The organism is Klebsiella sp. GFKo11, assembly GCF_056490265.1.
Map to the genome: position 1 here is coordinate 4,588,881 of NZ_CM151369.1, position 57,671 is coordinate 4,646,551.

At 56.7% G+C, this 57,671-nt stretch carries 50 protein-coding genes (2 of these 50 cut by a window edge); 25 read left to right on the forward strand and 25 right to left on the reverse strand.

Annotation, left to right across the window (positions count from 1 at the left end; all coding sequences use genetic code 11):
• Positions 1-831, forward strand: the end of a protein-coding gene (locus AC07P6_RS22200) for a TonB-dependent siderophore receptor (protein WP_478314699.1). 1,419 nt of this gene lie to the left of the window's left edge; the window shows 831 of its 2,250 coding nt (coding positions 1,420-2,250); its start codon lies off the left edge, out of view; the stop codon is at positions 829-831.
• A gap of 194 nt (positions 832-1,025) precedes the next feature.
• Positions 1,026-1,649 (forward strand): enterobactin synthase subunit EntD, encoded by a 624-nt coding sequence (entD, locus tag AC07P6_RS22205; RefSeq protein WP_478314701.1) that lies wholly within the window; start codon positions 1,026-1,028, stop codon positions 1,647-1,649.
• Positions 1,650-1,818: 169 nt separating this feature from the next.
• Here entD and AC07P6_RS22210 read toward each other — a convergent pair whose 3' ends face one another.
• Together AC07P6_RS22210 and AC07P6_RS22215 are read right to left on the reverse strand one after the other, a co-directional pair.
• Positions 1,819-2,754 (reverse strand): transketolase family protein, encoded by a 936-nt coding sequence (locus tag AC07P6_RS22210; RefSeq protein WP_434659842.1) that lies wholly within the window; start codon positions 2,752-2,754, stop codon positions 1,819-1,821.
• Positions 2,747-3,577 carry a transketolase gene (locus AC07P6_RS22215; protein ID WP_110273255.1) on the reverse strand — a complete coding sequence of 277 codons (831 nt, stop codon included), beginning with the start codon at positions 3,575-3,577 and terminating at the stop codon, positions 2,747-2,749. Before AC07P6_RS22215 ends, AC07P6_RS22210 begins: the two co-directional genes overlap by 8 nt.
• A gap of 364 nt (positions 3,578-3,941) precedes the next feature.
• On the opposite strand from AC07P6_RS22215, the gene AC07P6_RS22220 reads away from it, so the two are divergent.
• The 9 genes from AC07P6_RS22220 (at position 3,942) to yqaB (ending at position 13,578) form a co-directional block, all read left to right on the forward strand.
• On the forward strand, positions 3,942-4,892 hold the full coding sequence (locus tag AC07P6_RS22220) for a sugar-binding transcriptional regulator (RefSeq protein WP_182237070.1): 951 nt from the start codon (positions 3,942-3,944) through the stop codon (positions 4,890-4,892).
• Between the two features lie 364 nt (positions 4,893-5,256).
• On the forward strand, positions 5,257-6,777 hold the full coding sequence (locus tag AC07P6_RS22225) for an FGGY family carbohydrate kinase (protein WP_304256897.1): 1,521 nt from the start codon (positions 5,257-5,259) through the stop codon (positions 6,775-6,777).
• A gap of 133 nt (positions 6,778-6,910) precedes the next feature.
• Positions 6,911-7,846: a D-ribose ABC transporter substrate-binding protein gene (locus AC07P6_RS22230; protein ID WP_110273252.1), complete on the forward strand. Its 936-nt coding sequence runs from the start codon at positions 6,911-6,913 to the stop codon at positions 7,844-7,846.
• Between the two features lie 43 nt (positions 7,847-7,889).
• A complete protein-coding gene (locus AC07P6_RS22235; protein ID WP_182237074.1) occupies positions 7,890-8,510 on the forward strand; it encodes a DUF2291 family protein in 621 nt (206 codons plus the stop codon).
• Between the two features lies 1 nt (position 8,511).
• A complete protein-coding gene (locus AC07P6_RS22240) occupies positions 8,512-10,056 on the forward strand; it encodes a sugar ABC transporter ATP-binding protein (RefSeq protein WP_304256893.1) in 1,545 nt (514 codons plus the stop codon).
• Between the two features lie 17 nt (positions 10,057-10,073).
• Positions 10,074-11,129 carry an ABC transporter permease gene (locus AC07P6_RS22245; RefSeq protein ID WP_304256891.1) on the forward strand — a complete coding sequence of 352 codons (1,056 nt, stop codon included), beginning with the start codon at positions 10,074-10,076 and terminating at the stop codon, positions 11,127-11,129.
• A 59-nt stretch (positions 11,130-11,188) separates the two neighbouring features.
• Entirely contained in the window at positions 11,189-11,986 is a 798-nt protein-coding gene (locus AC07P6_RS22250; protein WP_110273248.1) for an SDR family oxidoreductase, read from the forward strand.
• A gap of 149 nt (positions 11,987-12,135) precedes the next feature.
• Entirely contained in the window at positions 12,136-12,921 is a 786-nt protein-coding gene (locus AC07P6_RS22255) for an SDR family oxidoreductase (protein ID WP_304256888.1), read from the forward strand.
• An 84-nt stretch (positions 12,922-13,005) separates the two neighbouring features.
• Complete coding sequence (yqaB, locus tag AC07P6_RS22260) at positions 13,006-13,578, forward strand: fructose-1-phosphate/6-phosphogluconate phosphatase (protein WP_478314704.1); 573 nt, start codon at positions 13,006-13,008, stop codon at positions 13,576-13,578.
• 143 nt (positions 13,579-13,721) lie between these two features.
• Here the strand turns inward: yqaB and AC07P6_RS22265 are convergent, their stop codons facing one another.
• Positions 13,722-13,874 carry a Hok/Gef family protein gene (locus tag AC07P6_RS22265; protein ID WP_142981114.1) on the reverse strand — a complete coding sequence of 51 codons (153 nt, stop codon included), beginning with the start codon at positions 13,872-13,874 and terminating at the stop codon, positions 13,722-13,724.
• A 288-nt stretch (positions 13,875-14,162) separates the two neighbouring features.
• On the reverse strand, positions 14,163-14,858 hold the full coding sequence (locus AC07P6_RS22270) for a GNAT family N-acetyltransferase (protein ID WP_478314706.1): 696 nt from the start codon (positions 14,856-14,858) through the stop codon (positions 14,163-14,165).
• A gap of 210 nt (positions 14,859-15,068) precedes the next feature.
• Between AC07P6_RS22270 and AC07P6_RS22275 the strand changes: the two genes are divergently transcribed.
• From AC07P6_RS22275 to AC07P6_RS22295, 5 genes are all read left to right on the forward strand, one after another.
• Entirely contained in the window at positions 15,069-16,637 is a 1,569-nt protein-coding gene (locus AC07P6_RS22275) for an ABC transporter substrate-binding protein (RefSeq protein WP_478314708.1), read from the forward strand.
• 164 nt (positions 16,638-16,801) lie between these two features.
• Entirely contained in the window at positions 16,802-17,851 is a 1,050-nt protein-coding gene (locus tag AC07P6_RS22280) for an ABC transporter permease (protein WP_434659846.1), read from the forward strand.
• Positions 17,851-18,684: an ABC transporter permease gene (locus AC07P6_RS22285; protein ID WP_304256876.1), complete on the forward strand. Its 834-nt coding sequence runs from the start codon at positions 17,851-17,853 to the stop codon at positions 18,682-18,684. Before AC07P6_RS22280 ends, AC07P6_RS22285 begins: the two co-directional genes overlap by 1 nt.
• Complete coding sequence (locus AC07P6_RS22290) at positions 18,677-19,513, forward strand: ABC transporter ATP-binding protein (protein ID WP_478314710.1); 837 nt, start codon at positions 18,677-18,679, stop codon at positions 19,511-19,513. The genes AC07P6_RS22285 and AC07P6_RS22290 overlap by 8 nt, the downstream gene beginning before the upstream one ends.
• Positions 19,500-20,204: an ABC transporter ATP-binding protein gene (locus AC07P6_RS22295; protein ID WP_478314712.1), complete on the forward strand. Its 705-nt coding sequence runs from the start codon at positions 19,500-19,502 to the stop codon at positions 20,202-20,204. The genes AC07P6_RS22290 and AC07P6_RS22295 overlap by 14 nt, the downstream gene beginning before the upstream one ends.
• A gap of 214 nt (positions 20,205-20,418) precedes the next feature.
• Here the strand turns inward: AC07P6_RS22295 and AC07P6_RS22300 are convergent, their stop codons facing one another.
• Entirely contained in the window at positions 20,419-21,756 is a 1,338-nt protein-coding gene (locus AC07P6_RS22300) for an aspartate aminotransferase family protein (protein ID WP_304256871.1), read from the reverse strand.
• A 182-nt stretch (positions 21,757-21,938) separates the two neighbouring features.
• On the opposite strand from AC07P6_RS22300, the gene AC07P6_RS22305 reads away from it, so the two are divergent.
• The 3 genes from AC07P6_RS22305 to AC07P6_RS22315 all read left to right on the forward strand — a co-directional run bounded on the left by AC07P6_RS22305 (position 21,939) and on the right by AC07P6_RS22315 (position 25,429).
• On the forward strand, positions 21,939-22,703 hold the full coding sequence (locus AC07P6_RS22305; RefSeq protein WP_478314714.1) for an SDR family NAD(P)-dependent oxidoreductase: 765 nt from the start codon (positions 21,939-21,941) through the stop codon (positions 22,701-22,703).
• Between the two features lie 262 nt (positions 22,704-22,965).
• Positions 22,966-23,928, forward strand: coding sequence for an IS110 family RNA-guided transposase (locus tag AC07P6_RS22310; RefSeq protein WP_478314716.1), 963 nt, complete (start codon positions 22,966-22,968; stop codon positions 23,926-23,928).
• Between the two features lie 136 nt (positions 23,929-24,064).
• Positions 24,065-25,429, forward strand: coding sequence for an IS4 family transposase (locus AC07P6_RS22315; RefSeq protein WP_478314718.1), 1,365 nt, complete (start codon positions 24,065-24,067; stop codon positions 25,427-25,429).
• Between the two features lie 556 nt (positions 25,430-25,985).
• On the opposite strand, the gene AC07P6_RS22320 is transcribed toward AC07P6_RS22315, so the two are convergent.
• From AC07P6_RS22320 to AC07P6_RS22335, 4 genes are read right to left on the reverse strand one after another with little or no spacing between them, the layout of a single operon-like run.
• Positions 25,986-26,747, reverse strand: coding sequence for an amino acid ABC transporter ATP-binding protein (locus AC07P6_RS22320; protein WP_478314720.1), 762 nt, complete (start codon positions 26,745-26,747; stop codon positions 25,986-25,988).
• Positions 26,740-27,405 carry an amino acid ABC transporter permease gene (locus tag AC07P6_RS22325; RefSeq protein WP_110273236.1) on the reverse strand — a complete coding sequence of 222 codons (666 nt, stop codon included), beginning with the start codon at positions 27,403-27,405 and terminating at the stop codon, positions 26,740-26,742. Before AC07P6_RS22325 ends, AC07P6_RS22320 begins: the two co-directional genes overlap by 8 nt.
• Before the next feature lie 14 nt (positions 27,406-27,419).
• Positions 27,420-28,061: an amino acid ABC transporter permease gene (locus AC07P6_RS22330; protein ID WP_181483136.1), complete on the reverse strand. Its 642-nt coding sequence runs from the start codon at positions 28,059-28,061 to the stop codon at positions 27,420-27,422.
• Between the two features lie 49 nt (positions 28,062-28,110).
• A complete protein-coding gene (locus AC07P6_RS22335) occupies positions 28,111-28,962 on the reverse strand; it encodes a transporter substrate-binding domain-containing protein (RefSeq protein WP_110273234.1) in 852 nt (283 codons plus the stop codon).
• Positions 28,963-29,196: 234 nt separating this feature from the next.
• On the opposite strand from AC07P6_RS22335, the gene pdxR reads away from it, so the two are divergent.
• On the forward strand, positions 29,197-30,663 hold the full coding sequence (pdxR, locus tag AC07P6_RS22340; protein ID WP_478314723.1) for a MocR-like pyridoxine biosynthesis transcription factor PdxR: 1,467 nt from the start codon (positions 29,197-29,199) through the stop codon (positions 30,661-30,663).
• Here the strand turns inward: pdxR and AC07P6_RS22345 are convergent.
• Positions 30,660-31,994: an aminotransferase-like domain-containing protein gene (locus AC07P6_RS22345; RefSeq protein ID WP_478314725.1), complete on the reverse strand. Its 1,335-nt coding sequence runs from the start codon at positions 31,992-31,994 to the stop codon at positions 30,660-30,662. The two genes, pdxR and AC07P6_RS22345, sit on opposite strands and share 4 nt — an antisense overlap.
• 108 nt (positions 31,995-32,102) lie before the next feature.
• Here AC07P6_RS22345 and AC07P6_RS22350 point away from each other — a divergent pair, with 108 nt between their 5' ends.
• Complete coding sequence (locus tag AC07P6_RS22350) at positions 32,103-32,993, forward strand: DMT family transporter (RefSeq protein ID WP_478314727.1); 891 nt, start codon at positions 32,103-32,105, stop codon at positions 32,991-32,993.
• A 451-nt stretch (positions 32,994-33,444) separates the two neighbouring features.
• Here the strand turns inward: AC07P6_RS22350 and AC07P6_RS22355 are convergent, their stop codons facing one another.
• The 7 genes from AC07P6_RS22355 to AC07P6_RS22385 are packed head-to-tail and all read right to left on the reverse strand — an operon-like array spanning position 33,445 to position 41,485.
• On the reverse strand, positions 33,445-34,713 hold the full coding sequence (locus tag AC07P6_RS22355) for a Zn-dependent hydrolase (RefSeq protein ID WP_304256856.1): 1,269 nt from the start codon (positions 34,711-34,713) through the stop codon (positions 33,445-33,447).
• Positions 34,703-35,887, reverse strand: a complete 1,185-nt coding sequence (locus AC07P6_RS22360; RefSeq protein ID WP_478314729.1) for an amidase — start codon at positions 35,885-35,887, stop codon at positions 34,703-34,705. The genes AC07P6_RS22355 and AC07P6_RS22360 overlap by 11 nt, the downstream gene beginning before the upstream one ends.
• Before the next feature lie 18 nt (positions 35,888-35,905).
• Positions 35,906-36,916 carry an ABC transporter ATP-binding protein gene (locus AC07P6_RS22365; RefSeq protein WP_478314731.1) on the reverse strand — a complete coding sequence of 337 codons (1,011 nt, stop codon included), beginning with the start codon at positions 36,914-36,916 and terminating at the stop codon, positions 35,906-35,908.
• A complete protein-coding gene (locus AC07P6_RS22370; protein WP_110273227.1) occupies positions 36,906-37,949 on the reverse strand; it encodes an ABC transporter ATP-binding protein in 1,044 nt (347 codons plus the stop codon). The genes AC07P6_RS22365 and AC07P6_RS22370 overlap by 11 nt, the downstream gene beginning before the upstream one ends.
• 3 nt (positions 37,950-37,952) lie before the next feature.
• Positions 37,953-38,846, reverse strand: a complete 894-nt coding sequence (locus AC07P6_RS22375; protein ID WP_181483144.1) for an ABC transporter permease — start codon at positions 38,844-38,846, stop codon at positions 37,953-37,955.
• A 2-nt stretch (positions 38,847-38,848) separates the two neighbouring features.
• Positions 38,849-39,802 (reverse strand): ABC transporter permease, encoded by a 954-nt coding sequence (locus tag AC07P6_RS22380; RefSeq protein WP_112217375.1) that lies wholly within the window; start codon positions 39,800-39,802, stop codon positions 38,849-38,851.
• Between the two features lie 18 nt (positions 39,803-39,820).
• Complete coding sequence (locus AC07P6_RS22385) at positions 39,821-41,485, reverse strand: ABC transporter substrate-binding protein (RefSeq protein WP_478314733.1); 1,665 nt, start codon at positions 41,483-41,485, stop codon at positions 39,821-39,823.
• A gap of 326 nt (positions 41,486-41,811) precedes the next feature.
• Between AC07P6_RS22385 and AC07P6_RS22390 the strand changes: the two genes are divergently transcribed.
• On the forward strand, positions 41,812-42,927 hold the full coding sequence (locus AC07P6_RS22390; protein ID WP_478314735.1) for a YbdK family carboxylate-amine ligase: 1,116 nt from the start codon (positions 41,812-41,814) through the stop codon (positions 42,925-42,927).
• Positions 42,928-42,981: 54 nt separating this feature from the next.
• Positions 42,982-43,692, forward strand: a complete 711-nt coding sequence (locus tag AC07P6_RS22395) for a phosphodiester glycosidase family protein (protein WP_478314737.1) — start codon at positions 42,982-42,984, stop codon at positions 43,690-43,692.
• 69 nt (positions 43,693-43,761) lie between these two features.
• Here the strand turns inward: AC07P6_RS22395 and AC07P6_RS22400 are convergent, their stop codons facing one another.
• The 5 genes from AC07P6_RS22400 to AC07P6_RS22420 form a co-directional block, all read right to left on the reverse strand.
• Entirely contained in the window at positions 43,762-44,244 is a 483-nt protein-coding gene (locus AC07P6_RS22400) for a GNAT family N-acetyltransferase (protein WP_434659863.1), read from the reverse strand.
• On the reverse strand, positions 44,235-44,519 hold the full coding sequence (locus AC07P6_RS22405) for a type II toxin-antitoxin system TacA family antitoxin (RefSeq protein WP_139538580.1): 285 nt from the start codon (positions 44,517-44,519) through the stop codon (positions 44,235-44,237). The genes AC07P6_RS22400 and AC07P6_RS22405 overlap by 10 nt, the downstream gene beginning before the upstream one ends.
• Before the next feature lie 563 nt (positions 44,520-45,082).
• Positions 45,083-48,175, reverse strand: a complete 3,093-nt coding sequence (locus AC07P6_RS22410) for an efflux RND transporter permease subunit (RefSeq protein ID WP_478314739.1) — start codon at positions 48,173-48,175, stop codon at positions 45,083-45,085.
• Between the two features lie 14 nt (positions 48,176-48,189).
• Positions 48,190-49,266, reverse strand: a complete 1,077-nt coding sequence (locus tag AC07P6_RS22415; RefSeq protein WP_478314741.1) for an efflux RND transporter periplasmic adaptor subunit — start codon at positions 49,264-49,266, stop codon at positions 48,190-48,192.
• Between the two features lie 72 nt (positions 49,267-49,338).
• Entirely contained in the window at positions 49,339-52,053 is a 2,715-nt protein-coding gene (locus tag AC07P6_RS22420; RefSeq protein ID WP_478317064.1) for a cation-transporting P-type ATPase, read from the reverse strand.
• Positions 52,054-52,556: 503 nt separating this feature from the next.
• Here AC07P6_RS22420 and AC07P6_RS22425 point away from each other — a divergent pair.
• Positions 52,557-52,805, forward strand: a complete 249-nt coding sequence (locus AC07P6_RS22425) for a DUF1158 domain-containing protein (protein WP_139538577.1) — start codon at positions 52,557-52,559, stop codon at positions 52,803-52,805.
• Here the strand turns inward: AC07P6_RS22425 and AC07P6_RS22430 are convergent.
• The gene (locus tag AC07P6_RS22430; RefSeq protein ID WP_434659866.1) at positions 52,734-54,356 is read right to left on the reverse strand and encodes an alpha/beta hydrolase-fold protein; all 1,623 of its coding nucleotides are present in this window, start codon (positions 54,354-54,356) and stop codon (positions 52,734-52,736) included. The two genes, AC07P6_RS22425 and AC07P6_RS22430, sit on opposite strands and share 72 nt — an antisense overlap.
• A 154-nt stretch (positions 54,357-54,510) precedes the next feature.
• On the opposite strand from AC07P6_RS22430, the gene AC07P6_RS22435 reads away from it, so the two are divergent.
• The gene (locus AC07P6_RS22435; protein ID WP_478314743.1) at positions 54,511-56,655 is read left to right on the forward strand and encodes a TonB-dependent siderophore receptor; all 2,145 of its coding nucleotides are present in this window, start codon (positions 54,511-54,513) and stop codon (positions 56,653-56,655) included.
• Positions 56,656-56,709: 54 nt separating this feature from the next.
• Here the strand turns inward: AC07P6_RS22435 and AC07P6_RS22440 are convergent, their stop codons facing one another.
• Positions 56,710-57,051, reverse strand: a complete 342-nt coding sequence (locus AC07P6_RS22440; protein ID WP_478314745.1) for a RamA family antibiotic efflux transcriptional regulator — start codon at positions 57,049-57,051, stop codon at positions 56,710-56,712.
• Positions 57,052-57,077: 26 nt separating this feature from the next.
• A protein-coding gene (locus AC07P6_RS22445) for an MBL fold metallo-hydrolase (RefSeq protein ID WP_478314747.1) crosses the window boundary here: on the reverse strand, positions 57,078-57,671 show its 3' portion. Its footprint extends 513 nt past the window's final position; only the last 594 of its 1,107 coding nucleotides appear in the window; the start codon falls outside the window, past its right edge; the stop codon is at positions 57,078-57,080.

Genomic DNA, 57,671 nt, shown 5'->3' on the forward strand with positions numbered 1-57,671 from the left:
GATGATTTTACCCTGAAAATGGGTATCGCCCGCGCCTATAAAGCGCCGAGCCTGTACCAGACCAACCCGAACTATATTCTTTATAGTAAAGGCCAGGGCTGCTACGCCAGCGGCACCGGTACTGGTTGTTACATGATGGGTAACGATGACCTGAAAGCCGAAACCAGCATCAACAAAGAGATTGGCCTTGAATTTAAACATGACGGCTGGCTGGCGGGTGTGACATGGTTCCGTAACGACTACCGCGATAAAATCGAAGCAGGCTACGCGCCAATTGCGAATACCTCGAAAGGTGCGGTGAAAACCGATATCTATCAATGGGAAAACGTGCCTAAAGCGGTGGTTGAAGGTCTTGAAGGGACCCTGAACGTGCCGGTTAGCGAGACGGTGAACTGGACTAACAACATCACCTATATGCTGCAAAGTAAAAACAAGGAAACCGGCGATCGTCTGTCGATTATTCCGGAATACACCCTGAACTCCACCCTGAGCTGGCAGATTCAGCAGGATATTTCCGTGCAGTCGACCTTCACCTGGTACGGCAAGCAGCAGCCGAAGAAATATAACTACAAAGGTCAGCCGGCGGTGGGTTCCGAAACGGATGAAGTCAGCCCATACAGCATCGTTGGTCTGAGCGCCACCTGGGACGTAACCAAATACGTCAGCCTGACCGGCGGCGTGGATAACGTCTTCGATAAGCGCCACTGGCGTGCGGGTAACTCCCAGACAACGGGTAGCCTCACCGATGTCTCTTATATGGCTGGCGCAGGTGCCAACACTTATAACGAATCGGGCCGGACCTGGTACCTGGGTGTCAATACCCACTTCTGATGGTTCTCTTATACCCTAAATAATTCGAGTTGCAGGAAGGTGGCAAGGAAGCGAATCCCCAGGAGCTTACATGAGTAAGTGACTGGGGTGAGCGCGCGATGCCAACGCACATGCAACTTGAAGTATGACGGGTATAAATCTCCTCCGCCCTCTTCTCATAGAGGGCGGACGGAAGAATCTGCTAACATTCCACGATGCAAATCCAACACTCAATCATTCAGCTTGCGGGTCATTCACTTCAGCGGGTGGATTTCGACCCGGCGACCTTTCAGCCTGAAGATCTGTTCTGGCTCCCGCATCACGCCCTGCTAGCCGACTGTGCCCGCAAGCGGCAGAGCGAACATCTTGCCGGGCGTATTGCGGCGGTTTATGCGCTACAGGAAGTGGGAGAGAAAAGCGTTCCTGCCATTGGCGACCAGCGCCAGCCCCTATGGCCCACCCCGTGGTACGGCAGCATCAGCCACAGCAAACAGACCGCGCTGGCGGTAGTTTCTGCCCAGCCGGTCGGCATTGATATCGAAAGGATCATGACGCCTTCGCTGGCGGCAGATCTGGAAAGCAGTATCGTCAACGCAGCGGAAAAAAGAGTTCTGGATGACAGTGGTTTACCGCCTGAGCTGGCGCTGACGCTGGCGTTTTCGGCGAAAGAGAGCGCGTTTAAGGCCTGCCATGTGGACGTACAAGCCGGAAGAGGTTTTACCGATTTTGAGTTGGTGTATATAAAGGAAGGAATTTTGCTTCTTCGGTTATCCGCTAAAGAGTTTAGGCTGCAATGGATCAAGGCCGGAGAATTTGTTATTACGCTTTGCACGTCGTAAAAGGTGCCGTTTTAGACACCGTGCTCGTATTTCTGCCGGGCGGCGGCTGACGCCTTGCCCGGCCTACAAACACCACGACATCAGCATGTTGCGCTTTCTTTGTAGGCCCGGTAAGGCGCTAGCCGCCACCGGGCAATTCCAGAGACATACACTTTTCTACAAGCTGAAATCAACGCATCTTCTGCGTCAGTTCAGCAATAGAGGCCGCATCAAAACCGTGATGTTTACGCAGCCAGCCGCGATCTGCCGCAGCCGCATACTCACCATCCGGGATCCCCAGGCGCTTGAGCTTAATGCCGACGCCCGCTTCCGCCAGCACTTCCGCCACCAGGCTACCCAGTCCGCCGTTGACGTTATGCTCTTCCACCGTAATCACCGCTTTGCATGGCTTCAGCGCTGCCAGCAGCGCGGCGGTATCGCAAGGGCGGATTGAAGGCACGCTCACCACTTTAGCCTGAACCCCTGCATCGGCCAGAATCTGCGCCGCATCAACGATTTCATGCACCGTAGAGCCAGTTGCTACCAGCGCGATATCTTCGCCTTCGCGCAGCGTCACTACCGCACCGGGCACAAACTGATAATTTTCGTCGTGCAGCTCCGGCAACGCCTTGCCATCGAGGCGAATATAAACCGGCCCCTGATAGCGAATGGCGTAATCGATAATCTGCCGACATTCACGCGGTGAAGAAGGGGCAAAAATCTGGATATTACCGAAGCCGCGCATCACCGCCAGATCGTCAATCGCGTGGTGGGTACTCGCCAACGGGCCGTAGCTGGCCCCGGCGTTGAGGCCAAATAGCTTAACGTTGGTGTTGTTGTAGCAAACATCGACTTTAATTTGCTCGTTAGCGCGGGAAATCAGGAACGGCGCGGCGTTACAGGTCACCGCAACTTTTCCGCCCAGCGCCAGGCCAGCTGCTGTGCCGACCATACTCTGCTCGGCGATGCCCACGTTAACCAGGCGGCCAGGGAATTGTTTAATAAACGGGGCGATTTTTGCCGTCGAGGTTGAGTCAGCTACCACCGGCACCAGATCAACACCGCTTTCAACTGCATCAATAAACGCTTCAACCATCACGCTCGCCAGGTGTTCTGCATTACTCATCTTTCAATTCCTCCAGTGCCAGTGCAATTTCTTCGCCTTTCGGTACCCGGTGGTGCCATTCCGGACGCCCCTGGATAAAGGAAATACCGGCACCTTTCGTGGTGTTGGCGATAATAACGTTCGGTTTACCTTCCTGCTTCAGCCCTTCCAGTGTCGCCACCACCGACGCCATGTCGTTGCCCTGGCACTCGGTTACCGTCATGCCGAAGGCTTTCCATTTGTCAGCCAGCGGGTCGGTATTCATGATTTCACGGGTCGGCCCTGCCAGCTGGAGGTTGTTCTTGTCATTAATGATGACGAGGTTATCAAGCCCATAGTGCGCCGCGGCCAGAGCCGCTTCCCAGTTGCTGCCTTCAGCCAGCTCGCCATCGCCGGTAATTAAAAAGATGCGGCGGGAGCTGTTGCTTTTCTTCGCAGCCAGCGCCAGCCCCACCGCAACAGGCAAACCGTGGCCCAGCGCGCCGGTGTTGAGTTCGATGCCCGGTGTTTTTTGACGTACAGGGTGGCCAGGAAGATGAGAGTTGGCATGCTGATAGGTATCCAGCCAGTCAACGGGGAAGAAACCCGCTTCGGCCAATACGCAGTAGTAGCAACCCACCGCGTGGCCTTTCGACTGGATGTAGATATCACGCTGATCGTCAGCAATACGGTCCGGCGCAACGTTCATAATACGGAAGTAGAGCGCGGTAATCAGTTCAACCTGAGACAGGTCGGCTCCGGTGTGCCCACCCGCAGGGCTGTTGGCATTCAATCTGACGATATGGCGACGAACGGCGCGGGCTTTACGCTCAAGTGCCTGGACATCATAGCTATAGGGATTCATTTAATACCTCTGAATTTATTTTCAACTTGGAATATTTATTCCGTCAGGGACTAAAAAAACCAGACATCCCCAGGCAACGCATCGCAAGGCTTACGCCGCTGCATCATACTCAGGAACATTCTGCCTCCTTACCACCAGGCCTGACTGCGCCTGGGTACTTTTCAGTTGACCTGAAATCATCATGAATATATATTCAATAATGATTCTTTATTCAATTATGCAGCCACTGTTCTGTTTTTGTCCATAGCTGTTTTTGAGGATTGGCGAAAGTTAGATATCCATCACACTTAACTGTCTTTTCTTTTCGCGTATGATGATGAGCTCTAAGATAATGGCTGCACGTAAATGATTTTCGGGGAAATATATGGCTAAGCAGGATGAACAACGGCTATTAGTTAAGATTGCCACTCTTTACTATCTTGAAGGACGAAAGCAGTCCGATATCGCTCAACTTCTCTCGCTTTCTCAGTCATTTATCTCCCGAGCGATTACCCGTTGCCAAAAGGAAGGCGTGGTCAAAATTAGCGTTGTTCAGCCATCCAATATTTTCCTCAATCTTGAAAAAGGTCTCGAGGATCGCTACGGAATTAAACAAGCCATCGTGGTGGATACCGAAGAGGACGCGAACGATCACACCATCAAGCGCGCCATTGGTTCCGCCGCCGCCCACTATCTGGAAACGCGATTACGCCCAAAAGACCTGATTGGCGTCTCCTCCTGGAGTTCGACCATTCGTGCGATGGTCGATGAAGTTCACGCGCAAAATCTGAAGGCCAACGGCGTGATTCAACTGCTGGGTGGCGTAGGGCCGAACGGTAATGTCCAGGCAACGATCCTCACCCAAACCCTGGCGCATCATCTTAACTGTGATGCCTGGCTGCTTCCTTCCCAAAGCATTGAAGGCTCAACGGAGGAGAAAAATCGTCTCGTTGCCAGCAAAGATGTCGCCGATGTCATTGCCCGCTTTGACGAAGTCGATATTGCCATCGTTGGCATTGGCATCCTCGAGCCTTCGCAACTGCTTAAAACGTCCGGGAACTACTACCACGAAGATATGCTTCAGGTGCTGGCGGCACGCGGCGCGGTCGGAGACATTTGCCTGCACTACTACGACAAAAACGGCAAAGCGGTGTTACGCGATGATGAAGATCCTGTTATCGGCATGGCGCTGGAAAAAGTGAAGAAGTGCCCCAACGTGGTGGCCCTTGCCGGCGGCAGTGATAAGGTTGCGGCTATCAAAGGTGCGCTATCAGGCGGTTATATCGATGTGTTAATTACTGACTACCCCACCGCGCGCCTGCTTATCGCGGGTTAACCTCCTCATTCCAACACTTTCCCACAACCTTTACGCTTTCCAGGAAGCGTAAAGGTAATGCAAATAAATATTTATATTTCAACACGATAAATGCATTAAGCTGCTCTCTTTTTCACTCATTGTCAGATGCTCCACCGAACGGATAAGTGTGATTGCCAGCACAATTGATAACTTTTCCTGTAGCCCGATGGGAAGTTTCTGGCTAAGGTATCAAATAAATAATCACTATCGAATATATATTCAGTGATTAAAAAAGTGAAAACGAATTGTCACATCATGGCCTGCTAAGAAGCAATGCGATAAAGAGGAATGCCGACTCTTCCCCCTCCGCGCCAGGACGAAGTGTGACTCAGGAGACTACCTAATGCAGGCAACACGTAAAGAGTTCATCATTGCACTGGACGAAGGCACCACCAACGCCAAAGCCGTCGTGCTCGATAGCCGCGGTGACGTGGTAGTGAAATTCTCGCAACCGCTGGCGATTCAAACGCCGCGCGATGGTTGGGTCGAGCAATCGGGAGAAGTTCTGGTCGAAGCCTCACTCGACGTTATCGCTAAAGCGGTTGAACACGTCGGTGCAGAGAACGTCGCCGCATTGGCCATCAGCAACCAGCGCGAGACCGCCATAGGTTGGTATCGCCAGAGCGGTAAACCCATTAACGCCGCCATCACCTGGCAGTGTACCCGTAGCGCCGCGTTTTGCGATGAACTACGCCGCGACAACAAAGAGCAGCAAATCAAAACCACCACTGGCCTGCCGATTGCGCCTTTGTTCTCGGCCTCAAAAATGCGCTGGCTGCTGGAATCCATTCCTGAGGGCCGCATGTTGGCTGAACGCGGAGAAATCTGCCTCGGCACCATCGACAGCTGGCTGCTGTGGAATTTAACCCAGGGCGAAGCGTTCCATTGCGATCACTCCAATGCTGCACGCACCCAATTGCTGAATCTGCAAACCGGGCAGTGGGACGACGAGATGCTGGCGCTGTTCCAGATCCCTCGCGCTGCGCTGCCGAAAATTAAACCTTCCAGCGGATTATTTGGCTACACCCGCGGGCTGAACAATATCCCTGACGGTATCCCAGTGATGGCGATGGTGGGTGATTCCCACGCCGCGCTGTTTGGTCACGCGCTTGGCGAACTGGGCTGCGTTAAAGCCACCTACGGCACGGGGTCATCAGTGATGGCGCCGGTAAAATCCGCACAGTGCGATATCGACGCACTGGCCACCACCATCGCCTGGCACGACGGCGACAGCATCACCTACGGACTAGAAGGTAATATTCCCCACACCGGCGATGCCGTGGCGTGGATGGCCGACAGCACCGGCTTAAGCGAGCTTTCAGATGCCGAGTTGGCTCATGAGCTCAACACCCTACCCGCCTCCGTGGACTCTACGCTGGGCGTCTATTTTGTACCAGCCCTTACCGGACTTGGCGCACCATGGTGGGATGACAGCGCCCGCGGCGTGATTTGCGGTCTGAGCCGTGGCGTTAAACGCGCGCACCTGATTCGCGCCGCGCTGGAGTCCATTACCTATCAAATCGCCGATGTTGTTGTCGCCATGCGTCAGCAGGATGACTTCCACCTGGCGGCATTAATGGTCGACGGCGGCCCAACGAAAAATGATTGGTTAATGCAGTATCAGGCCGACCTGCTGGGATGCCCGGTGATGCGCAGCGATGTTGCCGAACTCTCGGCGATTGGCGCAGCCCTTCTGGCCCGCAAAGCCCTGAACCCAGGCTCGGTGACCGACCTGAAAGCCTTCTTAACCGAACATAGCGAATTTATCCCCGATATGGCCCGCCACCAGCGCCTGCAGAAAAGATGGCAGGAGTGGCGCCATGCGGTGAACAGAACATTATGGAAACCGGCAACGTCCGCCTGACGCCCACCAGGGAATCTCGTGTGTGACGAACCTTAATCATCAACAGAAGGAGACCCCCGGCCCATAAACTTGATTTTCAGGCCTTACGTTGTTTCACCGTACCCGACAATAACAACCAAGAGAGAAAATTGTCATGAAATTACGTTTAACGCTTTTAACAGCCGCTACCCTGACCGCTTTTTCTTTTGCCGCCCAGGCAGCAGAAAAAGGCACCATCATGATCATGGTAAACTCGCTGGATAATCCGTATTACGCTTCTGAAGCCAAAGGCGCCAGTGAGAAAGCAAAAGAGCTGGGATACCAGACCACCATTCTTTCGCATGGCGAAGATGTAAAAAAACAGAATGAACTGATCGATACCGCCATCGGTAAAAAAGTTCAGGGCATTATTCTGGATAATGCTGACTCTACCGCCAGCGTCGCGGCGATTGAAAAAGCGAAAAAAGCCGGTATTCCAGTGGTATTAATCAACCGCGAAATCCCTGTCGATGACGTCGCCCTTGAGCAGATTACCCATAATAACTTCCAGGCCGGTTCTGAAGTCGCCAACGTATTTGTTGAGAAGATGGCAGAGAAAGGAAAATATGCCGAACTGACCTGTAACCTTGCGGATAATAACTGCGTTACCCGCTCTAAATCTTTCCACCAGGTTATCGACCAATACCCGGATATGGTCAGCGTGGCGAAGCAAGATGCCAAAGGGACGTTGATCGATGGCAAACGCATTATGGACAGTATTCTGCAAGCGCACCCTGACGTGAAGGGCGTAATTTGCGGCAACGGTCCTGTCGCTCTTGGCGCAATTGCCGCGCTGAAAGCCGCCAATCGCACCGATGTCGTAGTTGTTGGTATCGATGGTAGCAACGACGAACGCGATGCGGTGAAAGCCGGAACCCTGCAGGCGACGGTGATGCTCCAGGCCCAGGCTATCGCCGCTCAGGGCGTGACCGATCTGGATAACTACCTGCAAAAAGGTGAAAAACCAGCGAAGCAGCGCGTGATGTTCCGCGGGATTCTGATCACTCAAGACAATGCAGACAAAGTTCAGGACTTCAATATCAAGTCCTGAGTTCGGGTTGTTGCGCCCCTACGGGGGCGCATAGGAGAGTATTATGTTTAAAAAAACCTGGCTGGCGCTGGCCGTTCTTACGCTTGGAGGCTGCCGTATTGTCTCTCAGCAAGAGCTGGCCGATCTTAAATCCCCGCCCAATCCGCACATGACGAGTATTGACAAAACATGGCAGGACCAGATCGTTCCACAGGTCGTTGCCAGGGCTCGTCCCGTTGCCGAGTTGATGACCGCCCTGCGCGCGGCGAAAGATTTCGACAGCGCCTGCAAAACGTTAGGCTATCGCGCTCAGGATGAGAATCCATGCGTTTTTTACGTCAAAGTTGAAGGTAATATCAGCAAAATTGATTCTGCTTCCCGTAGCGGAAAAATGACCATTCAGGATCTCAGCGGCAGCAACGTGGTGGTGCAAATTGGCCCAACGCTGCGCGGGACGTTATTACGCGACGGCTATCAAGGTGCCAGCTATCAGGACTTTAACGACCAGGTACTGTTTGGCGAATATGGTCGGGCGATTAACGAACATGCGGTCAATATGATTCAAGCGGCACAGGTGAAAACCGGCGAAACGACACAGGTATATGGCGTGTTTTCAGCCTGGGATATTCCGCAGACCATTCCTGATATTACGCCAGCGAAAATTGTTCGTGCGGGAGGACAATAACATGCAGCGGCAAGAACTCGTCAATTCCCAACCAGTCGAATCTGAAGTTATTATCGAAACCCGCGGATTGTCTCGCGTTTATCCAGGCGTTATTGCCTTAGATAACGTGGACTATCGGGTCTATCGAAATAAAGTAAACGTTCTGATCGGTGAAAATGGTGCAGGTAAATCCACCATGATGAAAATGCTTGCTGGCGTTGAAACTCCCTCCTCCGGTCAAATTATTCTTGATGGTACTCCGGTTACCCTTAGCTCGACTCACCAGGCCGAAAAGCAGGGAATCAGCATCATTTTTCAGGAATTAAATTTATTCCCGAATATGAACGTCATGGATAATATTTTCATGGCTAACGAGTTCTTCCAGAAAGGGAAGATCAACGAAAAATATCAATATGAGTTAGCCAAAAAATTACTGGAAAGGCTGGAGCTCAATGTCGATCCCTATACCCAACTTGGTGAATTAGGCATCGGTCACCAGCAGTTGGTTGAAATTGCACGCGCGCTTTCAAAGGACACACGCGTATTAATCATGGACGAACCTACTTCTGCACTCAGTCAGTCGGAAGTCAAAATCCTGTTTAACGTCATTGAGCAGCTTAAGCGTCGCGGCGTCACCATTATTTATATTTCCCATCGACTGGAAGAGCTGATGGAAATTGGTGACCACATCACTATTTTCCGCGACGGACGCTTTATCAGCGAGCGCGAGGTCAGTGATGCCAGTATCCCGTGGATCATCGAACAGATGGTCGGCGATAAGAAAAAACATTTCGACTATCAGCCCGCACCGAAGGGCGAGGCGGTACTTGCCGTTGAAGGTCTGACGGCGTTACACCACAGCGGCGGTTATAAGCTCAACGATGTGACCTTCACATTAAGTAAAGGGGAAGTGATTGGTATATACGGCCTGCTGGGCGCCGGGCGCACGGAGCTGTTTAAAGGCCTGGTCGGGCTGATGCCTTGCCAGAACGGCAGCGTCCATCTTAACGGTGAAAATATTGGCAAAACTCAGTTTCAGACGCGGCTTAAAAAAGGGCTGGCGTTAGTTCCTGAGGACCGGCAGGGCGAAGGCGTGGTGCAGATGATGTCGATTCAATCGAATATGACCTTATCTGATTTCAGCCTGAAAGGTTTTCGCCAGGCATGGAAGTGGCTGAACCCGCAAAAAGAGATTGTCAGCGTCAAAGAGATGATTCGCGAACTGGCTATTAAGGTCAGCGATCCTGAACTGCCAATCACCTCTTTAAGCGGCGGCAACCAACAAAAAGTGGTGCTGGGCAAAGCGTTAATGACGCAACCACAGGTTGTTTTTCTCGATGAGCCAACGCGCGGCATCGATGTGGGTGCCAAAACTGACGTTTATCACCTGATTGGCAAAATGGCCCACCAGGGTCTGGCAGTGATGTTCTCTTCATCGGAACTGGATGAAGTCATGGCGCTGGCGGATCGCATCCTGGTGATGGCCGATGGCCGTATTACCGCCGATTTACCGCGTCATGCGGTTACCCGCGAAAAATTAATCGCGGCTTCAACACCTCAAGATTAATCAGGCTGGAATCCATCATGAACCAGAAATATATGATTTATATGTACCTGCTGAAGGCCAGAACGTTTATCGCTCTGCTGCTGGTTATCGCGTTCTTCAGCGTGATGGTACCGAATTTCCTGACCACATCTAACCTGCTGATAATGACTCAGCACGTGGCCATCACCGGCCTGCTGGCCATCGGCATGACGCTGGTTATCCTGACCGGAGGGATCGACCTTTCCGTCGGTGCCGTCGCCGGGATCTGCGGAATGGTTGCGGGGGCATTATTGACCAACGGTCTGCCCTTATGGAACGGCAGCGTCATCTTCTTCAATGTGCCTGAAGTGATTCTGTGCGTGGCCATTTTCGGCATCCTCGTCGGCTTTATTAACGGCGCGGTGATCACCCGCTTCGGCGTCGCGCCCTTCATCTGTACGCTGGGCATGATGTATGTCGCCAGGGGTTCCGCCCTGCTGTTCAACAACGGCAGCACCTATCCTAACCTCAACGGGATAGAAGCGCTGGGCAACACCGGTTTCTCCACCCTGGGGTCCGGGACGTTAATGGGGATTTATCTGCCTATCTGGCTGATGATCGGCTTCCTGCTGCTTGGCTTCTGGCTGACCACCAAAACCCCGCTGGGCCGCTATATCTACGCTATCGGCGGTAACGAATCCGCCGCTCGCCTGGCCGGTGTCCCGATCGTTAAAGCAAAAATCTTCGTCTACGCCTTCTCTGGCCTGTGCGCTGCGTTCGTTGGCCTGATTGTCGCTTCGCAGCTGCAAACCGCGCACCCAATGACCGGCAATATGTTCGAAATGGATGCCATTGGCGCCACCGTACTCGGCGGAACCGCGCTGGCGGGCGGCCGTGGTCGGGTGACTGGTTCAATTATAGGTGCTTTCGTTATCGTCTTCCTTGCCGACGGCATGGTGATGATGGGAGTCAGCGATTTCTGGCAAATGGTCATTAAGGGCGTGGTTATCGTCACCGCCGTCGTCGTCGACCAGTTCCAGCAGAAACTACAGAACAAGGTCATCCTGATGCGCCGCCATGAAGAGAAACTGGCGACGGCAGGAGCCACCAGCTAATAACGTCTTCATTACCCCGCCGGACGCACTTGCGTCCGGCCTATACAAGGGAAGAAAAAATGCAAAGAAATTTCAAAAACAAAACGGTTGTTATCACTGGTGCATGCCGTGGAATTGGTGCCGGTATTGCTGAGCGCTTTGCTCGGGACGGCGCGAATCTGGTGATGGTCTCTAACGCCGATCGCGTTCACGAAACGGCGGAAACCTTACGCCAACGCTATCAGGCCGATATCCTGTCGTTACAGGTCGATGTAACCGATGAAGCGCAGGTGCAATCGCTGTATGAGCAGGCGGCAGCGCGCTTCGGCACGATTGATGTCTCTATCCAGAACGCTGGCGTGATCACCATCGATTACTACGATCGTATGCCGAAAGCCGACTTTGAAAAAGTGCTGGCCGTTAACACCACCGGCGTCTGGCTGTGCTGTCGCGAAGCCGCCAAGTACATGGTGAAACAAAACCACGGCAGCCTGATTAACACCTCTTCCGGCCAAGGCCGTCAGGGCTTTATCTACACTCCGCATTACGCGGCCAGCAAAATGGGCGTTATCGGCATCACCCAGAGCCTGGCCCACGAGCTGGCACAGTGGAATATCACCGTCAACGCCTTCTGTCCGGGCATTATTGAAAGCGAGATGTGGGATTACAACGACCGCGTATGGGGCGAAGTCCTCAGCACCGAGCAGAAACGCTACGGCAAGGGTGAGCTGATGGCGGAGTGGGTCGAAGGCATTCCGATGAAGCGCGCGGGCAAACCAGAAGATGTTGCCGGACTGGTGGCATTCCTGGCGTCTGACGATGCACGTTATCTCACCGGTCAGACCATCAATATCGATGGCGGCCTGATTATGTCGTAATGACACAAATCATGTCCCGGAGGCGGTGCTGCGCACCTGTCCGGGCTACCCGACGGCACAAGCCCCGTAGCCCGGACAGGCGCAACGCGCCGCCTCCGGGAACGCCAACACCGGGCATGCTAAAGAATATTTTTAAGAGAGTAATAACTATGATCGCAAAAGATTTTGCCCAACAGTTGTTTAATCTGCAGGACCGCGTAGCCTTCGTGACCGGCGCGGGCAGCGGCATCGGTCAGATGATTGCTTACGGCCTCGCCAGCGCAGGCGCTCGGGTGGTCTGCTTTGATCTCCGCGAAGACGGCGGACTTGCCGAAACTGTTAAAAATATTGAAGCGATTGGTGGGCAGGCCTGCTTCTACACTGGAGATGTACGCCAACTCAGCGATCTACGCGCGGGCGTTGCGCTAGCCAAAAGCCGCTTCGGTCGCCTTGACGTCGCCGTTAACGCTGCCGGTATCGCCAACGCCAACCCGGCGCTGGAAATGGAAACCGAGCAGTGGCAGCGGGTTATCGATATTAACCTCACCGGCGTGTGGAACTCTTGTAAAGCGGAAGCTGAAGTGATGCAGGAATTCGGCGGCGGCTCGATTATTAATATCGCCTCCATGTCCGGCATTATTGTTAACCGTGGCCTTGAGCAGGCGCATTATAATTGCTCCAAAGCCGGTGTTATTCACTTATCGAAAAGCCTCGCCATGGAATGGGTCGACAAAGGGATCCGCGTTAACTCTATCAGCCCGGGCTATACCGCTACGCCAATGAACACTCGCCCAGAGATGGTCCATCAAACTCGCGAATTTGAAAGCCAAACGCCAATTCAGCGCATGGCGAAAGTTGAAGAGATGGCCGGGCCAGCGCTGTTCCTCGCAAGCGATGCCGCATCGTTTTGTACCGGTGTTGACCTGGTGGTCGATGGTGGTTTTGTCTGCTGGTAAAACCAACTTTGCGTACAAAAATGCGGGGCACCCTTCCCCGCATTCTCCCGCCTTAATAACGACCTCAGCAAACAGGCAACAGTTATGTATAGCCACTACCACGGCCTTATTTTTGATATGGACGGAACGCTTTTTGACACCGAACCTTTGCACCGCCAGGCCTGGTTAAGCGTATTCGCCGCTGAAGATATCGTGATTACTGAAGAAGAACTCATCCCGTTTAATGGCTCAGCCCCCTGGCAGGTCGCCAGTCAGGTTGTCGCCTTAAAAGGATTAACTACCGATCCGTTCTTACTGGCCGATCGCAAAAAGCAGGCCATTGAAAAATTGCTACAGACAGCGGAAATCCAGGCTTTACCCGCGATGGATATTTTACTGGCGTGGCAGGGTATTAAGCCCCTCGCACTGGGCACCGGCAGCGAGCGCAGTACCGTGGACATTCTGCTTAACCGCTTTAATTTAACCCAGCATTTTGCCGCTATCGTCTCCGCAGACCGGGTTAAAAACCACAAACCGGCCGCCGACACGTTTTTATTGTGCGCCAGCGAAATCCAAGTACAGCCAGAGTACTGCCTCGTTTTTGAAGATTCCCGTTTTGGGATTGAAGCGGCGAAAAATGCGGGTATGGACGTAATTGACGTTAATACTCTGAGCTAAAAATTATGCGGGGTGGCGGCACTGTTGCTATAAACCGGTCGATTTTCTCTCGCCGTCCATCCTGCTCCCCATCAGCAGAAAAAAGGTGCCTTAGGTTCCTTACCCAGCCTGCGGATAGGCGGGGATTGCTCCCCGCATACCGGCTACTTCTTCGTTTCGTAAGCGAGAACGGCCTTAAACTCCATACTACGTTCTTTGATACTCAGCTCGCACAGCGAGTCGCGTACCATTAACGTGAATCCCAGCGCTGTCAGACATAACACTATGACAGCCACCAGAGCGTACTTTGTCAGCATCTCGTTGCCTCCATGCGAAGAAGAGGCTACTATCCAACTGCTAGGTTTGGATTGTAGGCCTCAGGTTGATGGGAACATCTCCTGGGGCTTCGTCTTTCTGAATCCTCACCTAATAAGCCTGAACTCAGAAAGCCTCAGGCACTCGCAGTCATCATACCCTTCCCTGCTCACATTACTGTATATTTAACCAGCTAAAATCATTTTTCAGAAAACGTTTAGACTGACTGGATTTCAGGGAAGATCTCGTCTTTACGAGAGAAGTGGAAAACTCAAAAAAAGCGATTTACGTTAGCGAAAATCTTCCAGTCGCTTCAATTGCCGACCTTCACCATCAAAATTCTCCACCGCCAGCCACGCCCGTATAACCGCATCACACGCAGGCCATTCGCTGTCGATAATCGACAGAATATCGCTATCGCGGGTTCTCTCTTTACGCACCATTCTCTGGCGAAGACGCCCTTCCCAGGTGAACCCCAGTCGGTCAGCGGCGCGGCGAGAGGCGATATTCATCGAGTCGCACTTCCACTCCAGCCGACGATAGCCATGGGCAAAGCCATTTTTCAGCAACAGCCAGATCGCCTCGGTACCGAGCGGCGTGTTTTTCATCGGCCTCGACCAGGTCACGTGGCCAATCTCTACCGTTCCCATCGCCCGCTCAATCGCCATATAGCTCACCAGCCCCACGGCCCGTTCCGAATGCAGATCGATGACCGCGTACGGCACCAGCCCGTCATCCATGACCTTACCGGTAATCCAGCTTGCCGTTGACTCCACGCTCTGCGGGCGCGTGCTGGCAAGCCAGGTCCAGTCGCTATCGTCACCAAGGGCATAGGCAGTGAACAGATCCGCTGCGTGTCGGCTGGCATCCAGCGGTTCCAGTCGACAAAAGCGGCCATTTAACGCCGCCCGGCGCAGAGTATCCGCCCCATGCCATCCAGGGACGCGATCGTTGACCTGCTGACCAAACTCATTGATTTCCGGCACGCTTCTACCCTCAACTATTGTTAGTGTTTTGTTATATCAAGAAGCCAGAATTACCGAAATAGAGCCAGCATAATTATCCTTAATAACCCATTGGCATTGGTTATACTTTTTAAGAATAACCTTATCCGCATTTTGACTTTACGCCTTGGATTAAGCGGCCTAACGTAGCGAAACATCAATAATCACAATAACTCTTTTCAGGGATCGCTCATGACTAAAAAACTGCTGCCGCTGCTGATACTGACCGCATTATCCGCCGCCGTTCACGCCGCCACGCCGCCTGGTACTCTGGTGGTTGCTCAGGGCCTTGATGATATTGTCAGCCTTGACCCGGCGGAAGCCAACGAGCTTTCCAGCATCCAGACGGTACCGAGCCTCTATCAGCGCCTGGTGCAACCGGACCGCGATAACCCTGAAAAAATCACGCCAATTCTGGCCGAAAGCTGGCAGGCAGATCCGGTGGCAAAAACGCTGACCATCAAGCTCAAGCCCGACGCCAAATTCGCCTCCGGCAACCCGCTGCGCCCGGAAGATGTTATTTTCTCGTATACCCGCGCGGTGACTCTGAATAAGTCCCCGGCGTTTATTCTCAACGTTCTCGGCTGGCAGCCGGATAACATCGCCAGTCAGTTGAAAAAAGTGGATGACCACACGCTGGAGCTCCACTGGACCGCCGACGTTAGCCCAGCGGTGGCGCTGAATATTCTCTCCACGCCAATTGCTTCTATCGTCGATGAGAAGCTGATCGCGCCGAACGCCAAAGATAATGACTTCGGTAACGGCTGGCTGAAAATGCACTCTGCGGGCAGCGGCGCGTATAAGATGCGGGTCTATCAGCCACACCAGGCCATCGTGCTGGAGGCCAACGACAGCACGCCAACCGGTGCGCCAAAGTTAAAAAGCATCATTATTAAAAACGTGCCCGACCCAGCTTCCCGCCGCCTGCTCATCCAGCAGGGTGATGCCGATGTAGCGCGCGACCTCGGGGCCGATCAGATTGCAACCCTGCAAGGCAAAGCGGGCGTTAACGTTCTCAGCATCCCTTCCGCCGAGCAAAACTATCTGGCCTTTAATACCGCCAACAGCGCCAACCCGCTGCTGAAAAACCCGGCCTTCTGGGAAGCAGCACGCTGGCTGGTGGATTACGATGGCATCACTAAAGACCTGCTGAAGGGCCAGTACTTCGTCCATCAAAGCTTCCTGCCGGTCGGCCTGCCGGGCGCGCTGGACAATAACCCGTTTAAATTCGATCCGGCAAAAGCCAAAGCGATCCTCGCCAAAGCGGGCATCAAAGATGCGCATTTCACCCTTGATGTGGAGAACAAGCCGCCGTTTATCACCATCGCCCAGTCTATGCAGGCAAGCTTTGCCCAGGGCGGCGTGAAGGTGGATCTGCTGCCGGCCGCCGGTAGCCAGGTGTATGCCCGCGTGCGCGCTAAACAGCACCAGGCGGCGATTCGTCTGTGGATCCCGGACTATTTCGACGCCCACTCTAACGCCAGCGCCTTTGCCTACAACGATGGAAAATCCAGCACCGTTGCCGGGCTTAACGGCTGGCAGATCCCGGAGCTGAATAAAGCGACCCTGGCGGCAGTGGCCGAGCCGGATTCCGCTAAACGCCTGGATTTGTATAAAAAAATGCAGGAAGAGCTGCAGCGCAGTTCGCCTTACGTGTTTATCGATCAGGGTAAAACCCAGATTGTGGTCCGCGATAACGTCAAAGGCTATCAGCAGGGCCTTAACGCCGATATGGTCTGGTATGACCGGGTAACCAAGTAACGCCTGGGGCAGGAGCGATCGGGTAGCCTGGACAGGCGCAACGCGCCGCCTCCGGGAACGCAGGCCCCGATGCCGTATGTTTTCCCGGTAGCGCTGCGCTGACCGGGCTACAACAACAGATCGCACCAGCTGATAACACTGTACTTTTTATCGACGGAATAACCATGTCTGCTGTTTTACCCACCAGAGCAGAGCGGCGCGCAAAACGCCCTCTGCTCGCGCTATTTCAGGGGCTGCTGACGCTGGCGCTGACCCTGCTCGGCCTGTTATTGGTCACCTTCACGCTCTCGGCGCTGTCGCCGGTTGACCGGGTGCTGCAAATCGTTGGCGACCACGCTAGCCAGTCCACCTACGACCAGGTACGCCACCAGCTCGGCCTCGACCAGCCGCTGCCGGTGCAGTTCTGGCACTATCTGGTGAATCTCGCCCACGGCGATCTCGGTATTGCCAGCTCTACCGGGCAGCCGGTGCTCCACGATCTGCTCGCCGCCTTCCCGGCAACGCTGGAACTGGCGACGCTGGCGCTAATTATCGGCGCGCTATTCGGCGTTATCGCAGGCGTCCTGTGCGCCCGTTTCGTCGGCTCGCCGTGGGATCTGGCGGTGCGCACTTTTACGCTGCTCGGCAACTCGGTGCCGATCTTCTGGCTCGGCCTACTGATGCTGGCATTGTTCTACGCCAAATTGCAGTGGACGCCAGGACCTGGGCGGCTGGACGATATTTATCAGTATACCGTTGAACCACGCACCGGCTTTGCGCTGATTGACACCTGGCTTTCAGGCGATAAAGAAGCGTTTAAAAATGCCGCCGGACACCTGCTCCTGCCAGTACTGCTGCTGGCCTATTACTCACTAGCAAGCATCACCCGCCTGACCCGCTCCGCCTGCCTGAGCGAAATGAACAAAGAGTACATCCTGCTCGCGCGCGCCAAAGGGGCCAGCGAGATGACCATCCTGCTGCGCCACGTGCTACCGAATATTCGCGGCACGCTATTAACGGTGATCGCCCTGGCATATACCTCAATGCTGGAAGGCGCGGTGCTGACCGAAACCGTTTTCTCCTGGCCGGGAATTGGCCGCTACCTGACCACCGCACTATTCGCTGGCGATACAACGGCGATTATGGGCGGCACGCTGCTTATCGGCGCGAGCTTTGTGTTGATTAATAACCTCACCGACCTGCTGGTGCGGTTGACCGACCCGAGGGTGCGCTGATGCCGACTTATCTGTTTTTACGCCGCCTGCGCCGCTCCCCCGCCGCCTTTTGCGGCCTGACGATTGTTATTTTGCTGCTGATGGTCGCCCTGTTCGCGCCGTGGCTGGCCCCGCTTGACCCGAACTGGCAGGACGCCGCCGCACGTCTGCAAGGGCCGAGCGCACAGCACTGGCTCGGCACCGACAGCTACGGGCGCGATCTGCTTTCGCGGCTGATTTTCGGCGCACGCCCGGCACTTGGGCTGGTGGCGCTGGTCACCGTGATTACCTTGCCCGTTGGGTTGCTGGTGGGGATCCTCTCCGGCTATTACGGCGGTTGGATCGAACGCATACTGATGCGATTTACTGACGTGGTGATGTCGATGCCGCGGCTGATTCTGGCCTTCGCTTTCGTCGCCATGCTCGGTCCGGGGCTGGTCAACGGCGCGCTGGCGCTGGCGCTCACCACCTGGCCCGCCTACGCTCGCCAGGCGCGCAGCGAAATTCAGCGCCTGCGCCACAGTGATTATCTGGCGGCGGCGGAAATGATGGGCATTCGCGGCTGGCGGCTGCTGATCGGCCATATTCTGCCGCTGTGTCTACCATCAGCTATTGTCAGGCTGGCGCTGGATTTGGCCGGTATTATCCTCGCCGCCGCCGGTCTGGGCTTCCTCGGTCTCGGGGCGCGTCCGCCAATGGCAGAATGGGGCGCAATGATTGCCGACGGGATGCAGGTTATTTTCGACCAATGGTGGATAGCCGCCGCGCCTGGCGCCGTTATTCTTATCGCCAGCCTGGCATTTAACCTGCTGGGCGACGGCCTGCGCGACGTTCTGGAGCCGCAACATGACTGATACCCGACTGACCGTTCAGGGACTCGCCATCGACTACCCCGCCGCCCGGGTAGTGAACAATTTAAGCTTTACCCTCGGCAACGAGCGGCTGGCGCTGGTCGGCGAATCCGGCTCTGGCAAATCGATGACCGCCCGCGCCCTGATGGGGCTGGTGCGCAAACCCGGTACCGTCAGCGCCGATACGCTCAACGTGCTCGGGCGCAACGTGTTGACGCTTAACGATCGCGGCTGGCGCGACCTGCGCGGCAACGATATCGCCATGGTGCTCCAGGATCCGCGCTACGCGCTCAATCCGGTGAAAAATATTCAGGCACAGCTGGAGGAGGCATTAACGCTGCATCAGCGCCTCAACCGCCGGGCGCGACTGGAGGCGGTCAAGGCTGCCGTTGCCGCCGTGGGGCTGGATTTACCGGTGCTTAGCCGCTATCCGGGAGAACTCTCCGGCGGGATGGGCCAGCGGGTGATGATCGCCATTGCCTTGCTCAACAATCCGCAGGTGCTGATCGCCGATGAGCCCACATCGGCCCTCGACGCCCGGCTGCGTAATCAGATCCTCGAACTGCTGGTGGAACAGTGCGAACAGCGACAGATGGCGATGCTGTTGATTAGCCACGACCTGCCATTGGTAGCGGAACACTGCCAGCGGGTACTGGTGATGTACCAGGGCGAGAAGGTCGATGAGATGGCGGCGCGGGATCTGCCGACGGCAACCCATCCCTATACCCGAACCCTGTGGACCTGCCGCCCGGATGCGCAAACCTACGGCCAGATGCTGCCCACCCTCGACAGAACCCTGGACTTTACGGAGGCGGCGCATGGCGGTCGTTAATCTCAAGGATTTGCAGGTTATTTTTGCTGAAAAAACGGCGGTGTCAGCGGCCAGCTTTGCCGTGGATACCGGAGAGACCTTCAGCCTGATCGGCGCATCCGGCTGCGGAAAATCAACCATTTTGCGGGTGTTAGCAGGGCTACAGCGCGACTGGAGCGGCAGCGTCGAACTGTTTGGCAAAGCCATTACGCCAGGCGTACGTTTTCAGGGCGAGCTGCGGCGCAACGTGCAGATGGTATTTCAGGACCCGTACGCTTCGCTGCATCCGAACCATACTTTGTGGCGCACGCTGGCGGAGCCGCTGAAGATTCACAGCATCGGCGAGATTGAGCAGCGGGTAACCACGGCGCTGGAACAGGTCGGCCTGCCCGCCGACGCCGCGCGCCGTTATCCGCACCAGCTTTCCGGCGGCCAGCGCCAGCGCGTAGCAATTGCCCGCGCTCTGCTGCTGCGCCCAAAGATCCTGCTGCTGGATGAGCCAACATCGGCGCTGGATATGTCAGTTCAGGCGGAGATTCTTAATTTACTCAATAGGTTAAAACAGGAGCATGGCATGACCTATCTGCTGGTCAGCCACGATGCCGATGTGATTGCCCATATGTCAGACCGGGCGGCGTTTATGGCGGAGGGCGTGATTCAGCGCTTCTTCGACCGCGAAGCGCTGGTGAACGGTGAACACCGGATGGGGTGAGGTTCTCCCCCTCTCCCTGTAGGCTGAAGTCTCACTGGAACGGCGATTTTCCCCCTCTCCCTGTGGGAGAGGGCCGGGGTGAGGGCATCAGAGCGCACATTTTCCCCTCACCCTAACCCTCTCCCCAAAGGGGAGAGGGAACTGTCCCTCGGCGAATTTGGTAGCCCGGACAGGTGCGCAGCACCGCCTCCGGGAAACACACCGCACAAATCCCCTACTTCGCCAGACTCGCGAAACGAGTGAATACTGCATCAAAAATCGCCAGGCCTTTTGCTACCTGCTCAGCGCTGATGGTGCACGGCGGCACCACGTGAATACGGTTCTCCACCACAAACGCCAGCAGACCGGCTTCGGTTAACGCGCCCTTAATCGCCGCCATATCCGCAGCGGTTAGCGGCGTTTTCTGCTCGCGGCTGCTGACCAGTTCCAGCGCCTGGAACAGACCACGACCGCGAACGTTGCCGATAATCGCGTGTTTCTCCGCCAGCGCTTCCAGCCCCGGGCGCAGCACCTCGTTGCCCATCATTGCCGCATTCTCCACAACCTTCTCTTCTTTCATCGCATCAATGGTGGCGACAATCGCCGCCATCGCCAGCGGATGCCCGGAATAGGTCAGCCCTCCGGCAAAGAAATGGTCGTCAAAATAGCGGGCAATCGGTTCGCTAATCAGTACACCGCCCGCCGGAACGTAACCGGCGTTAACCCCTTTGGCAAAGGTCACCAGATCCGGCACGATGCCATCCTGCTCGAAGGCAAACCAGCTGCCGGTACGCCCAAAACCGGCCATCACTTCATCAAGAATCAGTATGATGCCAAACTCGTCGGCCAGCGCCCGCACGCCCTGCATATAGCCATCCGGCGGCACCAGAATTCCGGCGGTACCCGGAATGGACTCCAGCAGAATTGCGGCAATCGCGTTCGGGCCTTCGCACTCGATCATCCGCCGCAGATGCGCCAGCGCGCGCTGGCACTCCTCCTCTTCCGTCGTGGCGTTGAACTCGCTGCGGTAGAGATAGGGGTTGAAGAAGTGAACGTGGCCGCGCGAATACTCGTTCGGCACGCGACGCCAGTCGCCGGTAGCGGCAATCGCGCTGCCGGTATTACCATGATAGGAACGATAGGCAGAGAGCACTTTATCGCGCCCGGTATAGAGTCGAGCCATGCGGATAGCGTTCTCGTTAGCATCCGCTCCGGCGTTGGTGAAGAACACTTTACTAAAGCCTTCCGGCGCCAGCTCGACGATACGCTTCGCCGCTTCGCCACGGGCGAGGTTGGCGGTGGCAGGCGCGATGGTTACCAGCTCTTCCAGCTGCGCTTTCATTGCCGCCAGCACCCGAGGATGCTGATAGCCAATATTGACGTTGACCAGCTGGCTGCTGAAATCAAGGTACGTATTGCCTTCGTAATCCCACAGCTCGCAGCCTTTGGCCCCGGCGATCACCAGCGGATGTAAATTGCCCTGCATCGACCATGAATGAAATACGTAGGCGCGATCCAGCTGCCGAACTTCATCATTGCTTACCGCTACATCGTTCTGTATTGCCAGCTTCATACCCTGCCCTCTCTCATGTCGTTGTTGTTGACATCATCATTGGCTGCGCCTGAGAAAAACGGATAGAGCCAGTACGGCGAAAATGATGTGACACCGTGTCACATCGCCGCGCGCCGACTGGCCCTGTGCCCACGCGCGCGGCGTTTTTATAGTGGGAGCGACAACCTGCACAGGAGAATGAAATGGCAACGAGCAAAGTGGTGTTTATTACCGGGGCGACCTCGGGTTTTGGGGAAGCGGCGGCGCAGGTTTTCGCCGATGCGGGCTGGTCGCTGGTGCTGAGCGGACGCCGTGTTGAGCGGCTGAAGACGTTAGCAGATAAGCTCAGCGCTAAGGTACCGGTGCATATTATCGAACTCGACGTGCGCGATAGCGATGCGGTCGCCGCGGCTGTGGCAGCGCTGCCCGCTGAATTCGCCGATATCACCGCGCTGATTAACAACGCCGGGCTGGCGCTGTCGCCACTGCCGGCGCAGAAAGTGGAGCTGGAAGACTGGAAAACGATGATCGACACCAACGTCACCGGTCTGGTCAACGTGACCCATGTCCTGCTGCCGACGCTGATTAACCACGGCGCGGGCGCGAGCATTATTAATATCGGCTCAATCGCCGGGCAGTGGCCCTATCCGGGCAGCCACGTCTACGGCGCCAGCAAGGCTTTCGTGAAACAGTTCAGCTACAACCTGCGCTGCGACCTGCTCGGCACCGGCGTGCGCGTGACCGACCTCGCGCCGGGGATTGCCGAAACGGAATTTACCCTGGTGCGCACTAAAGGTGACCAGGCAGCGTCGGATAATCTTTATCGCGGCACCACGCCGCTGAGCGCGCTGGATATTGCCGAGCAGATGTTTTATATCGCTACGCTGCCGGACCATATGAATATTAACCGGGTGGAGGTGATGCCGGTACGTCAGGCCTGGCAGCCGTTCGCAATCGACCGGGATTGAGCGTAAACCTGCCCAATAACGCAACACCCTCACCCCAGCCCTTATGTCTTGACCTTCTCCGTTCCGGCGGAGAAGATCCCCGACTGATCATCGGGAGGTTACCGGTGAGCATCACCCAGCCCTGGAGCCCCTGAGCCCGCGGGAGAGATTATGCCCCGGTAACCTGTTTCCCTGTCGCCTCAAGACCGAACGGTATCCTGTGCCCTGAGCACCCACATATAAGGATGGTCCGGCGATAATATTCATAAGGTTACGGAGTACCATGATGAATCTTGTCCCTGTCGGCGTTGATATCGCCAAACTCAAATTCGACGTTGCTGTCCAGCTGCCAAACCAGAAGTACAAAACCAAAAAATTCGCCAATACCCCAGCCGGATGCCGCGAATTTCTGAACTGGCTGGCGCGTTTTGGTCACTGTCACGTCTGCATGGAGGCAACAGGTTGCTACAGCACTGAACTGGCCACCCTGCTGGCCGATAATGGCTGCTGCGTCAGCCTTGAAAACCCGGCACGTATCCATGCGTTCGCAAACACTGAACTGACCCGCAATAAAACGGACAAAAGCGACGCGGCGCTGATAGCGCGCTACTGCGCTCTGTATCAGCCGGCCCCCTGGCATCCTGCGCCGCTGAGCGAACGACAACTGACGGCTCTGGTACGCCACCTGCGTAACCTGGAAGAGATGCGTCAGATGGAGGTGAACCGCCTTGAGGCGGCAGATGAAGTCATCGTTCCTTCCCTGAATGAACACGTTACGATGCTGGATGAGCTGATTGAAGAAACCCTCAATAAAATCAACCGGCATATCGATGATAACCCGGACCTGAAGTGGGACCGGGAGCTACTGAAAAGTATCCCCGGAATAGGAGACATGCTGAGTGTGAGCCTGCTGGCGTTCGCAGGAAATCTGCGACGGTTCAGCAACAGCAAGGCACTGGTAGCGTATGCTGGTTTAAATCCTCGTCGTTGTGAGTCGGGGATGTGGAAAGGGAAAAGCAGGCTGTCGAAAGTGGGCCATGCAGAGCTGCGTAGCGCACTGTATATGCCAGCGGTAGTGGCAGGAAGATGCAATAAGGTGGTGAAAAACCTGATGGAAAGGCTTGCAGCCCGGGGTAAGACAGGGAAAGAGCGAGTGTGTGCAGGAATGAGGAAATTACTGCAGCTGGCTTATGGTGTGGTGAAATCCGGGCATGAATTTAACGCTGAAATACCACTTGCCGGATAACCGGCAAGACGGTATCTCTCCCTGAAAGCTGTCTCTTATACACAAATCCTCCGACAACATTGCCGGAGGATTTTTTGAATCTTTTCCCTGTTTATTGATCTCTGTTTAATACTCCCCCGACTTCTGGTGTTCTGCTATGGTGCTTTCTGATTGTTATTCATGGGCTAACGACATTTTTGGATCCGCTGAATTAGGGGATTTACGCCGTACCCGGCGGCTTGTCACTCTGGCCTCTTCACTGGCTCAACATACCGGACTTTCTATTGTGCAATCCTCCCGTTCTCCTGCCGAAGTTGAAGGTGCCTACCGCCTGATGCGTAACCCCGCAGTTTCACCTGATGACATCGCCGATGCTGGTTTCACCGCGACGGCCAGAGCCGCTGCTGAATACTCGCTTCTGCTCGCACTGGAAGACACCACCGCCCTGAGTTTTGGCCACAGCTCTGTCACTGACGAGCTGGGTAATATTGGCACCAGTCAGCGCACTTATGGGCTGCTGGCCCACTCTGTCCTGCTCTGTGCACCAGACAGTGCCCGTATGGTGGGTCTCATTGACCAGCAACGCTGGTGCCGTGCGCCAGCCAGCTATGGCAAAAAACATCAGCGCAGTCAGCGTCCTTATGAAGAGAAAGAGAGCTATAAATGGCAACGGGCTTCTGAGCATATGGCGCAACGGTTGGGTGAAACCCAGTCACGGGTTATCTCGGTCTGCGACCGGGAGGCGGATATCTGGCATTACCTTAGCTATAAACTCAGCCACGGGCAGCGGTTCGTTGTGCGGGCGGCACAGAATCGTCTGCTGGCAGAGGCACCCGGCAAACTGTTCAGCCTGCCGGAGTCTCTGACAGAAGCCGGGAGCCACAGACTGAATGTGGTGCAGAAGGGAGGCCGGGCGGCCAGGCAGGCACAGATGAAGGTCAGCTACAGTGAAATACAACTGAAATCAGAGAAAGGGACGCTGTCATTAACCTATATCTGCTGCCGCGAAGACGAGCCGGAAGGGGCCTGCTGGCATCTTCTGACGTCAGAAAAAGTGGAGAACTCAGCGGAGGCGAGAACGGTGGTGAGCCACTACGAACGGCGCTGGCTGATAGAGGAATACCATAAGGCCTGGAAAAGCGGCGGCGCACAGGTGGAAGCGTTGCGGATGCAGACGCGGGACAATCTGGAACGAATGGTGACAATCCTGGCCTTCGTGGCGGTGAGGGTGCTGGCGTTACGGCAGGGAGGTGTAAGTGAGGAAACGCAGAATGAAAGCTGTGAGTCGGTACTGAGTCCGGTGGAATGGAAGTTGTTGTGGGTGAAGCAGGAAGGAAAAGCGCTGCCGGAAAGGCCGCCGACGCTGAAATGGGCCTGTCTGTCTCTGGCAAAACTGGGCCGATGGTATGACAGTAAACGAACAGGAAGACCCGGCTGGATAGTGATATGGGATGGCTGGTTCAGGCTCCAGGAAATGGTTGAGGGTTACAGACTGGCCCTGTCTCTTGAGCAGAAGATCTGATCAAGAGACAGCCCTGAAAGGGAGAGGGCGCAAAGACGGCCCGAGTCGACATGGGGCATGTAGCCCGGACAGGCGCGTCAAGCGCCGCCTCCGGGAAGATTTTCATGCAGCAACTGAATCCCCCTGAAACAGAAAAACTCACAGCGATGCCTTGGTGCCCGCTGAAATCGGCGAACCGGAGGTCCGAAGACAAGGGCTGGCCGCCAGGGATGGCGGACAGAGGCGAATCGAGACATGGACAAAATTGCCCGGAGCAATTTTGAACAGCGCTTGCGCTGGCCCCGGAGGGGCGAGTCCCAGGGATGGGACGAGTAGTGTCGAGTTGAGCCGACCGCTGGCTGAGGTCCGGGAGGTGAGCGTAGTGCGCAGCACCGATTTCCTGGCGGGACCGCGGGGATTGTAAAGGGGGAGACGGTTTTCTCCCCCTTTACCCGTTCACGTACCGCGGTGAGACATTTTCTGCGAAATAGTGGTGAACGGAACCCTTCTACACCGTCCCGGAGGCGGCGCTTAATGCGCCTGTCCGGGCTACCGCCCCGCGACCCGGGGTTCACTGTTATCGGCTGCTCTGCAAAAACTGCCTGACGCGCTCGGAATCCGGGTTGGTGAAAAACTTCTCCGGCGGCGCTTTCTCAATCAACAACCCCTTCTCAAGAAACACCACTTCATCCGATACCTGACGCGCAAAGTCCATCTCGTGGGTCACCACCACCATGGTGTAACCCTCGGCCGCCAGCGCCTTCATCACGCCCAGCACCTCGTTGACCAGTTCGGGATCGAGGGCTGACGTCGGCTCGTCGAACAAAATCACCTCCGGCGACATCGCCAGCGAGCGGGCAATCGCTACCCGCTGCTTCTGTCCGCCTGAGAGCGTAATGGGGTAAACGTCGGCTTTATGCGCCATCCCCACTTTCTCCAGTTGCTGCATGGCGATAGCTTTCGCTTCATCACGCTTCATCCCCTTCACGTGCAGCAGCGCTTCGCTGACGTTCTGCTGCACGGTCAGGTGCGGCCACAGGTTAAAGCTCTGAAACACCATCCCGACCCGCTCGCGGATTTTCGACAGCTGGCGATGGGACATGGCCCGGCCATTATCTTCATCAATACCCAGCCGCTGGCCGCTGATGCGCACCTCGCCGCGATCCGGCTGCTCCAGCCAGTTCATGCAGCGCAGCAGCGTCGATTTACCGGAACCTGACGAACCGAGGATGCTCACTACGGTCCCCTTCTCTACCGTCAGGTTGATATCACGTAGAACTTCAATGTTATCAAACTGTTTAGAGACGTTTTTGACGCTTACAGCAGTCGTATTATGCATGGCTCATTCCTCTTCTGGCTCCCCAGGCGCTCAGACGTTTAATCAGCAGTTCCAGCAGAATGCTGACAGCCCAGTAGAGCCCAATCGCGACGATAAAGGCGTTAAACGGGATAAAATAAGTGGCCTGCACGCTGTTGGCCGCAGCGGTTATCTCCTGGACGGTGATAATGCTGAGAAAAGCGGTGTCTTTCAGGCAAATTATCAGTTGGTTACCCATCAACGGTAATGCGGAAGACAGGATATTGGGCAGAATAATGCGGCGGAATATTTTGTAGCGTGAAAAGCCCTGCGCCACCGCGGCTTCTATATAGCCACCGGAAAATACCCGGCGCTGACTGCGCAATATTTCAAAGAAATAAGCGCCGTGATAGATAATTAAGGCGATTAATCCGGCGGTCCACGCCTCCATACTGATACCGACTTCCGGTAGACCGTAATAGAGCAAATAGGCCAGTATCAAAAACGGAATGGCCCGCATTAAACTAACAAAGCCAATAATAAGCCGGTTAAGCGTTTTCTTTTGATATTCGGTTAAATAGCACAGCACAATACCGATAATTAAACCGGCAATGGCTGCGGTAATAAATAGCTCAAGGGTGGCGAGTAAACCGGCAATAAAGCTGTCGCGCACCGACCAGATAACGGCCCACTGATTCATAGCACCTCCTGTATTTATCGCGCCAGACGTTTCGCTTTACGCTCCGCCATCCCCTGCAGCTTCAGCAGCAGACCAATAATCACCACGTACAGCAGGCCCGCCGCCAGAATCGGCGAGAGAGGCTCATAGGTGACCGAAGAAATTCGATTGGTGACGCGGGTGAGATCAACTACGCCAATCACCGCAATCGCCGGGCTGCCTTTAATCAGGAACGACATCTCGTTGACCAGCGCGGGCAGGCTCTCAATCCACATCTGCGGCAGCATGATATAGCGGAAGTAAGCCCAGCGACGCATCCCCACCGACTCCGCCGCTTCCCGCTGCTCGCGGGGGAAAGTACGAAAAGCGTTGCGCCAGATTTCGGCGTTGAAGGCCGAGGTATTGAGCGTCAGCGCCACAATCGCCGCGACGTTTTTATCGAGGTTAATCCCGACCGTCGGCAGAGAAAGAAACAGGAACAGCACCAGCGTCACCAGCGGCGTAGCGCGGGCCAGGCTGATATAGACCACCAGCAGCTGATCGATAACCGGTACGCGTAGCATTCGCACCAGCGCAATCAGCAGGCCAATCACCACGCCAAAGGCGATGGCGATGGCCGAAATCCAGAGGGTCGTCCATGCGCCTTCAATCAGTAACTGCCAGGAAATTGCATCCATGAAGCCCTCCTTCACCTTAACAGGCGGCGGTGACCCGCCGCAGAACATATTACAGACCGGCTAATTTATGGAACTGTTCCGGGCTGGTAATCGCTTCGGTCGGCAGGTCGTCATAGGTTTCGCCAAACCACTTTTTCTGCAGCTCAGCGAGCTTGCCGGTTTCCTTCATGTGGTTCATAAATTTGGTCATATAGGCCAGCAGCTGCGGCGAGTTTTTCGGGATCGGCCATGCCATATAGCCCGGACCAGAAACCGCCAGACCTTTGGCGAATACCTTTGGCTTGGCCTTCGCCAGGTCGTTGACCGAAATAACCACGTTAATCACGTAATCGAGGCGTTTGTTGGCGAGGTCAGCGTAGGCTTCAGGGTAGGAAGGATATTCCACCACCGGCCCCAGCTTGCCGCCGGTTTTCTCCAGCATCGCTTTCAGTTCCGGCAGACGCGCCAGCAGCGCGCTGCCCGCCTGAACGCCCACTTTTTTGCCGCTCAGACTCGCAATCGTATCCAGTGAATTATCGCCAGCGCGTTTGACAAAATAGTGCTGTGCTGACGCCCACGGCGGCGTGAAATCAAAAACTTTCAGGCGGTCGTCGGTAATCACCGCGCCGGTTAACGCCATATCGTACTGGCCGGTGGAGACCGCCGCTAATAGTCCGGTCCACGGCAGAATGCTCTGATCGACATTGAATTTCGCGTATTTACGTAATTCATCGAGCATATCTTTGTTAAAGCCATCCGCCTGGCCGTTATTCATAAAGTTAAACGGCGCGTAATCATCTTCGGTCGCGACCTTCAGCGTGCCGGATTTTTCTATTTCAGGAAGATCGGCGGCAACTGCGTGATAAGAAAAGGCCATCGCCATAACGGCCCCCAGACACATTGAACCTAATGATTTTTTCATCAATCCACCCCTAATTAATTCGCCAGACGTGTTCATTCCAGAACATGAAAAGGTTTTGCAAAATATGTGCCGACGGAAGTTCCGGTCCGCGACTGATGAATGCGTTTTTACTGTAGGGAGCGTTTTTAATTTCCGGATAGAGCCAGATTCACCGCGTGGATGTGTCAGTCATTTTCAGGATGGTATGGAATTTGCTCCAGTTCATGCACAGAGCGTTCGCGTAAGGAGCTAAGCATGATCCGACACCTGTTACACGTTGATTTCGACCCGCGCCGCGGTTTGCAGGAGCAGGTGCGCGAGACGCTGATTAACGCCATTCTGGGCGGCATTTTTTCCGCCGACATGCCGCTCCCCTCCTGCCGCCAGCTGGCCAGCCAGCTGCGGGTGTCGCGTAACACCACGGCGCTGGTTTTTGAGGGGCTGGTGAACGAGGGGTATCTGGTAAGCCGCCCGCGCAGCGGGTACTACCTGCACCCGGATTATCAGCACGCTTCCCCTTCCGCGGTGCCGGAAGCTGCACCGCATGACGAGAGTTTTGCACCACGCTGGGGCACGCGGCTGCAAATTACCCCCAGCCAGCAGGAGTCGATTCTGAAACCGGCGGGCTGGATGAACTACCGCTACCCGTTTATCTACGGTCAGCCGGATACCCGCCAGTTTCCGCTGGCGACCTGGCGTTCAGCGGCTAACTGGCTGCACGGCGGGGTGCGCGATCCGGCGTGGGTGGTGGACCATATCGACCAGGACGTGCCGATGCTGATTGAGCAAATCCGCACCCGGGTACTACCCAAGCGCGGCATCGTCGCCGCGCCGGATGAGATCCTGATTACCCTCGGTTCGCAAAACGCGCTCTATCTCCTGACCCGCCTGCTGATGTCGTCGAAGACGCGAGTCGGCGTGGAGAACCCCTGTTTTCGCGAGGCCATCAACACCTTCCTGCTTGCCGATACGGATATCGTGCCGCACCCGGTGGATGAACAAGGGATCGTCCTCAACGATACGCCCTGCGATTACTACTATGTGACCCCCGGCCACCAGGTACCGACCGGCGTGGCGATGAGCAAGGAGCGACGCAGTCAGCTGCTGGAGCATGCTGCTCACCATGACGCAGTCATTATTGAGGACGATTACGACTCGGAGAGTAACTTTATGCTTAACCCGCTTCCGGCGCTGAAGGCCAGCGATCGCAGCGGACGGGTGGTCTACGTCAGCAGCCTGTCAAAGGCGCTGTCACCAGGTCTGCGGCTGGGTTTTATGGTCGCCGACCCGGACCTGATTGATGAAGCGCGGGCGCTGCGCCGCCTGATATATCGCCATCCACCGACCAACATTCAGTATCAGATGGCCCACTTCCTTGCCCAGGGGCACTACGAAACCCATCTGCGCCGCTACCATTACGACTCGGCCCAGCGCTGGGACAGGCTCAACAACGCGCTGCAACATCACCTGCCGGAGTGCCGGATTATTCCCGGCAGCGAGCACGCCAATGCGTTCTGGCTATCCACGCCGGAGCAAATCAATACCCAGCAGCTCACCTGGCGCGCCGCTCATGCGGGGGTGTTGATTGAACCCGGCGCGCGGCATTTTCTCAGCAACGCGCCGCCGGGTAACTTCTTCCGCATGGGGTTCCATGCCATTAACCCCGACGCTATTGAGCAAGGGGTTGAAGTGCTGCGCGGTCAGCTGGCGCAGATGGGTTAGCGGTATTGCTCAAACTCCACGGCGTCGCGAACTTTAAGCAGCGCCGCACGCAGGTTATCGAGAGGAACGGATCCGAGGGCGATACGCAGCGCCTGCGGGACGTGGGTGGAAACACAAAATGGCTCGGCAGTCGAAACGGAAATATTACGCTCCATCAACGTTTTCACCAGCCGGTCGGCCCGGCTCTCCTCACCCAGAGGCAGCCAAAGAAAGTACGAATCCGGATGGCTTACTAAGGGAAGCGCACCGAGAACCTCACGGGCAACCCGCTGCCGCTGCCGCGCATCCTGTCGCTTCTGCGTTTCAAAGCGTGCAACCGTGCCGTCTTCAATCCAGGCGCAGACCAGCGAACTCATCAGCGAAGGGGTATTCCACGTCGTGGCGCGGATAGCGCGCTCAATCTCAGGCCGATAGCGAGACGGGCAGATAACTACCCCCACGCGCAGACCTGTAGCCACGTTTTTTGAAAAACCGGTGACATAGACCGTTCTTTCCGGCGCATAGCTGGCCACCGGCGGAGGTGAATTACGCACCAGCCAGGCGTAGGCCGTATCTTCAATAACCAGCAGATCGTGCTGGCGCGCGAGATCAGCCAGCGCCTGCCGTTGGCGGTGATTCAGTACCCAGCCGAGCGGATTATGCAGCGTCGGCATGGTATAAACCGCCCGCACGCGCCGCTGTTGGCATAGCTGATGAAGCGCATGGAGATCCGGTCCCTCGGCGCTACAGGGAATCGCCACCAGCTCCAGATGATAAAGCGCCGCCAGGGCTTTAAAACCTGAGTAGGTTAGCGCATCTACCGCCACCACATCGCCCGGTCGCAGAAGCCCCATCACGGTTACCGCCAGCCCGTGCTGAGCGCCGTTGACGATCAGCACATTTTCCGCGTCAGGAGCAAAGCGGTTGCCGGTCAAATGACGAGCGATAATTTCACGCTCTGCGACCCGTCCAGCATGGGGTTGATAGCGCAGATGAGAGTCAATATCTCCCGCCATCGCTAGCTGTTTAAGCGCTTCGCGCAGCGCATCCCCCTGCCCCGGCAGCGAAGGATAGTTGAAGTTCAGATCTACGACATCGGCAGCTATCACCTGCTGATCGACGCCGTGCCCCGGTGGGAGCGAGATGTCGCGTACAAAGGTTCCGCGCCCGGTTTCGCCGCTCACCAGACCTATTGCTTCCAGTTCGTGATACACGCGCGTGGCCGTGGCCAGCGAGATATGTTCATCTGCCGCAAGGGAGCGATGCGTGGGAAGACGGGTTCCGGCGGGCATCTTCCCGCTATGAATCGCCTGCGCGTAGCGATCAACAATGGCTTTGTATCGGACTTTCATCGGTGAATGTATCTATGACAATAATTTGATTGTATTAGATTAGGCACACTACCATCGCCTCAGACATTGCTCAAGTCAGTACAGCACATCCAATATAGCGAGGTTAGCGTGGTAGATTCAGCGGTTCACAAAACAGATCCGGGGTCATGGTCGGGATGGCTCAACGGTTTACTGGGGGTCATTATTTTTAGCGGCTCGCTGCCCGCGACGCGTCTGGCGGTGCTTGATATAGACCCGTTCTTGCTGACTTATCTGCGCGCCTCTATCGCCGGGATGCTGGCCATCGTCCTGGTGGTAAGTTTTCGCCAGAGACGCCCGCGCCTGTCGCAGCTTTTCCCGCTGGTGATTGTTTCATTGGGCGTGGTAATTGGCTTTCCGCTACTGACGGCACTGGCGTTACAGCACGTTACCTCGGCTCATTCCATCGTTTTTCTTGGCCTGCTGCCGCTAACGACGGCCATTTTTGGCGTGCTGCGCGGCGGGGAACGTCCACGTCGCGCGTTCTGGGCCTTTTCTATTATTGGTAGCCTGTTGGTGGTGGGGTTCGCGCTGAGGCAAAATGCGGCAGCTTCGCTCAGCGGCGATCTGCTGATGCTGGCGGCGGTTATCGCCTGCGGCCTGGGCTATGCCGAGGGCGCAAAGCTGACCCGGGAATTAGGCGGCTGGCAGGTGATTAGCTGGGCGTTGATTATTGCGCTGCCTTTTATGCTGATCGCCTCGTTGATGACGCAGCCCGAGTCCTGGCGCGCGATATCAATTTCAGCCTGGGCCGCGCTCGGCTATGTGTCGCTATTTAGCATGCTGATTGGTTTTATCTTCTGGTACAAAGGGCTGGCTATTGGCGGTATCGCCGCCGTCGGTCAGCTTCAGCTACTACAACCATTCTTCGGGCTGGCTCTGTCGGCGGCGCTTTTGCACGAAACAGTGAGCCCAGTGATGTTGGCGGTGACGTTGGGGGTGGTCCTGTGCGTTGTCGGCTCGCGTAAATTTAGCCGCTAAAGAAGTTCCCGGAGGAGAGGGCCTTGTAGCCCGGACAGGCGCCCAAGCGCCGCCTCCGGGGAAAATCACCGGTAGCCACAAATATCTTTCTGAAACAACAGAACTCACAGCGATGCCCTGGTGCCCGCTGAAATCGGCGAACCGGAGGTCCGAAGACAAGGGCTGGCCGCCAGGGATGGCGGACAGAGGCGAATCGAGACAGTGATGTCGAGTTGAGCCGACCGCAGGCTGAGGTCCGGGAGGTGAGCGCAGTGCGCAGCACCGATTTCTTTGCGGGACCGCGGGGATTGTAAAGGGGGAGACGGTTTTCTCCCCCTTTACCCGTTCACGTATCGCGGTGAGATATTTTCTGCGAAATAGTGGTGAACGGAACCCAGTGACACCGTCCCGGAGGCGGCGCTTGACGCGCCTGTCCGGGCTACAAAACTGCAGACGATGCCAATCCCCCCCTCTACACCGCTCGCGCGTACTGCAACATCACCTGCAACAGCACGTTGGCTCCGGCCTCGACGTGTTCCGGCGAAGCATACTCAATTTCGTTATGGCTGATGCCGTCCTTGCAGGGGATAAAAATCATCCCGGTCGGCGCCAGATAGCTCATATACACCGCGTCATGCCCGGCACCGGATACAATCTCCCGCGCCGGATAACCGAGGCGCTGTGCAGCTCCGGCAATCGCCGCCTGGCAATCCGGGTGGAACGGTGCCGCCGGATAGTGGCTCACCTCTTTCAGGGCCACCTTCAGGCCGCTCTCCTGCTCGACGCTGCCGATAAACTCGCGCAGTTGGCGGTCCATCTCATCCACCAGCTCATCGCTAAGATTGCGCATATCAATCGAAAAGGTCACCTCACCCGGCACCACGTTGCGGCTATTCGGATAGACCTGCACCATTCCCACCGTGCCGCGCCCCTCTTCGCTGCGCCCGGCAATCGCCACCACCTCCTGCATAATGCGGGTCGCGACCTGTAACGCATCCTGGCGCAGGCGCATCGGCGTCGGCCCGGCGTGGGACTCCTGACCAGTTACCACGCAGTCGTACCAGCGAATACCCAACACGCCCTGCACGATACCAATGATTTTCTCTTCATCTTCCAGAATCGGCCCCTGCTCGATATGCGCTTCGAAGTAAGCGCCAATCGGGTGGTCGCCCGGCGTCTGGCTGCCGATATAGCCGATACGCGCCAGCTCCTCACCCACGGTCTTGCCTTCCGCATCCTTCGCCGCGTAAATGGTCTCCAGCGGAAATACCCCGGCAAACACCCCGGAACCCATCATCACCGGTACAAAACGCGAACCCTCTTCATTGGTCCAGAACACCACTTCAATCGGCGCGTCGGTTTCAATCTCCAGATCGTTCAGGGTACGCACCACCTCCAGCGCCGCCAGCACGCCGTAGTTACCGTCAAATTTGCCGCCGGTCGGCTGGGTATCAATATGGCTACCGGAAACAATCGGCGGCAGCGCCGGATTACGCCCTTCCCGACGCATAAAGACGTTGCCGATTTTATCAACGGTGACGCTCATCCCGGCCGCCTGCGCCCAGCTAATGACCAGATCGCGCCCCTGCCGGTCGAGATCGGTGAGCGTCAGACGACAGCAACCGCCCTTCGGCGTCGCGCCGATTTCCGCCAGCGTCATTAGCGAATCCCACAGGCGCTCGCCATTAACACGGCAATCGGTGGTCTCTGTCATCGGGGTAAAAAGGACATCACTGCTCATTTCGGTCTCCTTGCATAAACGCGGCGGCCAGCTCAACCAGCAGACGATCGCTGCCGCGTGGCCCTAAAAATGAAATTCCCAGCGGTAAACCGCCCACCTGAGTAACCGGCAGAGTCACCTGCGGACGCTGAGTCATTACGGAAATTAACAGCAGGTCGTGGGACAGGCGGCGAACCGCTTCTATCTCTTCAGCCTGCGCCGTCAGCAGCGGCGCGCCGTCGGGAACCGTTGGCATCACCAGCACCGCATCGCCGAGCTGCGCGTCCCACCAGGCGCTAAACCGTTCGCGCAACTGACAGGCGGTTTCAAACTGCTCGCGAGTCACCGCTTTGCCCCAAAAGAAGCGTTCGCGCACATCCGGTCCCAATTGCAAGCCGTAGCGCTCAATAGTTTCACCCTGCGCCTGCCACGCTTCGTAGCCCTGAATCTGGCGGAAGGCGAGATAGATATCGTCCACCTCCGGCAGCGATTCGTTCAAGGGTGAAACCGTGCCAAAAAAGTGCCCCAGCCGCTGGCGAACCGGTAGCAGGGCCTGCTGGCTGCGCGGCGGTAGACGGGAAAATAGCCCATCATGGCTGGCCAGCCGAACGCGGGTAATATCCACTCTCTCATCACTAAACAGGCAGGCGGCAACGGTAGAAAAGACTTCCGGCGAGCGGGCAAAGAAACCGCAGGTATCCATGGTGGCACACAGCGGCTGACAGCCGTCGAGGGAGATTCTCCCGTGGGTCGGACGCAGACCGTACAATCCGCAATAGCTGGCGGGAGTGCGTACCGAGCCGCCGGTATCGGATCCGAGGGCAAAATCACAGGCATCGTTCGATACCGCCGACGCCGAGCCGGACGAAGAGCCGCCGGGAATATGATTGGGCGCGGCCCCGTTGCGCGGGGTGCCATAATGCACGTTGTGTCCGCTCATCGAATACGCCAGCTCGCTGGTATGGGTTTTGCCGATAAAGCGCGCGCCGTTATCCAGCAGCGTTTGCACCACCGGGGCGGTGCGTTTTTTAATTCCGGACAGCGCCAGCAGGTGCGGGTTGCCGCCGCCGGTCGGGTAGCCCGCCACGTCGAACAAATCTTTGACCGCAAAGGTCAGCCCGCTCAGCGGCCCGCTTAAGGCATGCGCCACCGGGTGCGCCGGATAGGGCATAAAGGCGCGAAGGTCATCCTGCATGTTGGTCTCCTCTGTGATTCAGGCGTAAAGCGCCTGGTTTTCAACGGACGCATTCAGCTCGCGCCAGCGATGGCAGCTCACCACATGACGCGACCCTACCTGTTCTGTCGTTGGTTGGCTCTCGGAGCAGGCCGGTCGCGCGTGCGGGCAGCGCTCGGCAAAGGCACAGCCTGGCGGCAGGCGCGAGAGATCGGGCGGCGAACCGGGGATGCAGTGCAGCGCGTCGCCCTTTTTCAGCCCCTCTTTCGGGCGGCTGCCTAACAACACCTGGGTATAGGGATGACGGGGGCGGTATAAAATATCCTCAATCGACGCCTCTTCAACGATGCGCCCGGCGTACATCACCGCCACCCGGTCGGCAATCTCCACTGCCGCGCCGATATCGTGAGTCACGAAGATAATCGACAGGTCTCGCTGCTTTTGCTGCTCGCGCAGCAGGATCAGGATCTGGATTTGCACAGTGGCATCCAGCGCGGTGGTCGGCTCATCCGCCAGCAGCAGCTGCGGATTGCAGGAGAGCGCAAGAGCAATCATCGCCCGCTGGCGCATCCCGCCGGACATCTCGTGCGGATAGGCGTCCAGCCGCCGCTCGGGGCTGGGAATGCGCACCTGGCGCAGCGCTTCCAGCGCCCGCTCCCGCGCAGCCTGACGCGACAGCCCTTCGTGGCGGCGCAGCCCCTCAACAATCTGTTGTCCCACGGTATAGACCGGGTCGAACGCCAGCAGCGGCTCCTGAAAAATCATCGCGCAGCGCGCGCCGCGATAGCGCCGTAGCTGCCCGGCGCTCATGGTCAGCACCTCTTCCTCCCCGACTTTCAGGGTGCCGGAAAGCACGCTGCTTTTCGGCGGATGCAGGCGCATCAGGGCGCGTAGTGTGACGCTTTTCCCGGAACCGGATTCACCGATCAGCGCCATCACTTCGCCCTTTTGCACATCAAAGGAGACGCCGTTAACCGCGTTGACCGTCTGGCCGTCGCGGCGAAACTCCACCCGCAGGTCGCGGATATGGACATAAGCATCATGCGACATGGCTCACCTCCTGGATGGCGATATTCTGATGCCAGGGCGACGCGGGCTGCGCCATCAGGCAGGCGCTTTGATGTCCTTCACCGACGCTTTCAAGCTTTGGCTTCACCTGCGAGCACACCGCTCTGGCATGTGGACAGCGGGTATGAAACCGGCAGCCGGAAGGGGGTGAAATCGGGCTGGGCGGATCGCCGCTCAGCGGGGAGGTTAAGGTGCGATGTTGCGGATCCATCGACGGCATCGAGCTTAATAACGCGCGGGTATAAGGGTGCGCCGAGGCGGTAAACAGCTGCTCCGCCGGGCCAATCTCCACCACCTCGCCGAGATACATCACCAGGATGCGATCCGACAGCCAGCGCACCACGTGCAGATCGTGACTGATAAACACATAGGTCAGCGCCAGCGTTCGCTTAAGCTCCTGCAACAATTGCAGCACCTGGGCTTCAACGGATTTATCCAGCGCCGAGACCGCTTCATCGAGAATGACCAGCCGGGGCTTCATCGCCAGCGCGCGGGCGATGTTGACGCGCTGGCGCTGGCCGCCGGAGAGCGCGTGCGGGTAGCGATGGGCAAAGCGTCCAGGCTCGAGGCCGACGTGCGCCAGCAGATAGCGTGCATATTCGCTGGCCTCTTTGGCGCTAACGCCGTGTACCCGCTGGCCGAACGCGATGCTCTCTTCCATGGTCATGCGCGGATTCAGCGACGCGTAGCTATCCTGAAAGACCATCTGCACCTGACGGCGATACTCTTTCATCGGCAGGCGCGATGAGCCGACCTCCAGGCCATCAAAAATCAGCTCGCCGCTATCCTGCTTAAGCAGTTGCATCAACAGTCGGGCGGTGGTTGATTTACCGCAGCCCGACTCCCCTACTACGCCAAGGGTTTCGCCTTTGACCACCGTAAAGCTAACGTCATCCACCGCCTGCACCACTTCGCGCTTTTTGCCGCCACCGGCAGGAAAGTGTTTCAGCAGATTGTTGACCTTCAGCAGCGGCTGAGCCGGTCCGCCGAGGTCGATATTGATAAAGGGTTGCATCGCTTACTCCTTAATCGCCATTGCCGCACGCAGGCGGTCCGCGAGGATATTGAACGAAATGGAGGTGATAAAAATCATCAGGCCGGGCAAGGCCGCCACCCACGGCTGGGTATAGATTGCCGTGCGCAGGGTGTTGAGCATCAGCCCCCACTCAGGCTCAGGCGGGCGAACGCCAAGCCCCAGAAAAGAGAGGCCGGAAGCGAGGATCATGCACACCGAAATCAGCCCGGTAGAGAAGACGAAAATCGGCCCTAAAACGTTGCCCAGCACCTGCACGCGAATAATCGTGAACGCGCTGGCCCCGGTAGCCCGGGCGGCGTCGATATAATCCATATGCCGCACCTGCGCAGTGACGCTTTCGGCGATACGCGCCACCTGGGGGACAAACACCAGGGTCAGCGACAGCAGCGCATTACCGATGCCTGCGCCCAACGCGCCGGAGAGCGCTATCGCCAGCAGAACCGAGGGAAACGCATAAAACACGTCGACGGTGCGCATAATAAGGGTGTTGGTTTTACCGCCCGCGTATCCGGCGATAATGCCGATCGCGCCGCCGATAAAAAAGGCGAACACCACCGGGACTATGCCCATAAACAGCGACAGGCGAGTGCCAAGAATCAGCCTGGAGAGCATATCGCGCCCCAGCTCATCGGAGCCCAGCACAAAGCCGTCGGTGCCTATCGGTTTAAGGCGTAAAAACATGGAGGTCTGATACGGGTCTTTGACGATCAGCCACGGACCAAACAGCGCCAGCGCCAGCAGAATCAGAATGATCGCCCCGACAAACACCCCGCCGGGGTCGCGCAGCAGTCGGCTAAACACGCCGCGCCAGTAGCCTTGTCGGGCGACCGTCGTTGCAGAAACGGGAATGCCTTTGGTTGTCACGGTATCCACCATCGTCAGCTCCTCTTAATTCGCGGGTCGAGAGTGGTTTGCAGAATATCCACCAGCAGATTGAGCAGCACAAAGAACAGCGCCAGCACCCAGATGGTGCCCTGCAATAGCGGCAGATCGCGCTGGAAAATGGCGGTGTTCAGCAGCATTCCGGTGCCGGGCCAGGAGAAGACGGTTTCCACCAGAATCGAGCCGCCCATCAGATAGCCGACCTGCAGGCCCATTACCGCCAGCGCGGTCGGAGCGGCGTTTTTCACCACGTGCAGGAAGATTCGCGACTCGTTGAGCCCCCGGGCGCGCAGGCCGACGATAAACTCCTGGCTAAGAATGTCCGCCACCTGCGAACGGACAGTGCGGGCGATAATCCCGGTTGGGATCACCGACAGCGTAAAAGCAGGCAGCAGCATAAACTGCAGATGTTCCCAGTCCCACTGCCAGCCCACCTCGCCAATCGGCCCGCCGCCGGTGGCCGGCAGCAGCGCGAGTTTGACGCTAAAAATGATGACCAGCAGCATCCCCAGCCAGTAGTGCGGCACGCTAACGCCAAACACCGACAGCACCGAAGCCAGGCGGTCGATAATGCTGTTACGAAAGTAACCGGCGACAAAACCAAACAGGCTACCCAGCACAAAGCCAATCACCGTCGCCAGCAGCGCCAGACGCAGAGAGTAAGTCACCGCCGTCATCACTTCGCCAATCACAGGGCGCCCGGTGGCGACCGACATGCCCAAATCGCCGTGCAGCGCCCGCCATAGCCAGTGGACAAATTGTAGCGGCAGAGGTTTATCAAAACCGTAGGCCTGCATTAAGGTCTGACGCAGCGCTTCCGAGGCGTCCGGCGGCATCACCGACACCAGCGGGTCGCCCGGTGCTATTTGCACCAGCATAAAACAGATTACCGCCACCCCAAGCATGGTGGGGACGGCCAGCAGGATGCGATATAGCAGCGTATTGATCATCTCTTGCTCCCGTGACGATTACTCTTTTTTGCTCACCAGACTGAGGTCGATAAACCAGCTTTGCGGCTGTACTACCCCGGTAACGGCAGGTGATATCGCCCGTGGCCCGACGTCGTGGGCAACGAACAGGAACGGCACCTGATCGACCAGCGCGGCGTGCAGCTCACCGGCGGCTTTATCCATTTCAGCCGGAGTAAAGGCGTGCTTCACCGCCGTGGCCAGCTTTTCGGTTTCCGGCGTCGAGAAGTAGCCCCAGTTCGTCGCGACCGGCGGGAAGGCTTTGGCGGTAGAGAAGCGGATCATGCCGAAATAGGGGTCGTTCACCGCGGCGCTGACGTTGATCGCGTCGATCCCCTTCGCGGACGGATCTTTCGCTCCGAGACGCCAGTTGGTAAACAGGGTGTTCCATTCGTTAACTTTGATATCGACGTTAAAGAAGCAGCTTTTCAGGCTCTGCTGGATGTACTCGTTCATCGGCAGCGGCTGCATCTGCCCGGAACCGGATGCCGAGGTGGCGACGGTCACGTGCAGCGGCTTACCGGCGCTATATCCGGCTTCGGTCATCAGCTTACGGGCGGTGTCCGGGTCATACTTAATCTGGAAAGTGGGCTTACCGTGCCACGGGCTGTCGGCCTCATAGACGCCGGTCGCCTCGGTCATATAGCCGCCGAGATAGCTTTTCAGCTCGGCGCGGTTAAGGCACAGGTTGGCGGCTTTGCGCACGCGAATATCTTTCCACGGCGAGCCCTCCTCGAAGGAGAACTGCCACGGCCACAGGTGCGGCTGGGTATTAGCGTAGATTTTAAAACCCTGGGCCTTGATTTGATCGACCGCGTCCGGGGCCGGGGCCTCAATCCAGTCCACCTGCTTTGAAAGCAGCGCCGCGGTGCGGGCGTTGGCTTCAGGCAGCGGGATCAGCACCACTTTATCCACCCGTGGAATGCGATCTTTGTTCCAGTAGTCGGGGTTTTTATCGAGGATCAGCTGCTGGCGGGGAACCAGTTTTTCCATTTTAAACGGGCCGCTGCCCACCGCATGGGCGGCGAATTCGGTCCACGCCTGCTTACTGCGCGCGGCGGTATCGCCGCTGCTTGCCGGTACCGCGTCATACAGTTTCTGCCACGCCGTCGGGGAAACGATAAACAGGTTAGTGATGTTGTACGGCAGCAGCGCATCCGGCTCGGAGGTGGTCAACACCACGGTGTGGTCGTCAATCTTCTGCGCACCGGTCAGGGTCGGCATGCGCGAAAGCGTGTTGCCAATCTGGCCCGGAGCGTACTGCGGCGCGGCTTTATTCAGTACTTTATCCACGTTCCAGACGATAGCATCGGCGTTGACCTCCGAGCCATCATGAAACTTCACTCCCGGGCGCAGGGTGAAAATCCAGCGACTTTGATCTTGCGGGTCAACGTGCCACTCGGTCGCCAGCCCAGGAACCAGGCCGCTGGGCTTTTCCCCTTGCGACAGATCCCACTCAACAAGAGCGTCGTAAAGCGGGATACCGGTAAAACGGTTTCCCTCAAAACCCTGATCGGGCTGGCCGAGGGTTAAAGGGATATCGGCGGCGGTCATCGCTATGCGCAACGTTGAGGCATGAGCCGGCAAAGCGGCAAACAGCACCAATGCCCCGCTAACAGCAACGGCGAGATGGCATTTACGTGAGAGTAATTTTTTCTTCAGCATCACATTGTCCCTGTTAAATAAAAGTCGCTATTTAACAGGCAAGATGCATACCAGTTCTGAACCTGCGGTAAATAAGTGTGAAATGGCTTATAAAATAAGAATGGCTTATATTATCCCAATGATTTTAATTGAAAAAATAAAACAACCTTATCTATTTGCACCACCAGCGGGAATTGTGTTGCAGGATTGCACCAGCCTTAATATTCCCGGGAGATAATAATCACGCCGCGTCATTTTTTATAAATTAAATTCATGATATCCGGTAAATCATCAGTTTGGATCGTTCTCTTCTATACTCTTCTTATAGCGATAATCCGGGAGTCGCCATGCCTTTACCCGATTTTCACCGTTCAGAGCCTTTTACCCTCGGCATCGAGCTGGAACTCCAGGTCGTCAATCCGCCGGGCTACGATCTAAGTCAGGACTCTTCCGCGCTTATTGATGAGGTGCAAAACACGCTGAAAGCGGGCGAAGCCAAGCATGACATTACCGAAAGCATGCTGGAAATCGCGACCGGTATCTGCCGCGATATCCACCAGGCCACGGCGCAACTGGGCGCCATTCAACAGGCGGTGCTGCGCGCCGCCGCCCGCCATCATGTGCAAATCTGCGGCGGCGGAACCCACCCGTTTCAAACCTGGCTGCGCCAGCAAATCAGCGCTAACCCGCGCTACCTGAAAACCGTCGAGCACTTTGGCTATCTGGCGCAGCAGTCAACGGTGTTCGGTCAGCACGTTCACGTGGGATGTCAGAACGGCGATGACGCGATTTATCTTCTGCACGGCCTGTCGCGCTTTGTGCCGCATTTTATTGCTTTGAACGCAGCATCTCCCTGGCTCGACGGGGCGGATAGCGGCTTTGCATGCTCGCGACTCAATCTCTTTTCTGCCTACCCGGACAACGGCCCGATGCCGTGGGTCGACAGCTGGCAGGCCTTTATCGGGCTATTTCGTCGCCTCAGCTATACCAGCATGATCGACAGCATGAAGGATTTGCACTGGGATATTCGCCCGAGTCCGGGTTTTGGTACCGTCGAGGTGCGGGTGATGGATACGCCGCTGACGATAGCCCAGGCGGTGAATATTGCCGGATTTATCCAGATAATCGCCTGCTGGCTGCTGACGGAGCGTCCGTTTAAGCATCAGCCTGAGGATTATTTGCTCTACCCCTTCAACCGCTATCAAGCCTGTCGTTATGGGCTGGATGGCATCAATACCGATGTTCACACGGGTAAACAGCAGACGTTTCGCGAAGAGATTTTACAGCTGGCGGATAAACTGACGCCCTTTGCCCATAAGCTTCAGGCCGACAGCGCACTGGATGCAGCCATCCGCCAGGCGAAGCAGGATCGCAGTGAATCTCAGCGGATGCGCGAGTTTGTCGCCAACGGCGGATCGCTAATCGGCCTGGTACAGAAGCATTGCGAGATCTGGACGGCGTAGCGGCGATAAAACGGTATACTGCACGCCATCGTTGTTGCCTGGAATTCTATCGCCGTGCGCTTTTCATCTCTCCTGCCGCTGCTGTTTTTATCTCTACCCGCGTTCGCCAGCGGGACATGTTCACTCACCGACCCATCGCTGACTCTGCAAAGCTATACCGTTAATCCACAACGCGAGCGCATTGTCATGTACTGGCAAAAAGCGGACGGCGAAGCCTGGGGATCGCTGCTGGCGGATATCAACCAGAACGGACGGGTACAGATGGCGATGAACGGCGGAATTTATGATAAAGCGTATGCGCCGCTGGGGCTGTATATCGAGAAAGGCAGGCAGTTGACCCCGCTTAACCGCGCCTCTGGCGGCGGCAATTTTTTTATTCGTCCCGGCGGAGTGTTTTACCTGAAAGGGCAAAATGCGGGCATTGTCAGCCTCGAGAAATTCAAGCCCTCGCCAGCCATCCAGTACGCTGTGCAGTCCGGGCCGATGCTGATTGAAAACGGCAAGATCAACTGGCGACTGAAGCCCTCTGCCAGCTCGCGAAAGCTACGTAACGGCGTGGGAATCACCCGTGAGGGCAAAGTGGTGTTCATGCTTAGCGCGCGCGAAACCAATTTCTATGATTTCGCCTGCTATGCGCAGTCAAAGCTCAACGTGCGCCAGATGCTGTATCTCGACGGCACCATTTCGAAGATGTACCAGAAAGGCGGCAGCGTGCCGTGGCAGTACCACCCGTTCGTGACCATGATTGCTGTGGAGAGCAGGTAGTCCCCGGTTGGCGGCATGCCTGAACAGGCGCTAGCCGCCACCCGGCAAAATACGCATGCAATACCGAACTTAGATTTTGTAGAATAGTGTGCCTGTCGCAATTGGGGACTGAACGAAGCCAAAGTACTCATAGAACGCTTTAGCCTGCTCATCAATGGCATGAACCATAACGGCCTTAATTCCCACCTGATCCGCCAGGTTAGCAACGCGCATCACTGCATCATTAAGCAGCCATTTTCCGAAACGATGGCCCTGAGTACATACGTCGACAGCAAGACGCCCCAATAACACGACCGGTATCGGGTCAGGCATATTCTGACGCAAACTACGGCCTAAATCAGCATGGCTCACGGAACCGGTTGCAATCGAATAATACCCCACTACGCGCAGGGTTCCTTCAAGACAGATAACAAAAGTGCGGGAAGCATTGAGGAGCTGATTTTTCATCGCCCGGCGGCGTAGCCATTCGTTTAAAACATCATTCCCACAATCGAATGACTGAAGGATATGCCTTTCCGTCAGCAAAGCCGGAGCAGTCACGTTTATTTCCATTCAGGCTTCACATCCATTAAACGCTGGCGGCCCTCAACATTTTGCACAGGCGCTTCAAGCTGTTCGATGAAGGCCTGATAACGGGCATCATCCAGAACAAATACACGCTGATCCAGAATGATGTTCTGAGCCTCATGTACAGCCTTCTCAATAATAAAATCCGTTCGATTTTTATTCACCAGACTTGCTGCATAATCAATCACCGCCCGCTCTTCATCAGTGGCGCGGATATTGATCTGCTTATCACGAGTTGGCTTGCGGACGGTGTTTTGCATGATTTTTCCTCACTGGTAACAAATTGATATACGTAATCGTAGCTCGAAAGGTAACAAATTGCTATACACTTTCATGGGTTTTATAGCCCGGACAGGCGCGTCAAGCGCCGCCTCCGGGACGGTGTAGAAGGGTTCCGTTCACCACTATTTCGCAGAAAATGTCTCACCGCGGTACGTGAACGGGTAAAGGGGGAGAAAACCGTCTCCCCCTTTACAATCCCCGCAGTCCCGCAAAGAAATCGGTGCTGCGCACTACGCTCACCTCCCGGACCTCAGCCAGCGGTCGGCTCAACTCGACGTCCTGTCTCGATTCGCCTCTGTCCGCCATCCCTGGCGGCCTGCCCTTGTCTTCGGACCTCCGGTTCGCCGATTTCAGCGGGCACCAGGGCATCGCTGCATATATCGCAGTTTCAGAGATATTCCCGCAGCTGTATGAAGATATCCCGGAGGCGGCGCTGGCGCGCCTGTCCGGGCTACCAAATCCGCCCTCAGTCCCCGGAAATCCCGGGTCGCGGCGTAAACGCCTTACCCGGGCTACCAAAACCGCACCGTGTCCGAAGCACCTACATCCGCCGATACCCCCACTCGCGCAGGCGCTGGAACAGCACGTACAGCGATGGAATAAACAGAATGCCAATCACCGTCGCCACCAGCATGCCGCTAAACACCGTGGTACCGATAATCCGTCGACTCTGCGCTCCGGCGCCGGTGGCGAGCATCATCGGCATAATCCCAATGATGAAGGAAACCGCCGTCATCATCACCGCCCGGAAGCGGCGGGTAGCCCCTTCGCGGGCGGCATCGACTATCGACATCCCTTCTTCCCGCTTTGCCCTGGCAAATTCGACAATCAAAATCGCATTCTTCGCCGCCAGCGCAATCAGCAACACCAGGCCAATCTGCACGTAAACATCGTTGGCGTAACCGGCCCACCATAACCACAGCAGCGACCCGCCGATGGCAAACAGCACTGACAGCATCACGCTCGCCGGAAGCGTCCAGCTCTCATACTGGGCGACAAGAAACAGCCACGCCATAGCCACCGCCGCCAGCACAATCCACACCGCCTGGTTGCCGGTCTGCTGCTCCTGCCACGAAATTCCTCTCCAGGCGTAGTCATACCCTTGCGGCAGGTTCGATTGTAAAATCTGCTCCATCACCGCCATCGCCGTACGGCTGCTGACGCCTTCTGCCGCCGAGCCGCTCACCGATACCGATGGAGACTGGTTATATTGCTGAATAAACGGCGCGCCCACCGTCGGCGTAATGGTCACCAGGTTGCTCAGACGAACCCGCTCGCCGTTGTCACTACGCACGTACAGCTCGCTAATCTGCTCCGCCCGTTCACGCCACTGCATCTCGTTTTGCATTACCACATGGTAAACGCGATTGTTGATGCTGAAATCCCCGGCGCGGGTGCCGCCAAACGCGGTTTGCAGGCTGCTGAAAATCCTTGCCACCGGCACGTTCAGCCGCGCCGCCTGGTCGCGATCAACGTTGAGCGTGAGCTGCGGGACGTTGCTGCTCCAGGTGGTAAATACCCGGCTCAACTGCGAATGCTGGTTCGCCGCCCTCAGAACCTGATGCGTCACCTGCTCCAGTTCCGCTGGCGATTGTCCGGCCTGGGCCAGAATGCGTAAATTAAACCCGGAGGCGTTGCCCAGCCCCGGCAGCGTCGGCGGCGCAAAAGTCATAATCGTCGCTTCCGGCAGCCCCATCAGCTGGCCCTGTAGTTTCTCCATTACCGAATCCAGCGGCGGTCGCTGATGCCAGTCTTTCAGCATTACCGAGATAAACCCGCCGTTTGAGGCGCTGGTGCCGTTGAGAATATTGAAGCCGGACACCTGAATCACATCCTCAACCGCCGGATTTGCCAGCAGCAGCTCGCGGGCCTGGGCCATCACCGCTTCGGTACGCTCCAGCGAAGCGGCTTCAGGAAGCTGCACGCTGGCAAAGAAGTAGCCCTGATCTTCCTGTGGCAGAAAGCCCTTCGGCATAGTGGTGAAGCTAAAGACCACCAGCCCGGCAGCCGTCGCCGTCGCGGCCAGCGCCAGCCAAGGACGACGATTCATACCTCCCACCAGACGCCCGTAGCCATCGCGCACCTTATCCAGGCCGCGGTTAAAGCCGCGCCAGATAGCGGCAGGCCTTTCCGGACGCGGGCGCAGCAGCAGCGCGCACAGCGCTGGGGTCAGCGTCAGCGCCACCACGCTCGATAGCGTCACCGCCGTCGATAGCGTCACCGCAAACTGGCGATACAGCTCGCCGACGATCCCCGGCAGCATCGCCACCGGAACAAATACCGCCAGCAGTACTAAGGTCGTCGCGATCACTGGACCAGCGATTTGCCGCAACGCCTCGGCGGTAGCGGCCCCGCGATCCAGTCCCTCCGCCATTTTCGTCTCTACGCTCTCCACCACCACGATGGCGTCATCCACCACCATGGTCAGGGCGAGAATAATCGCGAACAGGCTCAGCGTATTGGCGCTGTAGCCCAGCGAATAGAGCACGGCAAAGGTGCCGATAAGCGACACCGGGATTGCCAGAGCCACTATCAGGGTTGCCCGCCAGCTTTGCAGGAATAGAGACACCACCACCACCACCGCCAGCAGGGTCAACGCCAGCGACACGCCGATCTCTTTGATCGTCGCCGCCACAAAGCGGGTGGTATCAAACTTCACCTCCCAGGTCAGATCTGCCGGAAAACGCGCGTGCAGCCGGGTCAGCTCGGCGCGCACCGCGCTGGCAACCTGTAGAGAATTGGCGGTTGGCGTCGGGTAGATGCCAAGATAGGCGGAGTCTTTACCGTTGAGCTGTGCGCCGGAGCTATAGCTGCGCGCACCCAGCTCAATGGTTGCCACGTCCGACAGGCGCACCAGCTGGCCGCGTTCACCGCTGCGCACCACAATCTGCCCGAAGCTGGCGGCGTCGCTCAGCCGACCGATACCGTTGATGGTCAGGGTCTGCTGCTGGCCGTTAAATACCGGCGGCGTCCCCACCTGTCCCGCCGCGCCCTGCACGTTCTGTTCGCGTAGCGCCTGGGCAATATCATCGGTGGTGATATTGAGCGCATTCATGCGGTCAGGTCGCAGCCAGATGCGCATGCTGTAGTCGCGCGCGCCGAACATCTGCACTTCGCCAACGCCCGGCAAGCGCGCCAGCGCTTCGCGCACCTGGGTGCTGGCGTAGTTGCTGACAAACAGCGGCGATAGCGTACCGAGCGGCGAATAAAGGCTCACGCCCATCAGCAGGTTGGTTGCCCGTTTGCGCACCTGCACGCCGTTCTGCTGCACTTCAGCAGGAAGCTGCGCCACGGCCTGGGAAACGCGATTCTGCACATCAATCGCCGCTAAATCGGCATCGGTACCGGCAGCAAAGGTCAGGCTCAGGCTGTAGGTGCCTTCATCGGAGCTGGTAGATTCCATATACAGCATATGGTCAACGCCGTTGAGCTGGGTCTCCAGCGGTGCGGCGATGGCTTGTGCCACGTCCGCCGCGCTGGCCCCCGGCCAGCTGGCGCTAACGTTGATGACCGGCGGCGTAATCTGCGGATATTGCTCGACCGGAATCAGCTTTAGCGATACCGCGCCGATAAAAGTCATCAGCAGCGCAATCACCATCGCAAAACGCGGGCGACGGATAAAAAACGTCAACATCCCTTCCCCCCTCTTTATTTCAGCAACTGAACGGCTACGCCATCACGCAGGCGCTGCACACCTTCCGTCACCACGCGCTCGCCCGCATTAATACCGTCTAACACCGCGAACTCCTGCCCCTGCTGGCCGCCTGAGGTAAAACGTCGCAAGGTGACGGTGTTATCCGCCATCAGCACCCAGCTGTAAAAGCCCTGCGCATCCTGCTGTACCGCAGACGCCGGGATCATCGGGCTTTGCGCAAGCTGCTGCGGACGGAAGAAAACCGCCACGTTAGCGCCGGGCAGCAGACGGTGCTGCGGGTTTGCAAATTCAGCACGCAGCGCCACGCTGGCGGTGCGGCTATCAATGCGGTTATCGACGGAAGTCAGTACGCCGTTTTGCCGCTGCCCATCAACATCGACCTGCGCTATCCACGCCTGCTTCAGCGCGGCAATATCCGCATGCTGGCCCGCTTTGTCGAAAAAGGCGGTTTCATCGAGTGAGAAGGCGACGCGAATCGGATCAAGCTGGACCACGTCTACCAGTACGCCACTGGAAGGATTGACCAGGCTACCAACATGAAACGCGCTATGGCCGACGCGTCCGGTGATCGGCGAAGTTATACGGGTATAGCCGAGCGTAATTTGCTGGGCGGCAATGCGCGCCTGCGCCTGCTCCACGGCGGCGGCGACATCACGCTGCATCTGCGCGGTATCCACGTCGTTGCGGCTGATCGAGTGGTTATTTTTTAGCTGCTGATAGCGGCTTAACAGCTGCTGGGCCTGGCGGAGCGAAGCCTGCGCACTTCTCAGCTCGGCCTGCGCCAGCGCCAGCGCGGCTTTGGGCTGAGCGTCATCAAGGGTAAACAGCAGATCGCCTTTATTGACGTACTGCCCATCCTGAAAATGGCGCTGCACGATCGCCCCTTCAGTACGGGCGCGAATATCAACAGAGTGGATGGCCTCAACGCGACCAGAAATTTGCCGCTCGTTGGCATGCGGCGCTTGCTCAACGGTGGCAACGCGCACCGGAATCGCCGGAGCGGCGGCGGTCGTCAGAGCGTAGCCTGACAGGCCGCAAGCCAGCAAGGCGGAGCGGATGATCTTTTTCATGGGGGGAATTCCTTACGACGATGCGGCGTCCCTCCTCCCGCAGGAGAAGGGACGCCGGACGAATCAGACAGACTACGCGGTTTTGCGGAAACGGCGGGTCAGGCGTTTCTCAACTTCGACCACCAGGAACATCGCGATACCGATGACCAGTGTGATGAACCAGTAGCGCAGCGGCAGCCCTTCGGTACCAAACATCGTCTGCATCACCGGTACGTAGATGATGACCAGCTGCATCAGCAGCAGCACGCCGCTCACCAGCCAGATGCCTTTGTTACGCAGCAGCCCCATATTCAGCGAGAAGCTGTTGCTGCTGCGGCAGTTAATCATGTACACCCACTGCGCGGTCACCAGCATCTGCAGCAGCACGGTGCGGATAAACTCCGGGCTGTGGCCGCGCGGCGCCAGCCAGGCCTCAAGAATAAAGGCGGCGACGGCAATCATCGTGCCGACGAAAGCGACGCGCCAGACGGCAAAGGCATCCATCACATGCTGACCGGTTTTACGCGGCGGGCGGTTCATCGCGTTGCGCTCGGCGGCTTCAAAGGCGAGGCCGAAGGAGAGCGTGGCGGAGGTCGCCATGTTCATCCACAAAATCAGCACCGGCGTCAGCGGAATAATGTTCCCCGCCAGCAGGGCGATGATAATCAGCAGCCCCTGCGCCAGGTTGGTCGGCATAATGAACAGAATGGTTTTCTTCAGGTTGTCGTAGACCCGACGCCCCTCTTTTACCGAACTGGCGATGGTGGCAAAATTGTCATCGCTCAGAACCATGTCAGCGGCCTCTTTGGTCACTTCGGTTCCTTTGATACCCATGGCGATGCCGACGTCGGCCTGACGCAGCGCCGGAGCATCGTTGACGCCATCGCCGGTCATGCCAACCACTTCACCGTTATCCTGCAGCGCTTTCACCAGGCGTAGCTTATGCTCCGGGCTGGTGCGGGCAAAAATATCGTACTCAACGGCGGCTTTCGCCAGCTCGGCGTCGTCCATATGCTCCAGCTGGTAGCCGGTCATCGCCTGGCGGCTGTTAGTGATCCCCAGCATCTGGCCGATGCTCATCGCCGTCTGCGGGTGGTCGCCGGTAATCATCTTCACGCGGATCCCCGCGTTCTGGCAGGCGTGGATAGCGTCAATCGCTTCCGGGCGCGGCGGGTCCATCATCCCGGCAATGCCGAGGAAGACCAGACCTTCGCGAAGATCGTCGTGGGTCAGCGTGGTGCTGCCAACGTTAGCCGGTTTGTAGGCGGCGGCAACCATGCGCAGGCCCTGACGGGCAAAGCGCGCCATTTCCTCTTCCCAGTACTGCGGCTCGAACGGCACTGCGCCCTGCTTGCTCATCTGCTGGCGGCACATGGCGAAAATCACGTCCGGCGCGCCGGTAATCAGCACCTGCTCGACGTCGCCCATTTTCTGATGGGTCGCCATGTACTTGTACTGTGAGTCGAACGGAATTTTCGCGACCAGGCGGGCATCGACTGGCTCCAGCTGTGCTTTCGCCGCCAGCACCTTCAGCGCCCCTTCGGTCGGCCCGCCGGTAATACCCCACAGGCCACGCTCATCCTGAATCATCTGGCTGTCGTTACACAGGTCGATGGTGCGCAGGTAAGTTTCCAGCACGCTGCCCGGTTTAATCTGTACCGGCTCATCGCTGCCTTCCAGGCAGATGTTGCCCTGCGGCTCGTAGCTGTCGCCTTCAACGCGGTAGCAGCAATCGGCAGTGATGATCGCTTTGACGATCATCTCGTTCATCGTCAGGGTGCCGGTTTTATCCGAGCACACCACGGTCATTGCGCCCAGGGTTTCCACCGTTGGCAGCTTGCGGATAATCGCCCGCTGACGCGCCATCGCCTGCACGCCCAGAGAGAGAATAATTGAGATAATCGCCGGTAAACCTTCCGGCACGGCGGCAACCGCCAGGCTAATCAGGGAGAGCAGTAGCTCGCCAAGGGGAATGTCGCGCAGCGCCAGGCTGAAGACAAACAGCGCGGCCATCATCGCCAAGATAATGACGAAAATCGCCTTGCCGAGCTTGTCCATCTGCACCAGCAGCGGCGTGCGGTGCTTCTCAATGCCCGCCATCATCTGGTTGATGTGGCCAAGTTCGGTCTCCTGTCCGGTTGCGGTCACTACGCCAACGCCGCCACCAGCGCTGATGGTGGTGCCGGAGAACAGCATATTCGTGCGATCGCCCAGCGGCAGTTCACCTTCCAGCGCGTCGGTGGTTTTATCCACTACCGTCGACTCACCGGTCAGAATCGCTTCTTCCACCCGCAGATTGTGAGTTTCAATCAGGCGCATATCGGCAGGCACACGGTCTCCCGCGCGCAGAATGACGATATCGCCCGGAACCAGGTCGCGGGTCGGGATGGTTTCATGCTTACCGTTGCGCTGCACGCGGGCGTCGCTGGAGAGCATATTGCGGATGCCCTGTAGCGATTTTTCAGCATTGCTCTCCTGGATATGGCCGATCAGGGCATTGATCACCGTGACGCCAAGGATAACCAGGGTATCAACCCAGTGGCCCATTACCGCCGTAAGCGCGGCGGCAGCCAGCAGGACAAAAATCAGTACGTCGTTAAAGTGGGCGAGAAAGCGCAGCCAGGCGGGCTTGCCTTTCTTCTCTGGTAACGCATTCGGGCCGAAGGTCTGCAGACGCTCGGCGGCTTCAGCAGAGTTCAGTCCGTTAATATGGCTGTTTTTTTGCGCCAGCACCGCATCAACGGTCTGCTGATATGCCCGGCGTGGCGCGGTATCCCCTGAGGGGGTGGTATTATTAGTTTTGATCATTTTGGTCAAAATATATCTCCCTTAAAATTCCGTGAGGCGGAAAGCCTGGAATCATTCCGGGCCAATGAGAAAATTAAAAAACAGGCGGGAGATAATTTGAGCTTGCGCAATATTTAGTCTCTCGCAAATACAAAATTTGTGGTAAGTTAATTCTATAAAACAATAATTGCAAAATATTAATAAACCAAAACTAAACGAGGTCTACTATGTTTGGAATCTACCGCGGACGCCGTCTGGTGCTGTACATCTTGCTGGCCATTATTATCGCTACTCTGGTGGGATATAGCACCTATACTTTTGTAAAAGCGCTGGCTTAATAATGACGTTAATTTACAGTCCGGTGTAATTAACTTAATCACAAATATGCCCAAATTAATTAACATGGGGATTAAAGAGGATTAATAGATATAATACTTAAGACGTAATTTAATTCCCTGCGAAACTATATTGCATTGATTCACCTTTTACCGGACAATATGTTTTTAACTGATGATTAACAAATAATGAAACATCCGCTAGAAACGCTCCTCAGCGCCGCCGGCATTCTTCTGCTGGCGTTGATATCCTGCCTGCTGCTGCCAGCGCCGTCTCTTGGCCTGACGCTGGCGCAAAAACTGGTTGAGACGTTCCACCTGATGGATCTCAACCAGCTTTATACGCTGATCTTTTGCCTTTGGTTCTTAGCGCTGGGCGCTATTGAGTATGTGGTGTTGCGTTGGGTCTGGCGTCGCTGGTTTTCCCTTGAGCGCTAAGCCAGTAAAGTCACGCATACCGTTGACCAGCGCCTCGCACCAGGCGGCGTAATCGTGACCGCTGGAGGAGGGGTGGAAGCTCACCGCATAGCCCTTCTCTCTCAGTACCTGCTCAAATTCGAGGGTATTGGCATAAATGCCGCCGTCCGGCCCGCTGGTTTCGAATTTACCCGCCTGTAGCCAGAAACGCACCGGATAGCGCGGCGATTGCTGGTACTGCCGCGTTAGCCAACTGGCCTCTTCTCCTTTCGGTGCCCACCAGTACGACCCGGACAAGCTCAGCACGTTGCCAAACTGCCGCGGATAGCGCAGCGCCACCCAGGATGCGGCCAGCCCGCCGTAGCTGGAACCTGCGACCACGGTTTTTTGCCGGGTCAGGTTGAGCCCCTGCCGGTTCAGCCACGGCAGCAGTTCATGAGCCATAAAATCAGCAAAATGCGGATTTGGCGGCAGCTCTTTTGCCCGTCGCGGATGATCAAGGCTATCGATAAACACTACGTTAATCGGCGGCAGTACATGGCTGGCGATCAGGGAATCCAGTACGTTGGCAAAGTGATATTCGTCCTGATAAGTCTTTCCATCGAACAGCATTAAGGTCCAGCGTGCGGGCTGCGGCAGACGCGGGCGGTAAAGCATCACTTCACGTGTATTTTGCAGGAAGTCGCTACGTAGCTGATGACGGGTTAAGGTTCCGTAGCGCAGCGGTTGCGTCATACGCTGCGCCGAGCAAAAACGTGCAGGATTAAGCGCCAGCAAAGAGTAGCGACTCCAGCGATCCTGGGCGGTGTTGACGCTGTTGGGGTTGAGCGGATCTGCCTGGGCGCTGACCAGGATCGCCCGCCGCTGATCCCGCGCGCTGCCCGCAATCTGCGGCACATCCGGGGCGAGCTTATACTGCATTAGGGTATCGGCGGGCACCACGTAGCTGCGAAACCAAACATCGGAGTCGCCTAGGCGAAACAGCGGATCGTGATCTCCCGCCGGAGAACCCAGAATAAACACGTTCTGGCTCGCCCCGCGCCAAAGGAAAGTCACTCGCTTATGGCTGACGTCCACCGGTTCCACCATGGGAGTCCCTTCCAGTTCACGCTCCTGCCAGAAATTCGCCGTTGAACCTCCCGCCGCCAGCTCGCGCTTGAGCTGCTGCAGGCGCGGGCTGACCGGATCCAGTGCCTGGTTTTTTGCCAGCGCGGTGGTTTCTCGCATCTGCCATTGAAAACGCCAGCGCGCGCCCTCTTCACCGTGCAGCACCAGTGAGGAGGCGCGGTTTACCGGCAGAGAAAATAGCAAAGTTTGTTCTCCATCTGCCGGGCCGCCTGCCAATAGCGTGCGCAGGCGACGATTGTTCTCATCCAGCAGTCGGGCATCGGTGACGCCGGAAAGAGTCGCCGCAACATAGTTCTCGCCCAGCTTTGGCAGGTCAAAACAGACCTCGCCGCTGGCATCAAACTTCCCCTGCAGTTCACCTTGTAACGAAGGTGATTCACAGTTCATCGCCGCTGCCGGTAAGGCACTCATGCCAATTAGCAGGCCGCTCCACGCCGTCTTCATTGCCCGATATTTCCTTGTAAAAATTTGTTAATAACGCTAATGCAAATAATAACTATTTGCAATAACATTGACGCCGTTAATGACAGCCGCTGGGCAATTCATCTCGAAGATGGCGGTTTTTTGATGGCGATTTAACCAAGGAAAAATCATAAAAATGTTTAAATATAATAAGATAACAGCACTCTGGGCCGCGAGCTTCGCGGTATCCACCTTCGGCGGGCAGGCGCTGGCGGCGGAGGAAACGATCGTTGTCACCGCAGGCAGCGGCGAAGATCCAACAGCGCCGCTAAAGGGAATTGTCGCGACAAAGACGCTGTCGGCAACGAAGACTGCCGCAGAGATCGTCAAGACGCCGCAGTCGGTGTCGGTGGTCACTCGCGATCAAATGCAGGCGCTGGATGTCACCTCGGTTTCCCAGGCGCTGCGCTATAGCGCGGGCGTCTTTACCGAATATCGCGGTGCCTCGAACCGCAACGACGAAGTTTTCGTGCGCGGCTTTAGCTACGTGCCCAAATTCCTCGATGGCCTGAGCTACGGGGCCACCGCCTCCTCGCAGACCGGGACTTTCGACCCGTGGCTATTGGAGCGCGTTGAGCTGGTGCGAGGCCCGGCCTCGGTGCTGTTTGGCCAGGTTAACCCCGGCGGGCTTATCAGCATGACCAGCAAACGCCCCACCAGCCAGCCGATTCATGAAGTGCAGTTCCGTACCGGCAATAACAACCTTGCCGAAGGGGCTTTCGACTTTGGCGGCCCGCTGAGCGATGACGGCCACCTGCTCTATCGCCTGAACGGGATCGCCCGCACCCAGAATAATCAGATAGATGACTACAAAGAGACGCGGATGGCCATTGCCCCGGCACTGACCTGGTATCCTAACGACGCCACCCGCTTTACCCTGTTAACCAGCTATCAGAAAGACCCGGATGCCGGTTACCGTAACTTCCTGCCGCGCTACGGCACCGTGGAAAGCGTCGATAGCAGCTATATTCCGCGCGATTTTAACGTCAGCGACCCTAACTACAATCAGTCGTGGCGCGAACAAACGATGATTGGTTATGAATTCGAGCACCAGTTAAACGATACCTTCACCCTGCGGCAGAACGCCCGTTATGCCACCATCAAACAGAAATATCGTTATCTGGTGTACACCACCAGCGCCGCCAACAGCTCGGTGCTCTCGCGCCGCGCCCAACATGAAGAGCGCCAGACCGATGAGTTTGGTATCGATAACCAGCTTGAGGCGCAGTTTGCCAGCGGCCAGGTGGCACATACGGTGATTGGTGGTCTGGATTACAAAACCAGTAAAGATAAACAGTACCTCGGCCGCGCCGGTGGTTCACAGTACGATATCGACTGGCGCAGTCCCTCTTACGGCGTTAGCGTTGATGAAAGCACCTTCAGCACCGCCAGCGATGAGCAACAAAATCTCGACCAGGCGGGAATTTACCTCCAGGATCAGCTGAGCTGGCAGAATTGGGAGCTGCTGGTTTCGGGGCGCTACGACTGGGCAGAAGTGCGCACCACTGATTTTACCGATGCCAGCAGCACTCAGCAAAACGACAACAAGTTTACCTGGCGTACCGGGTTGCTGTACGCCTTTGATTTCGGCCTCTCGCCCTATATCAGCTACAGCACTTCGTTCGAACCTAATCTACAAACCAACCGCGCGCCGGGCGTCGGGCCGTTCGATCCAAGCGAAGGCAAGCAGGTAGAAGTGGGCCTGAAATATCAGCCGAACCCAAACGCGTTAATGACCCTCGCGCTGTATGACCTGACGCAGAGCAACGTCGCCACCTACAACAGCGCGGCCGGATGGTTTGAAAATAGCGGTAAGGTTCGTTCGAAAGGGGTGGAAGCCGAAGCGCACGCGACGGTCTTTGAAAACCTCAACCTGATTGCTTCATATACCTACACCGATGCGGAAACCGTCAATACCACCGTGGTAGATACCGAAGGAAAAACCCCAGCACGTATTCCGACCCATATGGCCTCGGCGTTCACCAGCTATACCCTGCCAGACGGCGCGCTAAAAAGCCTGACGGCGGGCGTTGGCGTACGCTATATCGGCACCAGCTATGGCGATGCGAAAAACACCTTTAAGGTTCCGGCGGTGGATTTGTATGACGCGATGGTGAGCTATGAGTTAGGCGAACTGAGTTCGAGCCTGAAAGGGGCGAAAGTACAGTTCAACGTCAACAATATTGCGGATACCAAATACGTGGCCTCATGCGCCAGCGACAGCGCTTGTTTCTACGGTATTGGCCGGACGGTCACGGCAACGATAAACTACGCCTGGTAAGAAAAAAATGTCCGCCGGTCTCCCCCAGCGGACATTTTTCAACTTTTCAGTCTTTCAGTGCGCGCGGCTGTGATTCTCTTTGCGATAAGCACCCGGCGGCTGGTTAAACGTACGGGTGAAAATGCGGGTAAACGTTTGCTGCGAGTCAAAGCCGTATTTCAGGCAGATATCGTAGACCCGCTGATCGGTATCACGCAGGTCGCGCGCCGCCAGCAGCAGCTTACGCTCGCGAATATAGCGCCCCAGACTCTCCCCTTTATACTGCAAAAACAGCCGTTGCAGATGCCATTTCGAGTACCCCGAATGACGCGCAATATCGTCAATGCGTAGCGGTTGATGCAAATTATCATCAATCCACTCGACGATTGTATCAATGACCTGAGCGGAAATAGTCATAAGTCCTCTCTCCTCTTGAACCACTCTCATCGTGACCGCCACCAGGCGTTAAATGATTGCGTTTTATCCGCGACCCAAACCGGCTCACCCAACATTGGCGTCAGCAGTCGCCACGGTCGCCCTGTGCTGGCCTCCGCCAGCCTTTTATACGGATCGTCCCATGTATGTTTTGCCAGCACGAAGCGCCCGGCGTGGCCCGGTAGCACCGCTCGGGCGTGTAAATCGTCAGCAGCCTGCGCCGTCTCTTCCGGCATCATGTGAATATATTTCCAGTCCTGGTCATACTGACCGTTTTCCATGATTGCCAGATCCACTTCACCAAACTGTTCCCCAATGGCTTTAAAGTGCGGGCCGTAGCCGCTATCGCCGCTGTAGTAAATTTTCTGCTGAGGGGTGACGAACATAAAGCTGGCCCACAGCGTCTGATTACGCTTGAGGCCGCGGCCGGAAAAGTGGCGCGCGGGCAGCGCGTGTACTGTCAACTCATCGCTAATCTGCACCGATTGATTCCAGTCCACTTCGTTAATAATGGCGCTATCGACGCCCCAGTAGCGCAGGTGTGAGCCGACGCCCAGCGGCGTTACCACGCGCTTGATTTTCGGCATCAGCGCTTTGATGGT

Excerpts from the sequence above, each read along its gene's own strand:
- entD (WP_478314701.1), top strand. The coding sequence starts at position 1,026 with ATGCAAATCCAACACTCAATCATTCAGCTTGCGGGTCATTCACTTCAG.
- AC07P6_RS22210 (WP_434659842.1), bottom strand. The coding sequence starts at position 2,754 with ATGAGTAATGCAGAACACCTGGCGAGCGTGATGGTTGAAGCGTTTATT.
- AC07P6_RS22215 (WP_110273255.1), bottom strand. The coding sequence starts at position 3,577 with ATGAATCCCTATAGCTATGATGTCCAGGCACTTGAGCGTAAAGCCCGC.
- AC07P6_RS22220 (WP_182237070.1), top strand. The coding sequence starts at position 3,942 with ATGGCTAAGCAGGATGAACAACGGCTATTAGTTAAGATTGCCACTCTT.
- AC07P6_RS22225 (WP_304256897.1), top strand. The coding sequence starts at position 5,257 with ATGCAGGCAACACGTAAAGAGTTCATCATTGCACTGGACGAAGGCACC.
- AC07P6_RS22230 (WP_110273252.1), top strand. The coding sequence starts at position 6,911 with ATGAAATTACGTTTAACGCTTTTAACAGCCGCTACCCTGACCGCTTTT.
- AC07P6_RS22235 (WP_182237074.1), top strand. The coding sequence starts at position 7,890 with ATGTTTAAAAAAACCTGGCTGGCGCTGGCCGTTCTTACGCTTGGAGGC.
- AC07P6_RS22240 (WP_304256893.1), top strand. The coding sequence starts at position 8,512 with ATGCAGCGGCAAGAACTCGTCAATTCCCAACCAGTCGAATCTGAAGTT.
- AC07P6_RS22245 (WP_304256891.1), top strand. The coding sequence starts at position 10,074 with ATGAACCAGAAATATATGATTTATATGTACCTGCTGAAGGCCAGAACG.
- AC07P6_RS22250 (WP_110273248.1), top strand. The coding sequence starts at position 11,189 with ATGCAAAGAAATTTCAAAAACAAAACGGTTGTTATCACTGGTGCATGC.
- AC07P6_RS22255 (WP_304256888.1), top strand. The coding sequence starts at position 12,136 with ATGATCGCAAAAGATTTTGCCCAACAGTTGTTTAATCTGCAGGACCGC.
- yqaB (WP_478314704.1), top strand. The coding sequence starts at position 13,006 with ATGTATAGCCACTACCACGGCCTTATTTTTGATATGGACGGAACGCTT.
- AC07P6_RS22265 (WP_142981114.1), bottom strand. The coding sequence starts at position 13,874 with ATGCTGACAAAGTACGCTCTGGTGGCTGTCATAGTGTTATGTCTGACA.
- AC07P6_RS22275 (WP_478314708.1), top strand. The coding sequence starts at position 15,069 with ATGACTAAAAAACTGCTGCCGCTGCTGATACTGACCGCATTATCCGCC.
- AC07P6_RS22280 (WP_434659846.1), top strand. The coding sequence starts at position 16,802 with ATGTCTGCTGTTTTACCCACCAGAGCAGAGCGGCGCGCAAAACGCCCT.
- AC07P6_RS22285 (WP_304256876.1), top strand. The coding sequence starts at position 17,851 with ATGCCGACTTATCTGTTTTTACGCCGCCTGCGCCGCTCCCCCGCCGCC.
- AC07P6_RS22290 (WP_478314710.1), top strand. The coding sequence starts at position 18,677 with ATGACTGATACCCGACTGACCGTTCAGGGACTCGCCATCGACTACCCC.
- AC07P6_RS22295 (WP_478314712.1), top strand. The coding sequence starts at position 19,500 with ATGGCGGTCGTTAATCTCAAGGATTTGCAGGTTATTTTTGCTGAAAAA.
- AC07P6_RS22300 (WP_304256871.1), bottom strand. The coding sequence starts at position 21,756 with ATGAAGCTGGCAATACAGAACGATGTAGCGGTAAGCAATGATGAAGTT.
- AC07P6_RS22305 (WP_478314714.1), top strand. The coding sequence starts at position 21,939 with ATGGCAACGAGCAAAGTGGTGTTTATTACCGGGGCGACCTCGGGTTTT.
- AC07P6_RS22310 (WP_478314716.1), top strand. The coding sequence starts at position 22,966 with ATGATGAATCTTGTCCCTGTCGGCGTTGATATCGCCAAACTCAAATTC.
- AC07P6_RS22315 (WP_478314718.1), top strand. The coding sequence starts at position 24,065 with ATGGTGCTTTCTGATTGTTATTCATGGGCTAACGACATTTTTGGATCC.
- AC07P6_RS22320 (WP_478314720.1), bottom strand. The coding sequence starts at position 26,747 with ATGCATAATACGACTGCTGTAAGCGTCAAAAACGTCTCTAAACAGTTT.
- AC07P6_RS22325 (WP_110273236.1), bottom strand. The coding sequence starts at position 27,405 with ATGAATCAGTGGGCCGTTATCTGGTCGGTGCGCGACAGCTTTATTGCC.
- AC07P6_RS22330 (WP_181483136.1), bottom strand. The coding sequence starts at position 28,061 with ATGGATGCAATTTCCTGGCAGTTACTGATTGAAGGCGCATGGACGACC.
- AC07P6_RS22335 (WP_110273234.1), bottom strand. The coding sequence starts at position 28,962 with ATGAAAAAATCATTAGGTTCAATGTGTCTGGGGGCCGTTATGGCGATG.
- pdxR (WP_478314723.1), top strand. The coding sequence starts at position 29,197 with ATGATCCGACACCTGTTACACGTTGATTTCGACCCGCGCCGCGGTTTG.
- AC07P6_RS22345 (WP_478314725.1), bottom strand. The coding sequence starts at position 31,994 with ATGAAAGTCCGATACAAAGCCATTGTTGATCGCTACGCGCAGGCGATT.
- AC07P6_RS22355 (WP_304256856.1), bottom strand. The coding sequence starts at position 34,713 with ATGAGCAGTGATGTCCTTTTTACCCCGATGACAGAGACCACCGATTGC.
- AC07P6_RS22360 (WP_478314729.1), bottom strand. The coding sequence starts at position 35,887 with ATGCAGGATGACCTTCGCGCCTTTATGCCCTATCCGGCGCACCCGGTG.
- AC07P6_RS22365 (WP_478314731.1), bottom strand. The coding sequence starts at position 36,916 with ATGTCGCATGATGCTTATGTCCATATCCGCGACCTGCGGGTGGAGTTT.
- AC07P6_RS22370 (WP_110273227.1), bottom strand. The coding sequence starts at position 37,949 with ATGCAACCCTTTATCAATATCGACCTCGGCGGACCGGCTCAGCCGCTG.
- AC07P6_RS22375 (WP_181483144.1), bottom strand. The coding sequence starts at position 38,846 with ATGGTGGATACCGTGACAACCAAAGGCATTCCCGTTTCTGCAACGACG.
- AC07P6_RS22380 (WP_112217375.1), bottom strand. The coding sequence starts at position 39,802 with ATGATCAATACGCTGCTATATCGCATCCTGCTGGCCGTCCCCACCATG.
- AC07P6_RS22385 (WP_478314733.1), bottom strand. The coding sequence starts at position 41,485 with ATGCTGAAGAAAAAATTACTCTCACGTAAATGCCATCTCGCCGTTGCT.
- AC07P6_RS22390 (WP_478314735.1), top strand. The coding sequence starts at position 41,812 with ATGCCTTTACCCGATTTTCACCGTTCAGAGCCTTTTACCCTCGGCATC.
- AC07P6_RS22400 (WP_434659863.1), bottom strand. The coding sequence starts at position 44,244 with ATGGAAATAAACGTGACTGCTCCGGCTTTGCTGACGGAAAGGCATATC.
- AC07P6_RS22405 (WP_139538580.1), bottom strand. The coding sequence starts at position 44,519 with ATGCAAAACACCGTCCGCAAGCCAACTCGTGATAAGCAGATCAATATC.
- AC07P6_RS22410 (WP_478314739.1), bottom strand. The coding sequence starts at position 48,175 with ATGTTGACGTTTTTTATCCGTCGCCCGCGTTTTGCGATGGTGATTGCG.
- AC07P6_RS22415 (WP_478314741.1), bottom strand. The coding sequence starts at position 49,266 with ATGAAAAAGATCATCCGCTCCGCCTTGCTGGCTTGCGGCCTGTCAGGC.
- AC07P6_RS22420 (WP_478317064.1), bottom strand. The coding sequence starts at position 52,053 with ATGATCAAAACTAATAATACCACCCCCTCAGGGGATACCGCGCCACGC.
- AC07P6_RS22425 (WP_139538577.1), top strand. The coding sequence starts at position 52,557 with ATGAAACATCCGCTAGAAACGCTCCTCAGCGCCGCCGGCATTCTTCTG.
- AC07P6_RS22430 (WP_434659866.1), bottom strand. The coding sequence starts at position 54,356 with ATGAAGACGGCGTGGAGCGGCCTGCTAATTGGCATGAGTGCCTTACCG.
- AC07P6_RS22435 (WP_478314743.1), top strand. The coding sequence starts at position 54,511 with ATGTTTAAATATAATAAGATAACAGCACTCTGGGCCGCGAGCTTCGCG.
- AC07P6_RS22440 (WP_478314745.1), bottom strand. The coding sequence starts at position 57,051 with ATGACTATTTCCGCTCAGGTCATTGATACAATCGTCGAGTGGATTGAT.